The sequence below is a fragment of the Budvicia aquatica DSM 5075 = ATCC 35567 genome, from assembly GCF_000427805.1.
GTDB lineage: Bacteria > Pseudomonadota > Gammaproteobacteria > Enterobacterales > Enterobacteriaceae > Budvicia > Budvicia aquatica.
Genome location: NZ_ATYS01000026.1, coordinates 1 through 56,402, shown reverse-complemented (window position 1 = coordinate 56,402; position 56,402 = coordinate 1). Strand labels below are relative to the sequence as shown.

General features: G+C 45.1%; 65 protein-coding genes and 1 tRNA gene (1 of these 66 running past the window's edge). 17 read left to right on the top strand and 49 right to left on the bottom strand.

Annotated elements, in window-relative coordinates; genetic code table 11:
• Positions 1-118: the 5' portion of a G/U mismatch-specific DNA glycosylase gene (gene mug, locus YWE_RS0111880; protein WP_029094732.1), read on the bottom strand. 383 nt of this gene lie to the left of the window's left edge; only the first 118 of its 501 coding nucleotides appear in the window; it begins with the start codon at positions 116-118; the stop codon falls past the left edge of the window.
• Between the two features lie 144 nt (positions 119-262).
• On the opposite strand from mug, the gene YWE_RS0111875 reads away from it, so the two are divergent.
• From YWE_RS0111875 to YWE_RS29005, 3 genes are all read left to right on the top strand, one after another.
• Positions 263-339 (top strand) — tRNA-Ile (locus tag YWE_RS0111875).
• 172 nt (positions 340-511) lie between these two features.
• Positions 512-1,087: a DUF4875 domain-containing protein gene (locus YWE_RS0111870; protein ID WP_029094731.1), complete on the top strand. Its 576-nt coding sequence runs from the start codon at positions 512-514 to the stop codon at positions 1,085-1,087.
• Positions 1,088-1,108: 21 nt separating this feature from the next.
• Positions 1,109-2,023 carry a hypothetical protein gene (locus tag YWE_RS29005; RefSeq protein WP_029094730.1) on the top strand — a complete coding sequence of 305 codons (915 nt, stop codon included), beginning with the start codon at positions 1,109-1,111 and terminating at the stop codon, positions 2,021-2,023.
• A 7-nt stretch (positions 2,024-2,030) separates the two neighbouring features.
• Here YWE_RS29005 and YWE_RS29595 read toward each other — a convergent pair whose 3' ends face one another.
• The 26 genes from YWE_RS29595 to YWE_RS0111750 all read right to left on the bottom strand — a co-directional run bounded on the left by YWE_RS29595 (position 2,031) and on the right by YWE_RS0111750 (position 18,452).
• Positions 2,031-2,246 (bottom strand): ogr/Delta-like zinc finger family protein, encoded by a 216-nt coding sequence (locus YWE_RS29595; protein ID WP_407641200.1) that lies wholly within the window; start codon positions 2,244-2,246, stop codon positions 2,031-2,033.
• Between the two features lie 63 nt (positions 2,247-2,309).
• The gene (locus tag YWE_RS0111860) at positions 2,310-3,416 is read right to left on the bottom strand and encodes a phage late control D family protein (protein WP_051323314.1); all 1,107 of its coding nucleotides are present in this window, start codon (positions 3,414-3,416) and stop codon (positions 2,310-2,312) included.
• Between the two features lie 2 nt (positions 3,417-3,418).
• Entirely contained in the window at positions 3,419-3,847 is a 429-nt protein-coding gene (locus YWE_RS27155) for a phage tail protein (protein ID WP_051323313.1), read from the bottom strand.
• A gap of 11 nt (positions 3,848-3,858) precedes the next feature.
• Entirely contained in the window at positions 3,859-6,429 is a 2,571-nt protein-coding gene (locus tag YWE_RS0111850) for a phage tail tape measure protein (protein WP_029094728.1), read from the bottom strand.
• On the bottom strand, positions 6,426-6,542 hold the full coding sequence (locus tag YWE_RS29000) for a GpE family phage tail protein (RefSeq protein ID WP_051323312.1): 117 nt from the start codon (positions 6,540-6,542) through the stop codon (positions 6,426-6,428). Before YWE_RS29000 ends, YWE_RS0111850 begins: the two co-directional genes overlap by 4 nt.
• Positions 6,543-6,556: 14 nt before the next feature.
• The gene (locus YWE_RS0111840; protein ID WP_029094727.1) at positions 6,557-6,871 is read right to left on the bottom strand and encodes a phage tail assembly protein; all 315 of its coding nucleotides are present in this window, start codon (positions 6,869-6,871) and stop codon (positions 6,557-6,559) included.
• A gap of 69 nt (positions 6,872-6,940) precedes the next feature.
• Positions 6,941-7,456 carry a phage major tail tube protein gene (locus YWE_RS0111835; protein WP_029094726.1) on the bottom strand — a complete coding sequence of 172 codons (516 nt, stop codon included), beginning with the start codon at positions 7,454-7,456 and terminating at the stop codon, positions 6,941-6,943.
• Positions 7,457-7,464: 8 nt separating this feature from the next.
• A complete protein-coding gene (locus YWE_RS0111830; protein WP_029094725.1) occupies positions 7,465-8,634 on the bottom strand; it encodes a phage tail sheath protein in 1,170 nt (389 codons plus the stop codon).
• A gap of 102 nt (positions 8,635-8,736) precedes the next feature.
• Complete coding sequence (locus YWE_RS31905; RefSeq protein WP_227659994.1) at positions 8,737-8,811, bottom strand: tail fiber assembly protein; 75 nt, start codon at positions 8,809-8,811, stop codon at positions 8,737-8,739.
• 45 nt (positions 8,812-8,856) lie between these two features.
• Entirely contained in the window at positions 8,857-9,027 is a 171-nt protein-coding gene (locus tag YWE_RS31095) for a hypothetical protein (RefSeq protein ID WP_029094724.1), read from the bottom strand.
• A 2-nt stretch (positions 9,028-9,029) separates the two neighbouring features.
• Positions 9,030-10,430 (bottom strand): phage tail protein, encoded by a 1,401-nt coding sequence (locus tag YWE_RS31190; RefSeq protein ID WP_051323311.1) that lies wholly within the window; start codon positions 10,428-10,430, stop codon positions 9,030-9,032.
• A complete protein-coding gene (locus YWE_RS0111815; RefSeq protein ID WP_029094723.1) occupies positions 10,430-11,035 on the bottom strand; it encodes a phage tail protein I in 606 nt (201 codons plus the stop codon). Before YWE_RS0111815 ends, YWE_RS31190 begins: the two co-directional genes overlap by 1 nt.
• The gene (locus YWE_RS0111810) at positions 11,028-11,939 is read right to left on the bottom strand and encodes a baseplate assembly protein (RefSeq protein WP_036015840.1); all 912 of its coding nucleotides are present in this window, start codon (positions 11,937-11,939) and stop codon (positions 11,028-11,030) included. Before YWE_RS0111810 ends, YWE_RS0111815 begins: the two co-directional genes overlap by 8 nt.
• A gap of 2 nt (positions 11,940-11,941) precedes the next feature.
• Positions 11,942-12,271 carry a GPW/gp25 family protein gene (locus YWE_RS0111805; RefSeq protein ID WP_248595850.1) on the bottom strand — a complete coding sequence of 110 codons (330 nt, stop codon included), beginning with the start codon at positions 12,269-12,271 and terminating at the stop codon, positions 11,942-11,944.
• Positions 12,272-12,282: 11 nt separating this feature from the next.
• Entirely contained in the window at positions 12,283-12,903 is a 621-nt protein-coding gene (locus YWE_RS0111800) for a phage baseplate assembly protein V (RefSeq protein ID WP_029094720.1), read from the bottom strand.
• A 73-nt stretch (positions 12,904-12,976) separates the two neighbouring features.
• Positions 12,977-13,414, bottom strand: a complete 438-nt coding sequence (locus YWE_RS0111795; protein ID WP_029094719.1) for a phage virion morphogenesis protein — start codon at positions 13,412-13,414, stop codon at positions 12,977-12,979.
• On the bottom strand, positions 13,411-13,830 hold the full coding sequence (locus YWE_RS0111790; RefSeq protein ID WP_029094718.1) for a phage tail protein: 420 nt from the start codon (positions 13,828-13,830) through the stop codon (positions 13,411-13,413). The genes YWE_RS0111795 and YWE_RS0111790 overlap by 4 nt, the downstream gene beginning before the upstream one ends.
• On the bottom strand, positions 13,793-14,038 hold the full coding sequence (gene lysC / locus YWE_RS31400) for an Rz1-like lysis system protein LysC (protein ID WP_248595849.1): 246 nt from the start codon (positions 14,036-14,038) through the stop codon (positions 13,793-13,795). The genes YWE_RS0111790 and lysC overlap by 38 nt, the downstream gene beginning before the upstream one ends.
• On the bottom strand, positions 13,929-14,354 hold the full coding sequence (gene lysB / locus YWE_RS28990; RefSeq protein ID WP_051323309.1) for an Rz-like lysis system protein LysB: 426 nt from the start codon (positions 14,352-14,354) through the stop codon (positions 13,929-13,931). Before lysB ends, lysC begins: the two co-directional genes overlap by 110 nt.
• On the bottom strand, positions 14,354-14,890 hold the full coding sequence (locus YWE_RS0111780; protein ID WP_029094717.1) for a lysozyme: 537 nt from the start codon (positions 14,888-14,890) through the stop codon (positions 14,354-14,356). Before YWE_RS0111780 ends, lysB begins: the two co-directional genes overlap by 1 nt.
• Positions 14,871-15,047, bottom strand: coding sequence for an HP1 family phage holin (locus tag YWE_RS31900; RefSeq protein ID WP_407641199.1), 177 nt, complete (start codon positions 15,045-15,047; stop codon positions 14,871-14,873). Before YWE_RS31900 ends, YWE_RS0111780 begins: the two co-directional genes overlap by 20 nt.
• A 65-nt stretch (positions 15,048-15,112) precedes the next feature.
• Positions 15,113-15,316, bottom strand: coding sequence for a tail protein X (locus YWE_RS0111770; RefSeq protein WP_029094715.1), 204 nt, complete (start codon positions 15,314-15,316; stop codon positions 15,113-15,115).
• Positions 15,313-15,777, bottom strand: a complete 465-nt coding sequence (locus YWE_RS0111765) for a head completion/stabilization protein (protein ID WP_029094714.1) — start codon at positions 15,775-15,777, stop codon at positions 15,313-15,315. The genes YWE_RS0111770 and YWE_RS0111765 overlap by 4 nt, the downstream gene beginning before the upstream one ends.
• An 86-nt stretch (positions 15,778-15,863) precedes the next feature.
• Positions 15,864-16,523, bottom strand: coding sequence for a phage terminase small subunit (gene gpM / locus YWE_RS0111760; RefSeq protein WP_029094713.1), 660 nt, complete (start codon positions 16,521-16,523; stop codon positions 15,864-15,866).
• Between the two features lie 2 nt (positions 16,524-16,525).
• The gene (locus YWE_RS0111755; RefSeq protein ID WP_029094712.1) at positions 16,526-17,617 is read right to left on the bottom strand and encodes a phage major capsid protein, P2 family; all 1,092 of its coding nucleotides are present in this window, start codon (positions 17,615-17,617) and stop codon (positions 16,526-16,528) included.
• Between the two features lie 13 nt (positions 17,618-17,630).
• Positions 17,631-18,452 carry a GPO family capsid scaffolding protein gene (locus YWE_RS0111750; RefSeq protein ID WP_029094711.1) on the bottom strand — a complete coding sequence of 274 codons (822 nt, stop codon included), beginning with the start codon at positions 18,450-18,452 and terminating at the stop codon, positions 17,631-17,633.
• A 165-nt stretch (positions 18,453-18,617) separates the two neighbouring features.
• Here YWE_RS0111750 and YWE_RS0111745 point away from each other — a divergent pair, with 165 nt between their 5' ends.
• Together YWE_RS0111745 and YWE_RS0111740 are read left to right on the top strand one after the other, a co-directional pair.
• Entirely contained in the window at positions 18,618-20,384 is a 1,767-nt protein-coding gene (locus YWE_RS0111745; protein ID WP_029094710.1) for a terminase ATPase subunit family protein, read from the top strand.
• Positions 20,384-21,415 (top strand): phage portal protein, encoded by a 1,032-nt coding sequence (locus tag YWE_RS0111740; protein WP_029094709.1) that lies wholly within the window; start codon positions 20,384-20,386, stop codon positions 21,413-21,415. Before YWE_RS0111745 ends, YWE_RS0111740 begins: the two co-directional genes overlap by 1 nt.
• A 340-nt stretch (positions 21,416-21,755) precedes the next feature.
• Here YWE_RS0111740 and YWE_RS0111735 read toward each other — a convergent pair whose 3' ends face one another.
• From YWE_RS0111735 to YWE_RS27140, 4 genes are all read right to left on the bottom strand, one after another.
• On the bottom strand, positions 21,756-22,619 hold the full coding sequence (locus tag YWE_RS0111735) for a DNA adenine methylase (RefSeq protein WP_029094708.1): 864 nt from the start codon (positions 22,617-22,619) through the stop codon (positions 21,756-21,758).
• 64 nt (positions 22,620-22,683) lie between these two features.
• The gene (locus tag YWE_RS0111730) at positions 22,684-24,150 is read right to left on the bottom strand and encodes a ParB/Srx family N-terminal domain-containing protein (RefSeq protein WP_029094707.1); all 1,467 of its coding nucleotides are present in this window, start codon (positions 24,148-24,150) and stop codon (positions 22,684-22,686) included.
• Between the two features lie 125 nt (positions 24,151-24,275).
• Positions 24,276-24,431, bottom strand: coding sequence for a hypothetical protein (locus YWE_RS30415; protein WP_154661411.1), 156 nt, complete (start codon positions 24,429-24,431; stop codon positions 24,276-24,278).
• Positions 24,432-24,547: 116 nt separating this feature from the next.
• A complete protein-coding gene (locus YWE_RS27140; protein WP_127526432.1) occupies positions 24,548-26,656 on the bottom strand; it encodes a replication endonuclease in 2,109 nt (702 codons plus the stop codon).
• 26 nt (positions 26,657-26,682) lie between these two features.
• Here YWE_RS27140 and YWE_RS0111715 point away from each other — a divergent pair, with 26 nt between their 5' ends.
• Positions 26,683-27,021 carry a hypothetical protein gene (locus YWE_RS0111715; RefSeq protein ID WP_029094706.1) on the top strand — a complete coding sequence of 113 codons (339 nt, stop codon included), beginning with the start codon at positions 26,683-26,685 and terminating at the stop codon, positions 27,019-27,021.
• 174 nt (positions 27,022-27,195) lie between these two features.
• Here YWE_RS0111715 and YWE_RS0111710 read toward each other — a convergent pair whose 3' ends face one another.
• From YWE_RS0111710 to YWE_RS0111690, 4 genes are all read right to left on the bottom strand, one after another.
• Positions 27,196-27,438 (bottom strand): DUF2732 family protein, encoded by a 243-nt coding sequence (locus YWE_RS0111710; protein ID WP_036015835.1) that lies wholly within the window; start codon positions 27,436-27,438, stop codon positions 27,196-27,198.
• Between the two features lie 66 nt (positions 27,439-27,504).
• On the bottom strand, positions 27,505-27,918 hold the full coding sequence (locus YWE_RS0111705; protein ID WP_029094704.1) for a hypothetical protein: 414 nt from the start codon (positions 27,916-27,918) through the stop codon (positions 27,505-27,507).
• A gap of 263 nt (positions 27,919-28,181) precedes the next feature.
• On the bottom strand, positions 28,182-28,691 hold the full coding sequence (locus YWE_RS0111695) for a phage regulatory CII family protein (protein ID WP_029094702.1): 510 nt from the start codon (positions 28,689-28,691) through the stop codon (positions 28,182-28,184).
• Between the two features lie 30 nt (positions 28,692-28,721).
• Positions 28,722-28,946, bottom strand: coding sequence for a hypothetical protein (locus YWE_RS0111690; protein ID WP_029094701.1), 225 nt, complete (start codon positions 28,944-28,946; stop codon positions 28,722-28,724).
• Between the two features lie 134 nt (positions 28,947-29,080).
• On the opposite strand from YWE_RS0111690, the gene YWE_RS0111685 reads away from it, so the two are divergent.
• The 5 genes from YWE_RS0111685 to YWE_RS0111665 all read left to right on the top strand — a co-directional run bounded on the left by YWE_RS0111685 (position 29,081) and on the right by YWE_RS0111665 (position 32,352).
• A complete protein-coding gene (locus YWE_RS0111685; RefSeq protein ID WP_036015833.1) occupies positions 29,081-29,647 on the top strand; it encodes a phage repressor protein CI in 567 nt (188 codons plus the stop codon).
• A gap of 1 nt (position 29,648) precedes the next feature.
• Complete coding sequence (locus YWE_RS0111680; protein ID WP_029094699.1) at positions 29,649-30,068, top strand: hypothetical protein; 420 nt, start codon at positions 29,649-29,651, stop codon at positions 30,066-30,068.
• On the top strand, positions 30,065-30,448 hold the full coding sequence (locus YWE_RS0111675) for a hypothetical protein (protein ID WP_127526431.1): 384 nt from the start codon (positions 30,065-30,067) through the stop codon (positions 30,446-30,448). The genes YWE_RS0111680 and YWE_RS0111675 overlap by 4 nt, the downstream gene beginning before the upstream one ends.
• A gap of 5 nt (positions 30,449-30,453) precedes the next feature.
• A complete protein-coding gene (locus tag YWE_RS0111670) occupies positions 30,454-31,497 on the top strand; it encodes a phage integrase (RefSeq protein WP_029094697.1) in 1,044 nt (347 codons plus the stop codon).
• A gap of 408 nt (positions 31,498-31,905) precedes the next feature.
• Entirely contained in the window at positions 31,906-32,352 is a 447-nt protein-coding gene (locus tag YWE_RS0111665; protein WP_029094696.1) for a hypothetical protein, read from the top strand.
• A gap of 30 nt (positions 32,353-32,382) precedes the next feature.
• Here YWE_RS0111665 and YWE_RS0111660 read toward each other — a convergent pair whose 3' ends face one another.
• Positions 32,383-33,480, bottom strand: coding sequence for an acyltransferase family protein (locus YWE_RS0111660; RefSeq protein WP_029094695.1), 1,098 nt, complete (start codon positions 33,478-33,480; stop codon positions 32,383-32,385).
• Complete coding sequence (locus tag YWE_RS0111655; RefSeq protein WP_029094694.1) at positions 33,471-36,008, bottom strand: penicillin acylase family protein; 2,538 nt, start codon at positions 36,006-36,008, stop codon at positions 33,471-33,473. Before YWE_RS0111655 ends, YWE_RS0111660 begins: the two co-directional genes overlap by 10 nt.
• 310 nt (positions 36,009-36,318) lie before the next feature.
• Here YWE_RS0111655 and YWE_RS0111650 point away from each other — a divergent pair, with 310 nt between their 5' ends.
• Positions 36,319-36,846 (top strand): hypothetical protein, encoded by a 528-nt coding sequence (locus YWE_RS0111650; protein WP_029094693.1) that lies wholly within the window; start codon positions 36,319-36,321, stop codon positions 36,844-36,846.
• 175 nt (positions 36,847-37,021) lie between these two features.
• On the opposite strand, the gene YWE_RS0111645 is transcribed toward YWE_RS0111650, so the two are convergent.
• From YWE_RS0111645 to YWE_RS0111610, 8 genes are all read right to left on the bottom strand, one after another.
• Positions 37,022-37,579 (bottom strand): 4Fe-4S dicluster domain-containing protein, encoded by a 558-nt coding sequence (locus YWE_RS0111645; RefSeq protein ID WP_036015831.1) that lies wholly within the window; start codon positions 37,577-37,579, stop codon positions 37,022-37,024.
• Positions 37,579-38,178, bottom strand: a complete 600-nt coding sequence (locus tag YWE_RS0111640) for a molecular chaperone TorD family protein (protein WP_029094691.1) — start codon at positions 38,176-38,178, stop codon at positions 37,579-37,581. The genes YWE_RS0111645 and YWE_RS0111640 overlap by 1 nt, the downstream gene beginning before the upstream one ends.
• Positions 38,179-38,248: 70 nt before the next feature.
• Positions 38,249-39,025: a dimethyl sulfoxide reductase anchor subunit family protein gene (locus YWE_RS0111635; protein WP_029094690.1), complete on the bottom strand. Its 777-nt coding sequence runs from the start codon at positions 39,023-39,025 to the stop codon at positions 38,249-38,251.
• A 1-nt stretch (position 39,026) separates the two neighbouring features.
• Positions 39,027-39,644: a DMSO/selenate family reductase complex B subunit gene (locus YWE_RS0111630; protein ID WP_029094689.1), complete on the bottom strand. Its 618-nt coding sequence runs from the start codon at positions 39,642-39,644 to the stop codon at positions 39,027-39,029.
• A 10-nt stretch (positions 39,645-39,654) separates the two neighbouring features.
• Entirely contained in the window at positions 39,655-42,075 is a 2,421-nt protein-coding gene (locus YWE_RS0111625) for a DMSO/selenate family reductase complex A subunit (RefSeq protein WP_029094688.1), read from the bottom strand.
• A 421-nt stretch (positions 42,076-42,496) separates the two neighbouring features.
• Positions 42,497-43,366 (bottom strand): dimethyl sulfoxide reductase anchor subunit family protein, encoded by an 870-nt coding sequence (locus tag YWE_RS0111620; RefSeq protein WP_029094687.1) that lies wholly within the window; start codon positions 43,364-43,366, stop codon positions 42,497-42,499.
• Positions 43,367-43,368: 2 nt separating this feature from the next.
• Positions 43,369-43,989, bottom strand: coding sequence for a DMSO/selenate family reductase complex B subunit (locus YWE_RS0111615; RefSeq protein ID WP_029094686.1), 621 nt, complete (start codon positions 43,987-43,989; stop codon positions 43,369-43,371).
• On the bottom strand, positions 43,986-46,385 hold the full coding sequence (locus YWE_RS0111610) for a DMSO/selenate family reductase complex A subunit (protein ID WP_029094685.1): 2,400 nt from the start codon (positions 46,383-46,385) through the stop codon (positions 43,986-43,988). Before YWE_RS0111610 ends, YWE_RS0111615 begins: the two co-directional genes overlap by 4 nt.
• Positions 46,386-47,202: 817 nt before the next feature.
• Here YWE_RS0111610 and parS point away from each other — a divergent pair.
• Positions 47,203-47,664, top strand: a complete 462-nt coding sequence (parS, locus tag YWE_RS0111605) for a type II RES/Xre toxin-antitoxin system antitoxin (protein ID WP_029094684.1) — start codon at positions 47,203-47,205, stop codon at positions 47,662-47,664.
• Entirely contained in the window at positions 47,661-48,125 is a 465-nt protein-coding gene (locus YWE_RS0111600; protein WP_029094683.1) for an RES family NAD+ phosphorylase, read from the top strand. Before parS ends, YWE_RS0111600 begins: the two co-directional genes overlap by 4 nt.
• On the opposite strand, the gene YWE_RS0111595 is transcribed toward YWE_RS0111600, so the two are convergent.
• The gene (locus YWE_RS0111595; RefSeq protein WP_029094682.1) at positions 48,122-49,306 is read right to left on the bottom strand and encodes a cyanate transporter; all 1,185 of its coding nucleotides are present in this window, start codon (positions 49,304-49,306) and stop codon (positions 48,122-48,124) included. The two genes, YWE_RS0111600 and YWE_RS0111595, sit on opposite strands and share 4 nt — an antisense overlap.
• Before the next feature lie 204 nt (positions 49,307-49,510).
• Here YWE_RS0111595 and YWE_RS0111590 point away from each other — a divergent pair, with 204 nt between their 5' ends.
• Together YWE_RS0111590 and YWE_RS27135 are read left to right on the top strand one after the other, a co-directional pair.
• Positions 49,511-49,780, top strand: a complete 270-nt coding sequence (locus YWE_RS0111590; protein WP_029094681.1) for a hypothetical protein — start codon at positions 49,511-49,513, stop codon at positions 49,778-49,780.
• A 181-nt stretch (positions 49,781-49,961) separates the two neighbouring features.
• On the top strand, positions 49,962-50,405 hold the full coding sequence (locus tag YWE_RS27135; RefSeq protein ID WP_051323306.1) for a DUF1622 domain-containing protein: 444 nt from the start codon (positions 49,962-49,964) through the stop codon (positions 50,403-50,405).
• A 640-nt stretch (positions 50,406-51,045) separates the two neighbouring features.
• Here YWE_RS27135 and YWE_RS0111580 read toward each other — a convergent pair.
• The 3 genes from YWE_RS0111580 to YWE_RS27130 all read right to left on the bottom strand — a co-directional run bounded on the left by YWE_RS0111580 (position 51,046) and on the right by YWE_RS27130 (position 56,012).
• A complete protein-coding gene (locus tag YWE_RS0111580) occupies positions 51,046-52,455 on the bottom strand; it encodes a DUF3999 family protein (RefSeq protein WP_161628772.1) in 1,410 nt (469 codons plus the stop codon).
• A 20-nt stretch (positions 52,456-52,475) separates the two neighbouring features.
• The gene (locus tag YWE_RS0111575; protein WP_029094679.1) at positions 52,476-55,238 is read right to left on the bottom strand and encodes a DUF2339 domain-containing protein; all 2,763 of its coding nucleotides are present in this window, start codon (positions 55,236-55,238) and stop codon (positions 52,476-52,478) included.
• Between the two features lie 123 nt (positions 55,239-55,361).
• On the bottom strand, positions 55,362-56,012 hold the full coding sequence (locus YWE_RS27130) for a siderophore-interacting protein (RefSeq protein WP_051323305.1): 651 nt from the start codon (positions 56,010-56,012) through the stop codon (positions 55,362-55,364).
• 166 nt (positions 56,013-56,178) lie between these two features.
• On the opposite strand from YWE_RS27130, the gene YWE_RS27125 reads away from it, so the two are divergent.
• Positions 56,179-56,402, top strand: a 224-nt coding sequence (locus tag YWE_RS27125) for an Arm DNA-binding domain-containing protein (protein ID WP_036015828.1), incomplete at its 3' end; no start/stop codon positions are given.

Sequence of the window (56,402 nt, the reverse complement as noted above, 5' to 3'; positions counted from 1 at the left end):
CTTTCCAAAAGCGGTTAGTCGCATCGGCAAAATGAAAGCCGCTGGATGCCGTTTTCAGCCCGGGATTTATGCCACAAAACACCACCTGTAAGCCGGGCCGCAAAATATCCGTTATCATCAATACCCTACCCATTATTGCCTAAACCATACACAGACTACGCTACCAATAAATACAACCACCTACAACTGCTCATAAAATCGACGCTTGCACAATCAAGCTATGGACGAAAGGATAAGTATTACCGTATAATCCCCGCCACTCGGCCCCTTAGCTCAGTTGGTTAGAGCACGCGACTCATAATCGCTTGGTCGCTGGTTCAAGTCCAGCAGGGGCCACCAAATTTTAGTAGTAAGTTCAGATAGTTAAGCCCACTTTATTAAGTGGGCTTTTTAATGCCTGTCGAAAAGTGGCGATGAAATGGCGATAGGTTTCTGCATTAAAGTCAATGAGATGATGTCTATTCAAATGTAGTATGTAGCCCATCCCTGAACTATAGATAGGATTTTATGTATGACTACCTTGCTTAAATTACGAAACATTGCAACCCGATTAATAATAGGATCATCATTATTCGCCTGCGCCAGTATCGCGATGGCTACACCGATTGCTTATGAAATTATCCAAGATACAAATACATCAATAGGAAGCCAGCGGCTCAGGGCGAGCATAACCATCATTGCACCAACGGCACAGGATAAAGCGAGCCGGGCAGCGGTGGTAAAACAAGCCGTTAATGATAAGACAGAAAAAGATAAAATTACCGTAGTCAGTATTTCATTGATTCCGGCTAAGTCACTGCTTGGATCGGGGGCGTTATTGGCTCAGGCTGAGTATTATGCGGATGGTTGCGGGCCTGCAGGTGCGCCATGCAATGGTATTAAGTGGGATGTGAGAGCATCGGATATTAAGATAACTGATAAAGCTATTCAGATATGGAGCCAGTCAATAAAAAGCGCCAATGAACTGGCTAAGAAAGGAATTTTTGAGGATGAAAAAATAACTGCAGATGTGGTAAAAAAATTAAGAATAAAGCCAAGTGAAGTTGATGTACCCTACATTGAGTTAGAGCCTGTTACTATACCGTAAAAACATACTAAGGATCAGTATATGAAAAAGACGAAAAGCAAATTATTCGGATTTAATGATGAAGATCTTAGTCAACAAGGGCCCTTTAAGCTTGCCATAATAATACCTATTTTACTTTTTTTTATTACGGGTGTTCCTGTATGGTGTGATTATACTATCGGTTTTTCTAAAGCATCATATGTTACTTTTCTTGAAATCAGCCAATTCCCATTATATTTATTGTCAATTTCAATTCCAGCAGTAGCTATTGTCGCTCACATACATCGAACAATTCAAACAGCAAAACAGATCCAATTAACTATTGATAAAAATTTACCGGATAGTTTTTATACCCAACTCAAAGCCATGGTCGACCTATTCAAAACATTACCATCAACGAAATTAACTAGAGTCAACAATGATGGGACACTCAAAAACTATACCTTTGAGATGCAATATACATACAAGTTATTCTATTCTATATATAAAGAATCCTCTGCTGAATCAGGAGCGAGCTTTAAGGTAGACACCTCGTTTACAGGCGGCTTTACATCTCAATTTCAAGAAATAGAAAAGCGCCTCAACTATGTAAAATTTTTGGCAAATATAAACCACTCTAGTCAGACGGAAGCTGTGCTATGCGAAGGGATGAAAGGACAACTGTTTGTAGAAATTGCCACGAGAATTCAAAGTATTTATCTTTTTATTGGCTATGATACTGATGGGTTCTTTTATGAAAACAATTCTCCCTCCGATCTGGCGATGTCGTTTAAAAGTGAAGATGAATTTAAAGTAGTATTATCAAGTATTGTTAGAATAGTTGACCATCTTTTTGGTTTGCTAAACATAAAAGATAATGCAATAGAATTAACTTTAAAGAACTTACTAGCATATGCTCTTCATACGGATTGTTTTTTTCCTGAAAAGGCATTCACAATATCAGCCAGTAAGAAATAATATATTACTATAACTGTAAGGAGGCTTGCGTATTGTTGACTGGATGTACTGAAACTGGCTCAACACTTCCGGGACTAACGATCGATCGTACATAAGTTTCATGAGCAATAAACGTATGTGAACATTCAATGTTTATACATTGATAATAACGTTCTTTTGTCGTTATCGTTATCTCATAACTACTGCGGGCATGGGCAGCATACCCACACTTCTTACAACGCATCATATACCACCCCTCAAAAAATATCGTTTCGTGAATAATATTACATTAATTCACAAAAAGCGATTATTCGAGTTCAATATCTTCAATCTTTACCTCTAACTCTAAAGAGGTTGTAAAGCCGCCATCACTCAAGCTATGGCTTACAGCTTTAATAATCCATAGAGCCTCATCTATCGGCTTCTTAAAGCCTGAAACTATGACCGGTGTTTCAGGAAAAAGCTCAGGGCGACCACGCGCTAACTGAATGCTGAATGTTGCCACACCTCTTTGCAGTTGCTCCCATTTGGCTTTAGCTGCCCGCATAGCATTACTCTTTGATGCGTAGGTATGGCGCATAACAAAAACGTTTTCATCAGTCCCGATTAGATACTCTTTATCTTTGTCTCGCTCTAAATCGGAGTCATCATCTGTAGCTTGCTTTCTAGGCTTGCGCTTAATGGTGGCCTTCGATTTGTCTTTGGTGTTGGTATCCATCCAATTTGCAGTTACGCCAGTATAAGCATCACGATCGGCGATGTTAAATTGATGGCTATCACCATCACTTCGTTTAAGTAAAAAAGGCTCTAAACTATGGCCTGATGCAGTTAGCCCGGTACCCGGTTGAATAAATAATAATTGTCCCTTTTTAATTGTTGCTATCGCTCCGTAATCTTGAGCTAGTCGAGTTAAGAAACTACCATCACTTTCACCGGTCTGATCTATATGTTCAATCTCTATTTCTGCTAGTTCAGGCGATATTTTAAACGCTAAATCATTGGCCTCAGCCATCCCCCAAATGATCTCGCCTAATGTTGTCTCGTGGTAAGATTTTTCACGGCGGATATTCATATTCCCACGAAAATCAGCGCTACGCGCACGGATGGTTAATACATCCGGCGTTCCTGAGTGACTAATCTCATCTACGGTAAAATCTCCTTTATCAATTAACGGCTCACCGTTCCAGCCCAATGATAAAGAAATGACAGCGCCACGCGGTGGCAGCTCCAACACCTGATCGCTATCATCCAAGGTGATATCAAGCTGGTCTACTTCAAAGCCTCTGTTATCAGCTAAAGACAATGAAATTAACCGACTGCTTAGCGATTTTGTAATATCTTTGCTTGCAATAGACAACTTAAAGTCAGGGGCTAAAGGGTTTGCGGTCAGGGCGTTAATTATTCCACCAAGCATAATCAGAACAACCCCGCTATTTTCTCACCTAAACTCCCCAGCATATCCAGAAGGCCATCATCGGTGCGCTTAAGATTAATGGTAAATTCAATTCGGCGGGCCGTTCCATCCTTAAAAAAGAATGATTTATTTTCCGTAATACTCTCAATAACAAACATGCCATATATCGCGCCGCTACTCTCAATCAAAGGCCAAGCCATACCCGCATCGGCCATTGTCTTTAATCCAAACATGGACAATCTCCCGCCGGTAAACTCTGGCAATAAAACACCGGATAAGGTGATTGTGTCATTATTAATTCCCGTAAACTGAACTGCAGGCGACTTACCAACGCGGTTATTTGTCGGAAAGCGCCATGATTTTGTTTGTTGGAATTCCTGATAAGGAACCGTTTTTAACATGAACGGGAACATACCTAGTATCATCATCATAAATTCACCACTCAGTTAGTATCAGCTAATACTCTGCGCTGACGCGCTGCCTTTTCCCTATCGCGTTCATCAAGCATTCTTTTTAGTTTTGCTGTGCTATCCGCATCACCTGAACCATTCGTGATATTAATTTCAGTCTTGGACTGATCGACATACTGCTTACTACCACCAAATTTAAGGGGCTGGTAAGAAGCCAGATCGGATACCTTTGAAAGAGGTTGATCAGTGCTAGTTGTCTGTACTTCGGCATTGGCTTGAATACCAAAAAACTCTTTAACTCCACCGGGGATTAGGTCGCTTAAAGAACTAAATTTATTTTTCAGCTCTGACCATTTCTCATTAATCCCGGATAACAGCCAGTCAATAATGGCCCGGCCATTATCAACAAAACTATCTTTAAGCCCTTTGACATAATCAACAATTCCATCCCAGTGCTTATAGATAATCCCCGGCAATGACCAATTAATAAAAAAGTTAGCTACTGCAGTACCTACATCTGTACAGACACGTTTAAATGCCGACCATGCCTGACCGGTCTTATCTCTGATTGCATCCCAATGTTTATAAATCAACCCCGGCAAAGACCAATCTATAAAGAAATTCAATACTGCCTTAGCTGCAGTTATGACCGCATTCTTTATATAAGCCCAAGCAACTGCACAGGCATTTTTAACCTTTTCCCATAGTGCTATAAACTTTGGCCCTAACCAGTCCCAGTTCTGCCAAATCCAGATGGCGGCCATAGCTATCAGGGCAATAATTGCCAAGATAGGATTAGCCATCATTGCCCGGCCTAAGAGCACAATCCCTTTACCTAGCAAGCCAACGCCTTTAGTAACTAAAGAGAAGGCCGAGAACCCCTTGATACCAAGAACAGAAAATGTCATTTTCAGCATAGCGAGCGGGCCAAGGATCCCCATAACACCGATCATTAGCGTTCCCATGACTGATGCAACTACAGCAAAAGAGGCGGCGACAATCACAATCCCTTTACTTATAGCGGGGTGGGCTTTTAAAAAGTCTGAAATTGAATGTAGGATTCCGCTGAGTTTTGTAGCGGTTTCACGCAACCAGCCGTTATTCTTTTCAAATAACTCAACACTGATATTCTCTAAACCAGCATGCAAAATAGTCATATCACCGGCTAAGTTATCCATCATCGTTTTAGCGACTCTGGCGGCTTCACCGTCATACTCTCCGGGCTGGCCCCGCATTTTCTCCAAAGAGCCATTACTAGCTGCGCGCATAAGCACACCAAAACCCGTAACCGCATACTGCCCGGCAATGGACTTATAAACAGCTCCGCGATCAACGTTTCCCATCTTCGCGGTTTTAGCGTCGATATCTTTTAAAATATCGATCAAGTCCCGCATATTTCCATCTTTATCAGAAGTTTTAACACCTAATTCTTTTACTGCGGCAGAGTTACCAATGCGACTTAATACGCTCCGCATTGTTGTACCTGCTTGGCTCCCTTGAATACCGGCGCTGCCTAGCATTGCCGTTGCAGCAGCCACAGTTTCAAGGCTCTGCCCATACTCCCGGCCAACACCTGCAGAATATTTAAGCGACTCGCCAAGCATGGGGATATCTACGTTATTGCGAGTAAACAGAGCGGTCATAACGTCTGCAACGTGATCCATTTTTTCCGCTGGTATTCCCATGGCCATCTGGATATTTGAGGCTATATCGGCAGTGGTGCCAAGGTCGATCCCGCCAGCCGAGGCAAGGTTAAGCATTCCCGGCATCGCCCCTAATACCTGTTTGGCGTTGTAGCCGGTGCGGGCTAAAAAGTATTGTCCCTCGGCTACTTCGGAATCAGTAAACTTTGATGACAATGGCAACGTTCTTGCCTGCTGTCTGAGAGCCTGCATTTCTGGTGCGCTTTTATCCTGAATTCGAGTTACGGCCTGAGTTTTACTCATCAATGCATCAAACTCATAGCCAACCCGCAAGGACTGGACCCCAAGTTGACCAACCCTACGCCCAGTGGCTTGAGTGGTGTAGCCCATACCGGCAACCACAGCCTTATGTTGCATAGATCGCTGATAACGATCTCTGACTGCGGCTAACCGCCTTTGGCGCTCGCCAAGTCGGGTTAACTCTGCCTGTTGCGCCCTAAGCTGCTGGGTGGTGCTGGTAATATTGGTTCTTAAGGCTCGCTGTGATGTGCCTAGCGTCCGAGTTGATAGCCCGGCGGCGTTGAGTGCGTCACGCTGGCGCTGTAGCGATGATTGCAGATTGTTATATTGTTGCTGTAACTGCTTGGCATTTTGTGCAGCCGCCCGCATCGCTTTGGTTTGTTGCGCTGTGGGGTTTTGTGATGCCCTAAACTGTTGAGCTAAGGCGGCAGCTTCGGCCTTGGCCTTTTTCAAGTTCTGGGCAGTGACTGCAGCCTGTGCCTGAGTTTTACGGAAACCATCAATCTGTGAGGCTTGGCTATTTAATTGCTTAAGCTGTTCACGAGAGGCTTTAATGTTTTGCGCTAACTTGGTGTTAGCTGATTGCATTGATTTAAACGGGCGAGTGAGTTTATCAACCGCATTCAGGATTACCCTTAACTCTAATTTTGAACCACTCACTCATCATTCTCCGTTCGCTTTGCTGCCTGCGCTCTCCATTCCCAAAGTTCCGTAATGCTCATGTCGTACATTTCAGAAGGAGGCCAATGAAAAATGATGGCAATATCTGCCATCAGATCATTAACGGTTAATCCTCTTGGTATCCCGGCAGCGCTGATTTCGGTAGCAAAAAACCAACAAGCTCACTACCCAGCTGAACCAGATCGGCAGGATCCATGTTCTGGATTTCTACTTCCGTTAGGCTTGGGTTAGTGATGCGGGGTAAAACTTTCATCAAACCAACAACATCCATCCCCATCAAATCAGTTAGGGAAGTGCCGCGCAGAGAGCCTGAATTGGGCTTTTTAACATAGACCTGCGTAATCTCGGTATCACCGCGCTTAATTGGTGTATCCAGCGTTACTGGTTCGATTACTTTCACTGCGCCTTTATCTTTAGCCATTTGTATCTACTCCGTTTTATCTTGTGATGGCGCGCCGATTGGCGCGCTTAAATGTGATATTGAGATGAATTACAGACCAATGTTTTTACGGTGCTGTTTTAAACGGTCATCACCGCCGATAATCTCAATCATGTTGATGGTGTCGATTTCAACAATATCCTCACCGTCAATAGTCAATTTGTAATACGTACAGACCGTACTGATCTTGGTCGATGTGTTCTCGCCTTGCTTTAACTCGCCGCCATCAACCTCTTTATGACGGCCACGCATTACTACCTCAACAGCGGAGGTATCGCCGGTATCATCCCGTTGATATGACCCCATAAAGCGGATAGGTACAGCGGCGGCAGTTGGTGCGCCAAGTTGTTTATAAATAAGTGGATGAAGGCCGCCAATTGCCCATTCAAGTGCTAGCGCATCATCATCTAGGCCCAAATCAGCGGGCGCAGATCCATTCATGCCACCGCCCCGGTAGTTCTCTAATTTTCGAGTCAGTTTGGGTAATGTCATGGATTCAATAACGCCAACCCAGTTATCACCATCAACGAACGTATTGAGGTATTTAAGTTTTCTTGGTAATGCCATGTTTCACCCTAGCTATTTAAAGATTGTCCAAAGTTCATCAGATAAGAATCAGTGATTCTCTGACGGAACATCAGGTTTTCCAGTGGAGGGATTGGCGTGTAGTCGTAGTCCAGATATAACTTACCGGCTTTCAATGTGTCTTTATCATTGACCGAATCGTCATACCAACAATCACCACCTAATAGATAACCGGTAGAAACCAGCTCACGCAGCTTGGCCCGAATACCTTCGATAATGTCTTTTGCCAGAGTTGGCGTTAATGGCTTATCAATTGCCCACATGTGAGCCTCTGCCATCGTATCCGCCAGAACCTGAGCCGAACGGGTATAGTTTTCAAATGCAAAAAGCGGATCATCTGAGCAGGTACGAGAACCCCAAAAACGATAACCATCACTACGGATTAAAGTAGTAATGTCATTTTCATTAAGCAGGCCAGCATCAGTTGCAGGATTTTGGAGCGCCCAATAAACATCATGGCTAATCCCTGTCACGCCATTTACACCAATGTTTGATAAGGTTTTATGCCAGCCGATTTCCTCATCCAGTTTGGCGCGTAGTCCCAAAGCGCGGGCGGTTGCGTAGGCTGTGGCCTCTTGATTTTTAACAGTATCCCAGTCAATAAAATCAGGCCAAATCAGCATTAATTCACGCTGACTAAATCCCTGCCGATATAACATCGCCTCTTCTTTAGTCTCGCACCCGTGAGCGCTGATATAACCAAATGCCCGCAATGACTGGCAAATAGAAGCTAACTCCGCTGAAACATACTCGTTATCAAGCCCCGGTACACCTAAGATGCGAGGCGTTACACCTAAACGGGTTTGCGCTGAAAGTAAGGCTTTCATGCCAGTATTACGGCCCGCAATATTGCCGCCAATAATATTTGAGGTGGTTTCCTCTTCCGTTTCAGCCTCTTTCACACGAACAACAACCGTGACCGGCTTAGTCTGATCGGCGATAGCATCAAGAGATCGGGCAAGCGTTCCAGCTTCGCCCGCACTCCCGATGGCTTTATTGATATCGGTGAGTAAAACCGGTGTGTCATATGGAAATGTTTTTTCATCAGCATCATTAGCGGTGCAGACCATGCCAACAATTGCAGTGCTGATAGTTCTGATGGTGCGCGTTCCTTCATTTATTTCCTGAACGCGCACGCCGTGATGGTAATCTTGAGCCATTAAAATAGTTCTCCGGTGAACAAAGAATGTCACCGGATATAATGAGGAAAGGATAAGAAGAGCGCAGCTTATTGGATGTGTGCCATTGCTGGCACAATTTGATTATTCTGGTTGAGTAGGCCAGATGATATCTGGTGCGGTGCTGGTATCAACCCTGCTAAGTAAAACACGGTAGATACGGATATTGCGCCAAATATAGAGTGGCCCATCATACCGGCCTAGTTATTCAATATCGGATATTTCTTCTGGCTCGGTAAAAATATGTCCGTCGTACAAATAGTCTGCTTGAACGTATTCGGGACAATTAACCCATACAAGAGAGGGGTGGAAACGCCCCTCTGGATTGATATCAGTTAATTCCACTACTCTATTATTTTCTATTCTTGCCCACATATTTACCACCTTATAAATACCGCGCCAGCGGCCCCTTCGCCAGCAAATGCCTTTGCAATTACAGTATTAACAATACAGCCTGAGCCGCCGCCGCCATAAGCATCGCCTTTATTAGCTACGCCCCCAACTCCATTAGCAGTCCCCAACCCCATCGGTGAGCCGCCGTTGGGACCACCACCGCCGCCCGGAACGATATAAACTTGCTGTGCTGCGGTTGCTATATTCACTAAATTATTATTCCCACCGTAGCCGAGCGATGCGTTTATATCACCGCCAACCCCCACCCCCCCAGAGCTTGCTGAGTTAAAAAAACTTGAACCGCCTGAGGCGGAACAATATGCACCGAATGAAGATGTTCCCCCAGCCATTCCAGCTTCTAAAGTTGAACCTGATGTAATCGCCCCGGCACCGCCAACCCCAACAGTAACTGTTACTGTTACTGTTACTGCATCAATATCCGTTAAATCTATTAATTTTGCGGCATATCCACCACCACCACCGCCAGCCGGGGCAACAATGACACCGGTCAGGGTTGATGAAATTCTTATAGCGCCACCGCCCCCACCACCGCCATAAACCTCTACCCAGCATTTACGGCCCGCACATAGCTCATCAGGAACGTTAAACGTATAAATCCCAGCATCAGTGTAAGTCTGTATATTTTGATAGCCAAAATGCTGTTCTGTTAAACCAAGGTTTTCTAAAACTAAAGCCACATCCTCCACATCACTCAAATTTGCTGCTTTACTCAATTTACCACTTACTTGATCGCTGACTGCCTTAATGGAGCTCGATGTAGCTGCAGTAGTGTCATTATCACTATCAGTAGACTTACTGAGTTTAACAAACCCCTTGCTGCTTAACGTTGCATCAGGATGGCACCTTGATTTCTCATGATCAGTAAGTGCCGTTTTCATTCTCATTTCTAGCGCTGAAATTGACTGGTCAACATGCTGTCGGGTTGCCAGCACAATCGCCGGATCAATTTTAAGTGATACATTACTGGTACTACTAACAATCAAAACCATTCGCACAACCTGTGTGCGGCCAGAGCCTTCCTGTAATTGCGGCTTATAGGATTCAGGAGCATTAGCGACAGCAATCAGATCGCCAACGGAATCATAAAGGCCGGTTTCTCTGATATACCAGCCGCCTATAGTCTCGGGTAAAACCATTTCGGCAATAATCTGATTCTGGTTGTTCTCATCCACAGACAATGAGTTTAATTGTGCCCTGTAGCACTCATTCACTAATTTGATTTGTGTGGCATCAGGATTAGGAACTACTCCACCGCCATCACCAATAGCCATATGGGTAATTTCCAACTGAGCACCCAAGGCGGTAGCATTAGCCAACTTAGCTGCGCCAATTGCGGTTAGAATCACATAATATTTACTTGTCATTACTCTATTCTCATTATGTCGATTAAGTGAAGTGCGCCAGCCGTATTAATATTACTGCTAATAACAATTTCATCCGGCACGTATGGATATATAGTTAATTCATCCCCGCTATAACTAGAACAAGCAATATAAGCGCGGCCCTGAGTTTCTAAATTAATCGAGAGTCCGATAAGGTGGCGGCTGCAGGGTTTTGCATCATTAATTAACCGCTCTAACTCCCGATACATTTCATCGGTAATTCCCGTTTCTAATACACCAACATCAAGCCGAAACGTTCCCGGAATATCACCAGATTTCCACCATTCAACGACACGGATTAAATAACCCAATGGCTCAACAACTCGGCGAATGGCGGCAATAGTGCCCTTGTGCCGGTGAATATAATAAGACGCAGAAACAGCATTACGCTTCACCTGTTCAGGCCAGTTACTATCCCAATAATCGACAGAGAAAGCCCAAGCCAAATAAGGTAGAAAATTAGCAGGGCAAAGGTTCGGGTCCCAAAGCTCCCGCAGAGGCACTGAGAGCAGATCGATATCAGCTAATGCTTTTGCAGCTGCGATTTCCAACAAAGATGAGCCAGTAGGCAATAACTGATTACTCATCATATCCACCAAAACCAATTTGATATGAGGAACAATAAGCCGCCTGAGTCTTATCCAAAACCACATCCTCAGCCGGGCTGATTAACTCAACGCGCTGGACTCCTTCAACGGTTAAGGCTGCATAAATAGCACTTTTCCTAATATCTCGGCCTAACCGCCGTTGTATTGCTATATATTCCCTTAGCTTATTTTCTGCCGCTAATCGCACAGGCTCAGACTCAGGCCCCGGATAAAACCATAAATCGGCTTCTATTTGATATTCAATTATTTCCGCTGATTGAACAGTGACACGGTCAGCAACCGGGCGCACGTTCTCATCATTAAGCGCTTTATTAATAATTGAAATAAGATCGCTACTTGCCTGACCGGTGCCTTCTCTGGATAAAACTGATATTAATACCTCAGCCGGGCGCGGGCTGATTGCTGACACATCAGACACCCGACCGTCAGCGCTTCTGGCATGAAACTCATAAGCACCGGTAGGCCCGGCAACGCTCATCCCCTCAAAGGCTTGAGGCAATCTCAGCCTTAAATCACTATCAGACTCCATCACTGCAGCCACCGGGGGAATGGACTTACTATCTGCTGGATGAATAACAAGACGTTCAACATTGTAATTTGCCGCTAAGTTATCCAAGTCATTACCGCCAGAATAGGCAACCATTACTGCGCGGGCCGCTTCATTCACTCTCTGCCGGAGCACTAACTCACGATAAGCATTTTCCTGCAGCAATTTAACGATCGGCTCAGATTCAAATTGTAATGTCGCCTCAATATTGGCCCGCAGATCTTCTGGATAAAGTGAAATTAATCGTTGCTTTCGCTCCTGAAAAATCACTTCAAAATCCAATAATTCAATGACATTAGGGGCAGGTAACTGGTTTAAATCAATAACGCCACTCATCGCTAGATCCCTATTGGCAATTCAAAATTAAAGTTCATATCTGTATCTATTCGCTTGCCGCCAAACGTGACAACCATAGTCCCATCAAAAGAGGCTTGAACATCAATATCAGTTAGCTGAATGCGTGGCTCCCACTGAACGAGAGCGCTATAAATAGCCGACATCATTCTTAGGCGAGTTACATCGTTTTGAGGCTGGTCAATAAGCCTGAACAGTAATGAGCCATATTCCCGGCGAGCAATGCGGGAACCTATCGGCGTAATAAGAATATCTCTTACTGATTGCCGGATATGATCCAAGTCGGAAATGCTGCGCCCTGTACCAGAGTTCATGCCTAAATACATTATCTTGGCCCCCCGGATGTATCGCCGCCCTGTTTAACACCATCATGAATATGAGTATCAACAACCACGCCATTTGATGAGAAACTGCCACCACTATGATTAATATTGCCTTTCATCGTCCCGCCGCCGTTCACTTGTAGAGATTGAGTGATTAATAAACTTGAGCACTCAACAACCGGCGAGTTAAGCATTATCTTGGTTCCTGCAGAGGCAGTTATCTTGTCAGCGTTATCAATAAAGACGGTCTTTGCTCCATTGATGTTTAACGTACTGGTTGCCGCTTCATACTCAATAACAGCACCATCAGAAAATTTAATTTTTCTGGCGGTTGGCGATAGAGACGGCGGCGGATTATCATCAGAATAGATACCCACTAAAGCGAATGCTGTAGTTAGTTCACCACCTAAACAGAGTAAAAGTACTTGCTCGCCTACAGTTGGCGGCCACCAATCTGAATCGCCCCCTGCGCGCTGACATATCCACTTTATCCAACCGGTCTCAAGTTCCCCAGTCTTAACCCGGCAATATGGACGAGCAGGATCAAGCGCGGATATAACACCAATGCGCAATAAATTATCTAAGCGCCTTCTCAGGTCTGTTATTACATCAAGATTATTCATAACGGATAGTGTGCCGATTACCTGATATCTTTTGGATTAATTGAAGGTGTGCCACGATTGGCACAAATTGAATTTATTTACTGAGGAAATCGATAATTTCAGTGCCTATAATTTCCACGTCATGAGGAGTAATACCAATCAACTGTCGGCGAGCGTACTTAATCTCAAGTTTTCGCCCCTTAGTTTCTATTTTTTCTCTCAATCCATAATGATGAACACGCGCTATATTCTGCGTGCTCTGAGCAAATGAAATAGTCATATCATCCGGCGTAGACCGGGTTTTCATAAATCGAACCGTGCGCAACCGGCGAAACATCACCCGCTTGCCCGGTTTCTTATTTTTCCGGGGCGCGTAAGGCGTTCCATCGGGGGCTTGTTGTTTCTGAATACTTATTTGCTGACGCTGGCGTAATTTGCGCGCTAATGCTGAATTCATTTTACGGCGGCTTGCCGGTGATGACCGATTAATTAATGCGGCAATGGCTTGTTCTACTTGATGCAAATCACTCACGGCATGGCCCACTCATCATTAATAGGTGGTGGCGGCTCAGGAATATTCTGAATAAAAATAGCGCCATCTTTCATACTGGCAATAACACGCTCAGTTAGTCGTAATGAGATATCAATATCTTGTTGTTGGTGATTTAAAAAATCGACCTCAAATCTAATACCGTCAGATTCAGCAGTTAATATATCTGGCTGATTTTTTCTCAGCCAATACAAGATCGGTACGATTAATAAATTGGCGTCACCTGAATAATCAGTAATCAATATATTCATCACATACTGATATTCGAATGACAGCGAAGGACCCAACGTAGAAATAACTTTTCCATCTTTAATAAATACATGTAGGTTCTCAGGTGATTTACGGACAAAATCAACACTTTTATTGAGCATATCCCTCAGAGAATCCGGCTTTATCATTATTAATATCTCGCTGGCAATTTAAAATCATATCGACCTTTTCAGCGCACTGATATAGCGCCAACTCTAACTGATTCGCCACATCATCCAGATCACCGTTAGTGAATGGATTCTGGGCCGGAAACTGGCAAGCTGTCACGCTCGGACAACCATTTACGATAATCGGACGCGCCGTTGATGGCGGGTCGTTGGCGCAGCCTGATAACATCAGGAGGCAAGCCAGAATTAAACCAGTCGCGTAACATTTCGTTTTCATGAGTCAGTCTCTGTAATTGCTTATTTTTGATATTAAGCCGTTCAGTTGTTTCCGTTAATTGCTGTTGATGAATAACCTGAGCCTTATCATTATCACGCTTTAATGAAGCCAATTTTTCAATGCTTTTATTTAATTGATTGATGGTGTTATCACGGGTATTAATCAGTAATTTTGCGTTGTCCCATTTAGCGGATAAATAATCAACCCGCCATAACAAGAAAATAACAGCAGCGATAATAGAAATAATAAATACAGCGGTTAGTTTCATCAGCGAACCCCCGATAAACACAATTTAGTTTCGGCGGCCCTCCGGCGTTCTAATCCCGGCGAAACTTTTCCAGCCGCATATTTAAAGCCACCGAACTCATTACACATAGCGCGCCAGTTTCGTTGAGTTGCATGCGTTGCTAAAAAGGTTGGCCTTTTTTGTTTTCGATTATATGTTGCTGCCTGACAGCCAACATTCAGCACTAATGATGCACTGGCATCTAAAACACTCTGAGGCATATTCGCGCCATTTAACTTAGCCATGACGCAACGTTCAGCATCAGTAATATCCTCAATCAAGAACCTAGCGATCTTATCCGTTGTTGCTGAATCACCACGTTTAACGCCTTTGGTATGACCGATTCCATTTGTCCAGACACCGGCGGAACATTGATAGGCATTAGTCCTGCAGCCTTCAAATTCAGCAATAAGCTGGATAGCATCATCACTAACCCGCAACGAATCAGCGCCGGGCAGCGTCCAGAAAATACCTAATACTGCAGTAATAATGCAGGCACTACCTGTTAGTTTCTTCATAAATCCTCTGCCTTATCCCTAAATCTTTTAATATCCGTGCTGTTTTTCGGCGGTAATGCCAGTTAACAAAGAATGTACCGATTGCCACCGCGATCCCTGTTACATACATCCATTCCTGTAGAGTCATAGCTCCACATGTAGCGACTAATACGGACATTGAGTAACTGAGGTTTGTTATATGACGCTCCAACCAATTAGAAAGATCCAAAATCAAACGCTCAACTAATCCCATAGCTGTACCATTTTTCTATTTGTTACTGGCGCGATATCCGGTAGTTCTACCGGTGTGCCATGCGGAATAACCACACCAAGATCTGATAGACCAGGATTAGCTCTTAACACTAACTCTGTGACACCGGCTGTACGCTGGTAATACCGCCAACAGATGGCATCCACGGTATCTCCCTGATGTGCGATAATTTTCATATCAATTCAATGGTGCTATGAGGCAAGCCTTGGATCTCGCTAATGGCCCAAGCTGCATCACGGCGTAAATCATCAATAGAATCCGGCATTTCCTCAGCTTTCTGGTTGCCTGAGTTGGTCGCGTCATAATCCCGGTAACGTTCAAGTAACCCGGCTTTGGTCTTACAATACACGGCCTGCTTATATCTAAATAAATGGATGCTATGGCCGCCAATGGAATCCGCCGGAACAGCACTTAAAGACGAGTAACCTTTATCTTTTTGCTCATCTCGCCAGACAAAAAGCTCACCATTCACACTGGCAATTTCATTTAACGCAATATGCCGGAGCCGTTGAGTAGACACAGTTCCATCAATACGCATAACATCCCGTAAATCAGCCAAATCAACAGAGGGCCAAAAATTGGTATTAACGATTGGCTCTTCATTTTCTGGCGGTGGATTAGCGGTAATAAATTTCATGTTATTCCCTGTTAGGTTGGGCGGTGGACGGAATAAGCGTTTAATTCAACACTTACCCGTGCCGCCCCGCGCGTTGGCACGTTCTTTTATCCGCTTTTAGCGGCGTTTCTTATCTCTCTCTCTAACCCGTCGATATCCTTTTTCACACCGCATTTACTATGCAGATGTAAGGCGCGAGTTAAATGATTAAGGGCGATAACAGGGTTATTTCGTGAGCGTTCAGCAAAGCCAATAATCTTATGCAGCTTGGCTCTGACTTCATCAGGCATATCTTTGCCATCAGTTAGCTCTAAGGCTCGCATCAGTAGAGGTAAATCAACCGGCAATTTAGCCCCATAACTACGAGATCCATATTCGGCAACCTCTTCGGCAATTGCGCAGGCAGTCTGCCGATTAAATCGCGTGGGCATGGCAAGATCATGTTTTAGGGCATACTCAGCGATATCCAACGCACCGGACAAGTCACCGGTATCAATACGCCAAATCATGATAAACATAACAACATCATCCTGATGGCCTATACCGTGCGATAAAACCCCTGCAACCCACGGCGAGTACTCAGGCAATAACTTTTTCTTAAGTTCTGCCTTTTTCTCTACAGATTGGACTAACCGCAACCGCTGGCGATCGGCATTTAACTTAACCAACATCAGTTCATATGCGCTGGCGTACTGATAGGAGCCGCCCTTTCTGGCGGCCTCTTGAGCAGAAACGCGAACTACATGACGGCGAGCTGGACTAGTCATTATTAAGCCTCTGCGCCATCTGTTTTCGGCGCTTCATTTTCTGGCTCTTCGATCACTTTCGCTTTTGGGCCAATAACAATGTTTTCAATCAAAACGGCACAGTCGTAATCTTCAACAACATAAGCCTCATTCACTGACTCATAGTTTTCGATACGGTCACGCTTTGGATTGTCGATAATTGAACGGCGGCGCGTCCCTTCCTGCCAGTAGATAGACAGGTTATCTAAGCGGGTAATTAACATTGCGTTAGCTGGGAAATAAGGCACACGAACCGCCCACAGGCCACCTAACCGTTTTTGACTGATAATTAAGCCTGCAGCTAGCTGCTCTGTGTTTTCCTGCTCTTTATTAACCAGAGGGAAATATTTATCACTGAGTAACTTGCGGCCACAGATAACCACTAACTGATCATCATCTTGGAAGTGTTCCGCAATAATGTTATCAACGGCATCCATTACAACAGCATCGAGGTTGATATAATCATGGCCGGGGCCAACATATATTTTATCTACAATCACCTGACCGGATTCATCAGTTACACCTGACATAACATGGCTTGGGCGGTCATTTCTGATTTTCTGCAGCCAACCAACATTCACATCTTGCAGCATCTTATTAGTCGTTTTATCAGATGTTTTCTCACGCTTTACGCCATTGAAACCGATCATGATTCGGTCTAGAGCCTGACGCTTGATAATTGAATCTCTGATAATTGGCTGAAAATTCTTTTTCTTAGCCCATAAATCCAACTTGTTATAGGTCAATGACGTATCAAAGTTGGTTTGCTCACAAACATACTCAACGGCAGTCATGCTGGTTGGGTCGGTTGGTTCGCGCTCTTGAGTGGTTGTATCAGTCGTTCCCGCGCATGGACGGTCTGCACCTAAACCAAGAGCCTGACCGGATTTATCATCTACCGGTGAAATATTGATATTTTTCAGAAAATCGGCTGATTCTTGGATCTTTTCTTCCAAAGTCTGTTCGACGGATGGATCTACCGGAAATTTAGAGGATAAATCCTGAACATCAACATGATTCAAATTGGCTAGCTGAGTTAAGTAGCCGTTATACGCTTTGCGGGTAAGGGTTTTCATTAATCAATTTTCCTTAGCAATCAGTCACGATTGAAGAGCCGCCGCCGGTAGCGGCCGGGCGATGGCTTGAGTTACGATCTTCTATTGATAACTGAGTTTTCAGATCGGCGAAGTCTTTCGATAGTTGCTCTAACTGAGTTTTTTGCGATTCGTCAGCCTGCAGTTTTTCCATTGCCGAAATACGATCGGCTAAAGTTTGTTGGTGCGAGGTGAGTAGTTCTACAGCGCCTGATACATCGTTATGAATGTCAGCTTGTTGTTTACTGTTTTTACCTAACATCCCTTTCACCATTGATAAAAGGCTCGGCTTGGGCTCTGGCTCAATTTCGAAATCAAGCGTAGTTTCCTGTGCCTCAGTAAAAGAGGTTAATAAATTGGTTTTTCGGGAAGCTAACGGATTACTCTGAGCATTGGCACAGAACATCATCATTTCAGTTCCCAAACTCGCGGGGTTATCGGTAAATGCCAGACCGACCAAATAGGCTTCACCGGTATCCGCAAACTCTGCGTAATACTCAATGCTTGTAGATAACTTCTGTTTTGACTGATTTAGTGCAACCAAATCATCAGAGGCATCAACCTGAACCAATAGCGCTAACTTACCCGCCAGCGCACCGTCAGAAACTTCCTCTGTTTTAGCGGCCAGCACTTCACCATAGCTACGAAAAACGCTATCTGGGTAAACACTTCTTAAATGTTCAAGATTGGCGCGAGCCAAATAGACTTTTGGATCATAATTTGCAGCCATTTGCTCGATGTGTTTACGCTCTAAAGTGCGCCCATCACAGAGCGCCCCTTCAACAGCAACACGGAAAAACTTTGATTTTTTACCCATTCGACAGGCCCCAGTTAATAAATATATGTAGTAATAACAAACTAAAAATAAGTAACGGGTATGTTGGCGGGGATTAGGGATAAGAAACAATAAAAGCCTTGTGTGTAGGGATTCACACAATGGCGGTTAATCGTGAAGTTGTTAAACGGTCGCTAATCTTGCGGCATGAATACGACACTCGTAAATACCGATCTGGATCCACGCCGTCAGGCAATGTTCCTCTACTTTCAAGGGCTACGCATCGCGCGCATTGCTGAAATGCTTGGCGAGAAGCCTTCGACTGTCCACAGCTGGAAAAAGCGCGATAAATGGGGCAGCTATGGCCCCTTAGATCAGATGCAGTTAACTACTGCAGCGCGTTATTGCCAACTGATCATGAATCCCAAAAAGGAAGGCCGAGACCTTAAGGAAATAGACCTTTTAGGGCGACAAGCTGAACGACACGCAAGAATAAGTAAATTTAACAATGGCGGGAATGAGGCTGATTTAAATCCAAACATCAAAAGCCGCAATAGTGGCCCACGAAAGCAAGCCGAAAAGAACCAGTTTACAGAAGAGCAGATCGACAAATTAAACGGCCTGTTTATGGATTCTATGTTTGATTATCAGCGCGACTGGTATCGAGCTGGAAACCAACACCGGATCCGAAACATTCTTAAATCACGACAAATAGGTGCGACCTACTACTTTGCTCGAGAGGCGTTCATTGATGCCCTTGCTACCGGGCGTAATCAAATATTCTTATCAGCATCCAAGGCTCAGGCTCACGTATTTAAGCAATATATTATTGAATTTGCGCGAGAGGTGGACGTTGATTTGCGTGGTGACCCGATCACGCTGCCTAACGGTGCAATGCTGTACTTCCTTGGTACAAACGCCCGTACAGCACAGAGCTATCACGGCAATCTATACCTTGATGAATATTTCTGGATACCCAAGTTTCTTGAATTGAAAAAAGTCTCATCCGGTATGGCGCTGCATAAAAAATGGCGGCAAACCTATTTTTCAACCCCATCCAGCCTAACCCATAGCGCTTATCCGTTCTGGAGTGGCGCACTGTTCAACCGAGGACGGCCTAAAGCTGATCGTATTGAACTCGATCTAACACATTCGCATTTAGCAAAAGGTGTTCTTTGTCAGGATGGCCAATATCGACAAATCATCACGGTTGAGGATGCAATAAACGGCGGCTGTAACCTGTTTGACCTTGACCAGCTCAGGTTGGAATACGGGCCGCATGATTACCAAAACTTACTGATGTGTGAGTTTGTCGATGATTTATCGTCTGTATTCCCATTGGAAGAAATGCAGCGCTGTATGGTCGATAGTATGGAGGTATGGGAGGACTACAACCAGTTTCTGATCCGGCCATTTGCTTACCGGCCTGTCTGGGTTGGTTATGATCCAGCCAAGGGAACTGCTAACGGCGATAGTGCCGGATGTGTTGTTATAGCTCCGCCAGTTGTACCCGGTGGTAAATTTCGTATTCTTGAGCGCCATCAGTGGCGTGGCATGGACTTCACCGCACAAGCTGAGAGCATCAAACAAATAACTGAACGCTATAACGTGACTTACATAGGTATCGACTCAACCGGCGTAGGGCATGGCGTATACCATTTAGTGAAACAGTTCTTCCCTGCCACACGCGAGTTTGTCTATAACCCAACAGTTAAAAATGCCTTAGTCCTTAAAGCTAAAGACGTAATCACTAATCGGCGCTTAGAGTTTGATGCCGGTTATACCGATATAGCCCAATCATTTATGGCAATCCGCAAAGCGATAACAGCCAGCGGAAACCGCCCAACTTATGAAGCCTCACGCAGTGAAGAAGCCAGCCACGCTGATTTAGCTTGGGCGACGATGCACGCCTTATCTAATGAACCGCTGGAAGGCTCAACACAGCAAAACTCTAACATTGTGGAAATATACTGATGAGTAAGCGTCAATTGAAGAAAGAAGCATTAAAGGCCAGTAAGCAACCGGCTAATAAAAACCACAGCCCGATCGAGCTAACCTTTGGTGACCCAGTGCCAGTAATGGATCGCAATGATTTTCTTAGCTATGTTGAATGTGTAGCAATAGATAAATATTATGAGCCGCCGGTTAGCTTAGAAGGCTTATCGCGTACCTTTCGCGCTGCAACTCATCACAGCTCACCTATCTATGTAAAACGAAATATTTTAGTTAGTACATTTCTGCCCCATAAGCTATTAAAACAGCAGGATTTCAGCCGATGGTCATTGGATTACTTAATTTTTGGCAATGGTTATCTAGAAGTTAGAAAGAACAAATTACATCAACCATTAGAAATTAAATCATCATTAGCCAAGTTTACACGGCGGGGCATCGATCTGCAGAGTTTCTGGTTTGTTAATGAATGGAATAAGGCTTATGAGTTTGAGCAAGGCAGTATATTTCACCTACCTGAACCTGATATTAATCAGGAGGTATACGGCGTTCCTGAATATTTATCAGCGTTGAATTCTATCTGGCTTAATGAATCAGCTACGCTATTTCGCCGTAAGTATTTTGAAAATGGACAACACGCCGGTTACATCATGTATTTAACCGATCAGGCTCAGAATCAGACTGATGTTGATAATATCCGCAATGCAATGAAAAGTGCGCGTGGGCGTGGCAACTTCCGCAATCTGTTCATGTATGCACCCAATGGTAAGAAAGACGGCATACAGATAATTCCACTGAGTGAAGTCACGGCCAAGGATGAGTTTTTTAACATTAAGAATGTTACACGAGACGATATGTTAAGCGCTCACCGCGTACCACCTCAGATGATGGGAATTATTCCTAACAATACTGGCGGCTTTGGTGATGTTAAGAAAGCCTCACAGGTTTTTGTACAGAATGAGCTGATACCACTGCAGGAAAGAATGAAAGAGTTTAACGAATGGTTTGGTGATGAAGTGATCAGATTTAAAGAATATCAGTTACCTGCAGATTGATAATCAGCCCTACAAACTAAACCGCCGCGTGGCGGTTTTTTATTGCCTGCGTTATATCGAGCTGTGCGCTATTCTCAGAGGTTCCACTTAAAGCAACTCACGATTAAGGGATGAAAGTGAATGGCACAGGATGCGGCCTGAGTGGGTGATTTTACATCTAAATCACTCAGCGCGCGCAATCGTACCCCCACCACGCCTCCGCACTTGATTGAATGATTTTCATGCGAGTGCGCGATCCGATTTAGGCCTCGCTGGGCGTGGGGTTACAGGGGGAATTACCTAACGTGGCGCTCATGCGGATTCATGCAGCATAGGCATGCACTCTTCAAAAAAACACATACTAAGAAGCTTTTAAGTTAGAAGGATTTTTTATATCAGGAATGAGTAAGTCATCGCTAAAAAACATTACCTCTGCACCTTCATACCGATTCTGAGCACTGTAATTAATACCGTAGATAATATTCTCAGTATTTTTATACATATCAGTTATTTGGGGAACATGGTCATAAGAAACAATCCATGGGTGAGTGATATTTTTTTGAACCAACTTGGCTATTTCAATATGGTCACTATGTATATAATGATTTTCATATAGCCCTTGGCCTTTAACATAATAAGGAGGGTCCAAATAAATAAGTGTTTTGTCTGGTAAGGCTGGTAACACTGTTTTTATCAATGAAGCCGCGTCAATATTATATAGACTAATCGCATCTCGATTAAGATAGATTCTTTCGATTCTAGAGATAAGGTCGTCTTTATTATACCTTGCATCTATCTTCCATCTACCATTTTGGTTTTTACCACCAATAACCCCTGCTGCTAAAATTCCTGAACGGTTAGTGCGATTAAGGAAAAATGTTGAAAAACCCAATTCCAATAAATTATGAGAGTCAGCATTTTTTTGTACATTTTTTTGAATAAACCACTCATCCATGGTCACTTCAGTAGACATTATTTTCTGACAAAGTTCATCTGTTTCATATAACACGCTATGCCAGAAAGCATAAACAGAGCGATTAATATCATTGAGATGTACATGACCAGCATAACCTTGGAGAAGCAAGTTTATGGCAATACCCGCCCCACCAGCATATGGTTCAACATAATGACCAGAAATTAAATTATTCTGTACAAATACCAGTTTAATAAAATCGGTAAGCTTACCTTTCCCACCCGGATAGCGCAAAGGGGTACCAAACCTCATGACTGCTCCCCTTTCACGCCAAAAGAAATAGAACAAACATCCAAAATATTCTTCACCAAATTCATCATTCCCAGCATAACCTAATAAAAAAGCAAATTTCGTCCCAAAAAGTATGGATCGTTTGTCTATTCGGTATATGAGTCTCTCTATGCAAATATTTTTGCAAAGTATCAATATTAAGGATGCCAACCTCAGTTCTTTTAGTGTTTGTATAGGCTTTAATTAGGTCAAGTTGTGATTTATTTATTTTTTTTAGCTGATACATTGAGTCGGCAGAAGATTCCATATCACTAGCAAGACTAGCAAACTTAGATAAATTTTCTAATTTATTATTTTTTCTATGATATCCAACACTTAACTCCACCAAACCACGTAAAAGCATCGTAACAGCTAGTGTTGCATCTTCTGAGTTAATCCTTCCTATTTCATAGACAATCTTCCTAGCCTTCAATTCTGTGCTAGGAATTGCGGGACATAATGCCCCTTTCCAAAATAATTTTTTTCTATCCCAATCAGGTTTTCTTGGTGGGCTTCCCCGAACAGGTCTAATTGGTCCTTCTGAAGGCCCTGCATCAACAACATCACTATCCGGAGGTGGGGTTGATTGCCCTGCACCAGTGCTACCAGTGCTACCAGTGCTACCAGTGCTACCAGTGCTACCAGTGCTACCAGTGCTACCAGTGCTACCAGTGCTACCAGTGCTACCAGTGCTACCAGTATCAGGGACATCTATTACTTTATGTATTCCAACACTTTCTCTAACTTCATCTAAATATATTTTAGCTTGCTCAGGGGTGAAAACATCGTTGACAGACTTTCTTTTCGAATAGAAATCGCCAATTACCTTATAAGCCATACCAATTATTTTATCTTCTGGAAGAATTGGTTCTAATTCATTCTGTGTAACTTTAAACCCGAGCAAACTAAGATTTGACTCATTAAAAAATCGATTAATATTTGTTATCGGAAAGTCATCTTCAACTGGTATTTTATTACTTTCCGCCCAGAACAAATATTGTCCGGCCCTCTTATACTCTGAGGAATGGTTATTGCTTAAAAGATAGACAGTCCTGAGATAGGCTGACCAATCTAATTGGCCAGCCCCACCTAGCGCGCCAGAATGCCGAGCTATTACTTCTTTAGCTATAGCCTCTTCATTAGAGCTTGAATGACAATCAATTTTAGTAGGAATATTCTTTAAATTATTCTTTCTAATATTTCTAATTTTGCCGCGAAGAGTAGTCAACTGACATAATTCAGGCTTATTAAGAAGTTTCAACGCAGTAATACGCCGGTTACCATCCTTAACAACCCACTTTCCATCATCTGTTGGCATCACGAGTATTGGCATAGTAGACAGACCATCAACAGCAATGCTTGCCATAAGTCTGAGCATTTGCTCTTCCTTTCTCAAGACTCTAGCAATACAATCATCCTGATCATCGCCGGAACGAATTCGAGGATTTTGGTGATCGAGAAGTATGTCATCTATCGCTACATCATGTTGAACTGTAAAGTCCTTTCTACTCATCAAATGCTCCCAAAAGTCATCTCTATCTATTGAGGTTAAGCGATAGTTTAGCGGATGTTCACCGTAAGTTCTATTGACGAGGTCATGTTTAGTAACATGTATAATTCTTTTTAATATTATTGCCTTTACAAACTATCATGAGCCTTAAGCTCATTTAAAGTATCAGCGATCCAAGCAATTGCAATCTCCTTGTCCCGTTCTGAACATTTCACATCAACAATCAGCCTAACTAATAGCTCTGCTCGTTCAACTGCAACCGATTGTTTAAAATCCAATCCCATTTCGCCCCTTAAATACTGTATATTAATACAGTAAAACAACTTAATGTTGTTGTCCATTACTTAATGATTTTTTATTGATGATGATATAAATCATATAAATAACAATAAGTAAAATATCAAATACCTAAGTCGTTAAATGCCTTTTCAACATCCCTCTCATTAGATGCCCTATAAACTCGGCCCACATCTAACCCGATCCTCACATCGATAAGCTGATTATTTGCAATCCTCAGCCCCTTGCCGGGGTCGGTTTTCAAAATACCGCCACGGATTAAGATAGAAACCTGTTCCGGGTCGCCGGTTTCTCCCCGGCTTTTTAACTGCAACTCGATATTTCTGCTAACCCTTCGCTGTGGCTCCGTACAGTTATTGACAGAACTCCGAGACGGCGCAAAAGCGCCGTTTAGGTCAAGTTCAAAAGCAAGGGCTAAAACCGAGGTGGCCTTAGCTTCATCGGAAATTTTAGATACTATCTTCCATTCTTTGATTCGAGTTCTAATTGGCGATCCCGGAACATGGGAACACTGGACACCAAATATCTTTTTAACGTCCTCACCGTACTCGCTAGCACCTTCCTTTAATTCATACACAAGACTAACTATCAGCTCTCGGCGCTTAACGAACGGCCCACCCTGAGCTTTTACATATTCCCCCCAAGCGCCTTTATCAGCCGCATCATGCACCGCTGCAAAATCAAGATCTAAAGCCTTGGCGGTATCCGTATCGGCCATACGCCGTAATTCCCGATAAACAGAAACAGGCGCACCGCCAATAAATTGAAATTGACGGATACGCCAGCGACTAGCCCACGCACTAGCGGCTAATGCAGCTTCTTTTAATGGCTCTTTTGTATCAGCATCAATCTCCCCATCCAGTGCGTAACCATCGATATTTTTAGATATATACTTAGCAACATAACCCGTCGCACTTCCCTTATCGGGATCGATAGGCTCTACATAGAATCGCGCTTTCTTGGCCTTATCGCTGCGTAGCTCTTCAAAATCCTCACTCATGGCATGCCCACGCATCACCAAACGGATAGCATCTACATCAGATGGCCGCATAAATATAAGCATATGCCAGTGAGGCGTGCCGTCATGGTGCGGCTCGGCCACCCGGATCCCAAAGATAGGCAACCCATCACGCGCTAATTTCGCTCGAATCTTTGCCCATACCCCACACAAATAACGCTGAGTATCAGCCGGATTACTTCCTTGCCACTTTCTGTTTTTATACCCCGCTGATGTTGTAGCATGATATTTTGATGGGGCGGTTAAAGTATAAAAATCTGCTACATAACCCAACTCCAAACTGACATTTTCAAACCCACGGATCCGGGTCATCATTTCACAGCGGCGGATCTCCGGGTTAGCATTAGAGCCATCATATTTTTCTATTAACGATATCCTGTTGCCTTCTTCATCTTCCAGTTGCATAGACTCCAAAAACTCACGGGTGCGCCTGCGCTGCTCCTTCCATTCAAATTGAGTTGTACGGCTACAATAAGCGGAGGTTTTTTTACTCACATTCCCCAACCCGATCTGCAAATGCTCACGCCAGAGATCTGCAAACCGCTTCAATCGTCTACGCCACCAATTTTCGGACGTTAATCTAAATAAGGCCGAAATAGCGGCATCAGGTTCTAACGAGCCTTTTTCCCAAGATGAAAATCCTGGTGGAACTTGATTAAATGCTCTCGCTATATTGGCTATGCGGCTATAAGTTTCAAAAGCTACGCGGTGAGGTGGCTCCCCTGCCGTTTCATCAGCAATCAAAGACATTTCCATATTTAAATAGGCGGCAATCCTAAATGCTAATTCATCTCGGCGCTTACTATCCATATCCGGAAGATTATTAAAATCACGGCGTAATTCAGCAGTAACAAACGAATCTCGATTAATTTTGTATTTCTCAGCAATCAGCTCAAGGCGGGGCGCGGTTCGCAAAATGACATGGTTTAACAAATGTGCATTTGCTTTTTTAATGCCTTGGCTACGCTCTATATCATCAATACGTTTATTAATTGGAGCTTGTATAAATTTAGGGAATGCGGCCACCCGGCTCCGAGCTGCCAATAAGCGCCCTATGAATTTTTCTTTTTCTTCAATATCAAAAGTAGAAATATCTGGCCGCGATATTGGCGGCAGAGGAGCATTCCACGGATAAGCCCATTGATGGCCCGGCGGCAATGTTTCCGTTATGATATTTGAGAAAGAAAAATTCACAGCGTCACCACCAAAAGGTACTTAACATGGAACACAGATACACTCGCGATAGCTCGCGGCCTGATTACGATGGAAAGATCACAGAGTGGCTGAAAGAGAACGATGAAGAGGTTGATATGATGCCTTACCCTGTCGCCATCTATCATGATGGTTTTATTTACCGTTCGATTACTGGCGGGGGCTTGGGCGACTATGTAGAAATCTCTGAATTTTTGAGCGCTCTGGGCTTGGTCAACATAATTGCACCAGATGCTACATTCCGGGGATATGATGCGGTTTTTGCAATTCCGGCCATTAAAGCGGCTATAGAAAAAGGCGAACTGAATATTCAAGATATTCCAAAGAACGCCCCAAAGAATGAATAAAAACCCAATTGACCTATCAGCCGGTTTTCTCTTAGAAAAGACCGGCATAACAGAACTACCTATAGTTCCACTATAGTTAATCAGGTAAGGCGTACTTATTAGCATGACTAGGATAACCGAGCGTAAGCACTATGCGCATTCAAAGAGGTTAAGAAATCAAATCGATTTAATTTCTTAATTATCATTTTCTAACACCTCATATTTAATCTTCTCAGATTCAAGATTTAATAAATCCGCTACCTGCGCAGCGGTCATATTTTCATTGCGAATATGAGCCGCTAATAACTCAAACTTAACAGTCATTAACGTTGCAATATTCTTGCGCTCATCGTTACGGGTATTTTTTAATAACACTTGTAACTGGTCGGCATTGACCCTGTTATTGTGCTCATGCATTAATTTAATATTCTCAAACATACAAACCTCAAATTTAGATAAAACGAATCCCTGACGATTTACGCCATACAAAACCAGACTAATTAATTAGTGATTCAGAATTTTATTTAACAACTCCGCTTTATTATTTAACTCAGCAACTACGTTATTAGTTTTACTTTGATTAATTTCTTTTGGATTAATACTCAATCCGCCCCAATCAGCAGCAGGAATAAAATCTGATTCAGGGCAACCGTCGAATATTGCTTTTAAAATAAATAAACGTTTTAAGCCACGGTAAATTGCGCGCATGTCTTCACGCGTAAATTCACGCCATAAACGTTTAGTGGCCGACTTTGGCAGCCGAGCAGCAAAGATCAGCATGTCACGCTGATAAGGCTTTAACTTATCCCAGAGCGCACCGGCGCGGCTGTGGTTGCCGGTAACTTGCTGACGCAATATTGAAAGCCATACATCAGCCGATCTAGCGCTTGGAGTTGAAACAACAGTGAGTTTATTCATGACGGACACCACTCATAAACAGAAAGCCCAAACCGCACTGACGTGCCTTTTTAACAAAGCGAATCTTTAAGCTATTAGTAAAAACTATTGGTTCAGGGGTAAAAGTGATAAGGGATGGACGCGGGGCCACAGTGCGGCCGCTCGGCAGAGTTAACCAACCCTCTGAACGTTTACCGTGTGTAATCGTTATAACAGGATTACTAATGCCGGATTGGTCTCGCGCAAGTAGCCGGGCTAATGATGTTTGTTGCATCGTTATAACCTCAAGATAAACCCGGCATCATGCCGATCGAACTAACCATATCAATGGCGGCGGCAATGCTGGGCGTGGAGTGAAAGCGCGACTCTAAAGAGATCGCAATCATTGACGAACACGCGATGACGTAGCTCACGCGCTCTAAAATCTTATTTTTGCGGGTCTGGGTAATCCGCTCGCCGTTCTTTATGCCTGACACTTCACCGGCAATAACACCGATAGAAGAAACGGCGTTTAATGTCAGAATGTCCAGATCTTCTGGTACTGAGGAATAAGGCACAGATGGGAGGCAACCGGCTTGCATTAATAAGCCATCAATCAATGACCGGTCACCAGTAACAACCGTTAACCGCACTACTTCAACGGCAGTTAAATGGTGCGGTTGGTCTGGGTTCAACTTGTTGCGGAGTACCTGCGCCCGAATGCTAACCAGTGGCGCTAGTTCTTCTGCGTTATGTGCGCCATGGAAGCGACGACAAGCTGAATCAAAATGTTTGTTAATCAATGAATCAAACATATTCAAAACCCCTAAAAGCAGACAATATTATTAGGCGTTAACATTAACGTCATAGCCCTTGAGAGCTTCAACGGTCATGGCGGCTACGTTGATTTCAACAAGTGAGCGCGTTTTACCCTTAGGAGTTGGCTTTGTTGGAATGCGATTTTGCTTAATCATGTCGCGGGCGGTCTGTTCTTTCATGCCGGACATTTCTAGCCACTTTTCTAAAGTGACATAGGGCGAAGTGATACTAATTGCGATAACTGGACGCATAGGGCATTATCTCCGGTTGTATCTCATTAATTGGGGTTAATGAGGTTCTATCATCATTTTGTGAGAAATCAAGGCAACAATAATCTTTCAAAATGATTAAGTCAATCAAATAAACTCACATTTTGGGAGTAATTATGTTTCATTATGGTGGCCGAGCGGCAATAGATCGCATGGTTGTGGCGTATGGATTTAAAACTAAAACATCATTATGTGAACAACTTGGAATTACCAGTAGCACACTAGCCAACAGATACACGCGGGATAGCTTCCCTGCTGATTACGTAATCCAATGCGCATTAGAAACCGGAGCCTCTCTACGATGGCTCGCAACTGGTGAAGGCGTAATGTTTGAGGATGGTAGAAGAGATGTAATCTCACTTGAAAAATTTACGTTATTAGATGGCAAGCTAACAGCAAGTAACTTTCTGATGTTTGATAAGTCATTTTTACCGAGTGGTTTACAGTCACCACAATGCATTACTGAAGATAATACAACTTACATTGTTGATAGAATATTTACTAATATTGATGATGGTAAATGGCTTATTGATATTGAAGGAAAAATTGGAGTATATGATTTAGCTAGAATTCCAATAAAGAAAATCCGCATTAGTGGCGGAGGGATAAAAATTCCGTTTGATTGTATGATTGAGGATGTAACGCTCTTAGCCAAAATTTTTAGTAAAACCACGGTATATTAAAATGACTATTACCCTTAGCTCTATAACTGATATTGTTAGTTTAATTGGAGTGGCTATTACTATTTATATTGCATATCGTTTAGCCCATGTAAAAGATATATTTATGAAGAAAGCAAGGCTTCCTGTTCTTTATAAATCCATGATAAAGGATCTCAACGCCATGGGGCCATTTATAAATGATGACATTACAAAATCTGATGATTTTTTAAATAAAATTTCATGCTTACAATCAACATTTGAAAATATATCACAGAAAGTCAATTCAGAATTAAAAACTAGAATAACTGAATGGATTAATAGTTCTAAAAACTTAAGAGGGAAAACCAGAAATGAATTAATTGATATTTATTATGAGGCTAATTCTCTATCAAAAGCCATTGAACATTATATTAAAGATCAAGAATGGGACATATTAAAATGAATGATGAAAACTTTGTTATTAGCAACCTATTAAAACTCACATTAGATAATATGCTGAAGTGGGAAATGAAATTCCCCCCAAGGATAATAACTGAAAAAACAGAGAATTATATCCCATATTATTATGAAGCTAATTTTAACGGCACTGTATTTGCCTTATATGAACAAAGACAGACTTTATATGACAGCGAAAATGATACAACATTTTTAGGTTCATTATTTCGACTATCTATTGTGAAATATAATCATCTAGGAGTGGTTGTTGATGTTTATCCATTCACTGCAGACAATGCCCTCTACCCTTTGTATGAGGCTGTAAAAAGCTCACTATTTGAAGTTAACACTATTTTTAACCCATCCTTTTGGAATTCGGGACAATAGTCAATATGGCTGTTAGAAAATTATCATCAGGAAAATGGCTATGTGAATGCTACCCCCACGGCGCAAATGGTCGGAGACTCCGCAAACAGTTCCCGACCAAAAGCGAAGCTATGGCCTATGAAAGTCACATAATGGATCAGGTCAATGATAAGCCGTGGTTAGGTGAGAAAGAAGATAAAAGGACACTGACCGATATTGTCGAACTTTGGTATAACGCGCATGGCCGTACCTTGGCCGATGGACTTAGAAGGCATGGGGCGATGCTTCATATATGTAAAGTTCTCGGCAATCCTCCGGCAGTCTCATTCTCTGCCCGCGATTTCTCAAAATATCGGGAGCTTAGGTTACAGGGAGAACACGCAAGAACCCCACGGGTAACCATGGTGGCCCCTAGAACATTAAATCTAGAACTTTCATATTTAAGGGCTATGTTTAATGAGTTACGGCGGCTAGGTGAATGGGGTTATGACAACCCATTAAAAGACGTTCGAGAGTTCCGAACGAATGAACAGGAAATGGCATTTTTAAACCATGACCAAATTCAAGCGCTTTTAAGTGAGTGTGCTAAAAGTCAGTCTAAAGACTTACTAACGGTAGTGAAAATTGCGTTGGCTACTGGGGCGCGATGGGGTGAAGCGGAAGATCTAACAGGCGCAAACCTGACAGAGTTTAGAGTGACCTTTGTTAAAACTAAAGGGAAGCGAAACAGATCAATACCAATTTCCCAAGAACTATACAAAAGCATACCTAAGAAAAATGGCCGGTTGTTCATCAGATGCTATGATGCATTCAGGTCTGCATTAAAAAGAACGGGTATAGAACTACCTGCCGGGCAACTGTCGCACGTACTTCGCCATACCTTCGCTAGCCACTTCATGATGGGTGGTGGAAATATCTTAGTTCTTCAGCGCGTGTTAGGGCATAGAGATATCACAATGACAATGCGCTATGCACATTTTGCGCCTGACCATTTAGAAGATGTGGTAAAACTGAACCCTCTAGAGAATGGCGATAAAATGGCGATAGCCACCACTAATAACCATTCATAAACCCCCTTCAATCATGATTTAAGTTATTGTAATTGCTATAACTTATTGATTTTTATATTGCTTACACCCTTCTCATAATCGCTTGGTCGCTGGTTCAAGTCCAGCAGGGGCCACCAAATTTTAGTAGTAAATACAGATAGTTAAGCCCACTTTATCAAGTGGGCTTTTTGTTGTCTAAAGCCAATTGCCCACATCACGTCCACACAACTTTATTGATCACCAAAGAAAACGAAACACCTATCAATGAAACTGGCGTGTCGCTAGGCTCGTTAGGTAAAATGAAGGTTTAAGCGGTTCCATGTTAACAGTAGCGGGCTGAAAATTTCATTTGAGTGCGGCGGGAATGATATGATTTCTATTAGTAATAATAGTTATGATTTGCTAGAAGTCATTTAAATAAGGGACTATATGAAAAAAATTCTAGGCGTTGTTTTATTAACATTTCCGATAATAACTGTTGCTAGCCACCAACAAGATTGCATCGCAGCAATGAACATGGCTATAAACTCAAGCTATTTAATACAAGATATAAGTAAAGCATCTGAATCAAAAGATGGTAAAGACCTATGGGAAGCCACAGCATCACTTGAGGATTTTGAAAAATGGTCTGAATCTAATTTTACACCGCGCCTAACCAAATTAATGAAAATCCACTCTAAATATAAAGATGTCAGCGAAAGTAATCCTGCATATTTAGGTAATAAATTAGTAATGAGCGTAATGCCTTTTTATTCAATTGCGCACCACTACGTAGAAACAAAGGACAAAGAAGATTTAAACAATGCAGTTGCTGCCCTAAAAGACTTCCAAAAAATTTATGGGCAAATTTCAGCCTTATGTACTAAAAACCGATGACAACCAGTAACCAATTTTAAGCCCCCAACCTCACGAAAAAACCTTCAACCGCTCAATATACCGCCCCGCCACCAGCCCGATTAACATCACCAGACAGGCAATAACCAGCGTAGAAGCCAGCAACACCAAGGGGCTGTGATAGATATAAGGCTGCACGATGCCATAGATAAACAGCAGCAAAGGAAAATGCAGGATATAGATACTGTACGAGCTTCTGGCTAAGCGATAGCCGGGCAGGCGAATACGCCATTGCTGAAAACTCATTTTATAAAACAGCAGGCAAAAGCCAATGCCGCACAGGGTGCCGAATAAGGTTAACAGTAGCTTCTGTTTATCTACGCTGGCGGGCAGTAAAAACCAACCGGCGGCAGCCAGGGCCAATAACATCAGGCAGCCTATTGCCACAATGGCCATCAGTACAGTGGATTTCAGCCGCCGCTGATGGCTATGCAACAGAGCGGCTGCCGCTCCGCCGCACCAGGTAAGAGTATAAAACCAAAAGGCGTAATTAAGCAGGCTTAAGACAATCAGCAATACGACCGCGGCAACCATGGCGATGCGGTTTTTCGGCCAGAGCATCAGCCCGAACAGCACGTAGAACCAGACTTCAAACGGCAGCGACCAGAAAGAGAAGTTACTGGCCGGCGTTTCGGTTAGAAACCCGTTCATAAACAGCAGAACGCCGCCGAAGCTTTTTGCGTCCAGCACCATTTTGGCCTGACTCATGGTGTCGCTAATCACCGCTAACTCACGGCTGCCGCTGGCGAAAAACCACGGCGATATCAGATAAATGAGTAGCAGCACTGCACAACCGAAGTAGAACGGCGGGGCAATCCGGTTTATGCGGGAAAATGCATACCGCTTCAGGTTAAATTGGTGATTCTGCTGGATGTTATAGCAGGCTGATTTGCAGATTAAAAAACCGCTGAGAACAAACAGCGACATCACCCAAGCGTGAGCAAACAGATAGACCGGCAGCATAATCGCCGGCCACACCGGATAGAGAAACAGCAAATAGGCATGGCAAAACAGCACCATCGCGGTGCTGAAGCCTCGCAGCATATCGAGCTGGCGAGAAACCTCCGGCTCAATCGGGGTAAAGCGCTCAAACAGCGAAATTAAGGACATGATACTCCGGCAGCCGATTCAGGTAAGAAACACAGCCGGTTATCACCATATTCCCGTTGCTGACCACTTTGACTAAACGGTAAGTTTTGATACTCCCCTTCCAGCCAGCCATTAATATTATCCGCATAGTGCGGACTGGCCGGATTAGCGGATTGGCCCGCATTGTTCATTACCCACACCGGATCCTTCTGACTGAAATCAACAATCAGCCGCATAGAGGGAATCAACAGAGTGTCGAAATTCTTCCCCATGCTGTAGCTGGCAATATTGATAGTATTAATATTGCCACCCGCAGGATAAGGGCCCCGATTCAGATAGCTATCAAGGCGGGCAATCATTTTCTGCTGTTCTTCGGGTAAGTAAGCGGCTACCTGTGATGACAGGCTATTCCACTTATAGGTATGCAGTTTTCCCCATTGCCAGCCGGAGTAGTCGACTCCAAGCAGCTTCTCCCCTTCTTTCTGGGCCGCAGCCAGCGAGTAGGCAATAATATTGGCTTTACCGCTGCGAACAGGGTCGGCCTTATTCCAAAACGGGCTGGCACTAATTTGGCTATCGTCCTGCAGCAGATGATCGGCCATAGCTGAGTACGATTTAGCGCTTTCAACGAAGGCATTCCACGCCTGTGGATGTTCAGCAAAAGCATCGGCAAACAGCTGATGGTTAAACTGCGTCAGAAACAGATTATACAGCGCCGCCGCTGCGCTATCCGCCTTCAGTACCCCGTCAAACTCCATCAGTCGGGCATGAGCCAGAGTAGCCCGCTGCTGCTCCGGCTGTGGCAGATTAGCCATCGCCTGACGCAATGCAGGATCGGCCAGATAGGTTTGCAGTTTGGCTACCATCGGATCCAACCGATCGTACTGCATCCGTTTAGTGGTCGAAAAGTTATGCCGGTTGGTTTCACCGAGCAGCGTTGCTATGCGCTCAAAACGTTCCGGATGCGCCCAAGTCTGGGAGAAGTTAATCGGAAAGCCTTTCTCAACCACCCGATTATTCGCGCTGGCTAACCAACCCTGCTCGGTTTTTAGCGCCGACGGATACTGCTTCTCCGACACGCTGCCTAGCCAGTCATACTCGCCGTTCCAGCCCGGAGAGGGAAATAACCCCACGCCCTTTTTGCGCTGCGGATAGCTGCCGGTAAGCTGCCAGCCTATCTGCTGCTTATCCGCTAATAGCATATTGACGGAAATAACGTTAATTTGGCGGGCCAACGCCATCGCCTGAGGCACCCGGCGTTGATGAGGAATCGCCATCAGCGCATTAATACTGTTGTCATTTGCTAACGGTGAAAGCGTGCTTAGCGCAATACCGTAACGGGATTCAACCGTCAGCGGCTGTAGCAGGTAGCTGCGGTTTTTCAGCGATTCATTCAGCAAAATACCGTGCCGGGTTTCATACAGATTTTCGCTTACGTCCGCAGCCCCCTTAACGTGAAAGATTTCTTTGGTTTGTTTAACCGGCAGCCATTGGCCTTTATACAGATATTCCGGCCCCCGATCTGACGAACGCAGCTGTTCCAGAAACAGATCCTGATTATCAGCTATAACCATGGTATAGCCCCAGCCAAGATGCGGAGTAGCCCCCAGCACAATCGCAGGAATACCGGGGATAGAAGCCCCCGCTACCTGCCACTCCGGGGTCTCTATTTGAACCATGCTCCACAGCGACGGTAATCCGATGGGCAGATGGGTATCGTTAGCCAGCAGAGTCCCGCCGTTCTCAGTCAGATCCGGCGTTACTGCCCAGTTATTGGAGGCCATAACGTCATGAAGGTGAATATTATTCAAGGACTGGCTTACCAGCTTCAGCTGTTCAGCCTCTTGCTGTAGCGGCGCTAAATTAAGCCCCTGTAGTTTACGGGCTTCGTCGTGAGGAAGAGGTTCATCAGGATAGACGGGAAACAGCCACGGAAGTCGTTCAGCGCCCAGCTGCTGAGCAATAATCAGGCTATCGATCTCTTCATGCAAATTGCCCGCCAGACCAAAATTAGCCAGCGAAAGAATCAAGATTGCATCAGTCGGGAGCCAAGGCGGAACCTGATAGTCAGCCGCCGCCAGATCCATCGGCAGTTTGTCCTGATGGCTGTTTAGCCATAGATTGACTCCGCGGGCGTAGGCTTGCAGATAGCGGCGATTTTCTTCACTGGTTTGCTGATAAAGCTTTTCCGCCGCCTGTCGAAAACGCATTTTACGCATAAAGCTGTCAATGCTGAGGGCACTCTCCCCCATATATTCAGCTAGTCGGCCTTCAGCCGTAAGACGCATCAGAACCATATGATTGATGCGCTCGGAGGCGTGCAGATAGCCCCAGATAAGATAAACGTCATCCAAATTCTGGCCTTTAATCAGCGGAACGCCAAACTCGTTGTAGCCGACGCTGACCGGCTGATTCAGCCCCGACAGATTAACCTGTCCGCTGTGCTGAGGGAGGGTATAAGCATAGTGCTGATTAATCAGACTATGACAGCCGGTTAACAGCAGTAAAAGCCCCACCAAGCCATAGCGCCATACTCCCTGTAATCTCATATCCTGCCCCGCACATATTGAAACTCTGCTGTGATTATAACGATTAGCCACAATAAACCTAATGATTAGCATCGGTTTATCGCCAATGTTCAGTTTGGTTCCCCACGGGCAATAATGACGCTGGCCTTGAGAAAATCAAACCGTTGATAAATACAAACGAAAGGATAAAGCGTTTATAGGCGGAGAGCCTAAAAAAGCTACAAAAAATATTTTCTTAAACCGAGTTATCCTGCTATCTGTCCTACGAACATGATATAAATAGACACTCCAAGGATCGATATCTCTCATTAAATTGACTTAGTGGTGAAAAATGAAAGCTGAAATAAAAACGTTGTTACTCGCCTTATCCCTGAGCGTTCTGCCGGGTGTCGCTATTGCCGCCTCCGGCATTTCGAAAAATGATGTAAATAATTTCTCCACCATTCCGTTTCCGACGGTAAGTGAAAAGCCCCAGTGGGTTCAGGTTTTTAAAGACGGGACCGCCGGTGGCCTGTTAATTGATAAGGCATCAATAAGAATGGAAAACCGTCTTGGTACTGACTATATCGTTTATCGGGAAAAACAGAGCACCTCAGCCGAGCACTGTGGCGGTGTATCCTGTACCGCGATAACTTACTACGTCATGATCCCAGAGAAAGTTGCTGCCAATGCCCTGCTTACACAGAATTTTGACTCGTCAGGCAGCCTGAAAAGCCAGAGCTATTATGACGTTGAAAGCTGGAATAATATGGATGTATATAGCAACGACGCGGCGGCTAATGCGGTACTTGAGTATTTGAAAAAACAGGTCGGTCAGGATAAATTCGGCCAACCAGAACACGTGCAAATTGGCGGCTAACCCGCTCATGACTCAGGCGGCAGACAGCTAAATCTCCCGCCTGATGGCAGCTTAAGGGCGTTCATCGCGCCCGATTCGACGATCAATATCTATCACTACCTCAGGCAGTTGCGCCGGGGTATCAATAACCTAGTGGGCTCCTGCTGCCGGTATGATGAAAAGTTAAAAAATTATTTTAGGTCGCCGGAGCGAGGGTTACTGACATCTCAAGGGCATTGACCGGGCAAACAAAAGCACACTCACCACAGCCGTCACAGTCAGCATTTTGGATAACCGGCGGCGTATTACTCTGCCACCGTATCGCCTTTTTCTGGCAGCGATCGGCACAGCTATCACAGTACATATAGGTATTCTGGCAGGGATTATTCAGGGCCGGGCGAGCATTAATCTGAAACTCACTCTTTTGCAGAGCCCCGACAGAACAGGCCTGAATACAGGCATCGCAACGACTGCAGTAGCTGGAGAGAAAGTCCAACTCAGGGCGTTGTTCCTTGAGGACTATCACCCCTTCAGGACAGGCTGATATGCAATCGGCACAGCCGGTACAGGTTTTGTTAAACAGCGCTTCGCTAACAGCGCCAGGAGGTCGAATGACCGTAGCCACGCACAGGCTGTTTATGGCTTGGTCTGCTGGAGGAACGCTACCTGCACCTTTGAAAATACCGCGCAATAAGCCCCTGCGGCTAATCGTCCGGTGTTCCAGATAGGCTTTATAGTAGCGTTGATCTTTCATCAGAGATGGAGAACTGCAGGGCTGACCTGAAGATTCATCTGCTCTTTCAGGCGGCTTAAGTAAACCGTAGCAACGTCTGCCAGCACAGGATAAAACGGCTGCTCAGTTTCGGTTTGTTTCACCAATTCAAGATAGCGCTCAGCCCAGGGCAGCAAATACTCGCTGATTAAGCGGGCAGCAGACTCCGGCTTATCCGCTTCAATCAGATAGGCGAAAGCCATCAGCATCAGGCCAAAATGGTCGTCAGGCTCCGGGTTTTGCGTATCCGTGACCATGCCTTGACTGGCAAGGAAATCACGATAGGCTAAAGTCGATTCGCCCATCAATAAGTTTTCCCGTTCTAAATAGACAGAACTCCACGGCGGAGCCGGCATAACCCCCTGCCCTTCAAACAGTATCGAATAATCGTAAACCAGTGACTCAGGATCAATTTGATGGATGCTTGAACAGGCCTTACGAACAGCATCAGCGTCCGGCCACGGAAAGAGATCCGCCAGTTCAGGCAGTGTCAATATTAGGCGCTGAACCCCGTCTGAATGCGGAGGATAATAAAAACAGGCACCCAAAATACGGGGAACGGTAGTATTTAGCAGAGTCAAAAAAATAGCCTTCTCAGAGAAAATAATATCCGGCCAGCCCGAACGATGGGGTTGGCCGGAGATAGCCAAATTACATGGCTACAGCCCAAAGGTTATAGAATGCAATCCGGCCTGCCAGTTCACCAATCACTACGGCCACTGCGCCACAGAACAGAATTGAGCCACAGCTTTGCTTTTTAATCAACGCTATCGCACCAATCAGCACCGCCAGCGACAGACAGAAAATCTGTACGCTCCAGAATAAGTTCTGGGCAGAAGCCAGTTGAGGAGAAATTTGATTCACTAAGCCTAAATAATCCGGCTTGGCTATCAGGCTGATGATTCCGCCAATCAGTAACAACACACCGCCAGCGCGACGGGCGCCAACTAATACCGCACAGGCTCCACCGCCGATCAGAACCGTTAACCACATTTGTAATGAGGTATGCACGGTATTCCAGTTATCAACGGTTTCCAGTTGATAAACCTGAGTGATAGACCAGGCGAAAGCCAAACCGACCAGAATAGTCACACCATTGAAGATATTAGCCAGACCGGTATTTTTCTTCACTGAGGTGAAGAAAACCGTACAGCACAGCAGCCCGAAGAACGCACCGCTGAGCAGAATCTCATTGCTCATCGGTGAGCGGCCAAGGCCGGATAACATATTCATCGCCCGCAGCGGCTGCCCGACGTGCAGAGTACCAATAAGTAAACCGATACCCATCAGGCCGAAAGCCAATAAACTGGCACGTTTTAACAGAGGTTGCTCAGTCAAACCACACCGATCGCTAATCAGCGTCAGTAACAGCAGGCCTACGGCACTCTGACCAAATACGGTGAAAAATACTAACGGTAATTCATGCATTTTAGACCTCCGCCGGATTCTGAATATGACCGGATGTATCACCCGTAGGTTTAGCATCCCGATGCGCTTTAATCACCAGATTAGGCTTGGTCAGCTTAGGGTCCGGTAACGGTGCAATCGCATCTTCATTGCCATATTTTTCACGTAGCAACGTAATGTCATCAAAATCCAGAGCGCGCTGTGGACAAGACTCTACGCATACTGGCTTTTTACCTTCAGCCACTCGCTGATAGCAACCATCGCACTTGGTCATCACATTATTGGTGGCATCAAACTGCGGTGCACCATACGGACAGCGCATTTCACAGTACCGGCAACCGACGCAGGTATCTTGGTTAACCACCACTAAACCATCTTCTGCACGTTTATGCATAGCTCCGGTCGGACAACCGGCAACGCAGGTCGGCTCAGAACAGTGGTTACAGGCAATTGACAGATAATAGTTGAACACGTTCTGGTTCCAAATATTACCCTGTTTGGCCCAGCTACCGCCGCCATACTCATAAACCCGGCGGAACTTAGGACCCAGTTCTAAATTTTTCTCGTCTTTGCAGCTGATCTGACAGGTCTTACAGCCAGTGCATTTGGAGCTATCCACATAAAAACCATATTGTTTCATCACTGTCTCCTTATGCACGTTTTACGTCAACGAGGTTGGTGTGTTGAGGGTTGCCTTTGGCCAACGGCGAAGGACGCTGAGTGGTTAAGGTATTGATACACCCGCCCACATCGATGCCTTCCTGATTGGTATTACGCCATGCCCCCTGAGGTACACCGATTACGCCCGGTAAAATCCGTTCGGTAATTTTGACAGCGATACGAATACGGCCACGACCGTTGAAAATCTCAGCCATATCACCGGATTTTAGCCCGCGAGCTTGTGCATCGACCGGATTCATCCACGCCATATGCGGTACCGCTTCGCGTAACATCGCGACCGAATAATAGGTTGAGTGGGTATGACCTTTAGTGTGGAAACCAATCATCTGTAACGGATAGGTTTTCAGCATTTCGGTATCACTGACGCCTTCAAAGGTCGGGCAATATTCAGCCACCGCCGGAATGCGATCGCCCTCGGTCAGGATCCACTCTTGGCCTTTTTGCGCCAGAGCTTCAGAATAAATTTCAATTTTACCTGACTGAGTTTTCAGCGGGTTGGCCTGTGGATTATCACGATAATCCTTCAGCGCGATATGCTTGCTGCTGTCAGCCAAAATGCGGTCAATGATGCCTTTACCGTTAGTTTCAGCAAAGGTTGGTAACGACGGATTCTTTTCACGCATTTTGTTATAACAAAACTCAATCCATTGCTCGTGAGTGCGCCCTTCCGTAAAGGTATCGCGGATCCCCATTTTACCGGCGATCTCTGCCAATACGTCATAAGACTGGCGGCTTTCCCAAAGAGGCTCAATGGCATTTTGCAGACGAGTAAAGTAGTGATAGGCACCGCTGGCATAGGAGTTATCGATCAGGTCGTTAGACTCCACAGAGGTTACATCAGGTAATAGCAGGTCCGCATACTTGGCGCTGGCCGTCATATGGGTTTCCCATACTAAAACGAACTCACACATGGATTCGTCTTGTAAAATAGTATGGGTTTTATTGGAGTCAGAGTGTTGGTTTAACATCACGTTACTGGCGTAGTTCCACAGGAACTTGATGTTAGTATCCAGCCGCTCTTTACCAAGAACGTGGGCATTCTTGGCGGTCATCTCGGTACCGCGAAATATAGCGTCGGTCCACATAAAGCATGGAATAACCGTTTTTACCGGATTAGGGATAGCAAAGCCCGGCACCGAATACTTAACGTTTCCGCCCCATGCACCGGTGTTAGTACCGGCTTTACCGATATTGCCGGTCATCAGTGGCAACATCATCACTGCACGGGAAGCTTGCTCACCGTTGGCGGTACGCTGTAAGCCCCAGCCCTGAGAGATCCATGCCGCTCTGGCATTACCAATTTCACGAGCCAGTTGAATAATACGGGTTTCTGAAATGCCGGTAATTTCACTTGCCCAGGCCGGCGTTTTTGGCGTCGCGTCGTCGCCATTACCCAGAATATAATCTTTATATGATGCGTTTGCCGGTGCTGATTCAGGCAGCGTTGTTGCATCCCAACCCACGCAATACTGCTTAAGGAAATCTTCATCAGTCAGATTTTCCTTAATCAACACGTAGCCCAGCGCCGCAACCAATGCGCCATCAGTACCCGGATAAATCGGTACCCACTCGGCATCCAGCGTAGTCACGCTGTCTGTCATACGCGGGTCAATAATGATGACTCGGGCCTTGCTCTGCTCCAGAGCATGCAGGGTTTCATAAAACTGACCGCCGCCGGACATTCGGGTTTCAGCCAGATTATGACCAAACATTACCACCAGATCGGAGTTCTTAATTTCTGACAGCAGGCTTTCGCTCACGCCGCCATAGATATAAGGCATCACGGTATTAATCTGAGCCGTTGAATAGGTTCCGTGTTGGTCAAGGAATCCGCCAACTTGGCTTAGCAAACGTTTACAGGCATTTCGGCCCTGTAAGTTTGCTCCGGTAGTTCCGCTACCGTATTGATAATAGATAGCTTCGTTACCGTGCTTCTCAATGGTTTGCTTTAGCTTATCCGCCACAATGGTTGTGGCCTCATCCCAGCTAATGCGCTTGAATTTACCTTCACCGCGTTTTCCGGTGCGCAGCATCGGATATTTTATCCGGTCAGGATTATAGGTTCTCCAGCGGACAGAACGGCCCCGTAGGCAAGGACGAATCTGATGCTCGCCGAATACGGAATCATCATAAATCGTTTCTGTGGCGATTTTGGTAATCACACCTTCTTTCACATGAACCTTTAACGGACAGCGGCTACCACAGTTAACTAAACAGGCGCTGTAGCTATAGGTTTCACTAGCATCAGTTGCCGGCGCAGTGGTTGCGCTGGCAGCAAATGGTAGCGTGATAGACCCGGCAACGGCAGCGGCGCCTGTTACAGCAACTGAAGTTTGAATAAATTCCCGTCGGGTTACATTTCCCGCTTGAGGTATTTTTTTTGTGTGCATCGACATTACCCTCATGGTAATAACAATAAGATATAAAAAAATTCTATTTATTATGTGGAGTGATAATACAATTAATTGATAGCGACGTTGAATGATCTACATCAACGGATTCAGGCATAGAATAAATATTTAAACCCATTGATAAATTGTTAATTTATTTAGATTATTTAATTAGTTAACTTATACTCACAATTAAAATAATTAGTGGATGTTACTGATTTTATGTGATTGAGACTTTAGTGAGTACCGACAAAGAGTTATGACGACAATAATATTTATCGCGAGAGAAGATCGAGGATATTAATGTATATCAACACCGATAAAGGTATATAAAAACAACAACCGCTATATAAATAAATACATTCCGAAATATTAACTCAAACAGACGTTAATATTTCGAATAATAAATACCAGATTAAACTTAGCTAATTAGAAAGAAGCTATAACGCGCAATAATCTCAGCGATAATCGTCACTAAACTGCCAAAAACCAGCATCTCGGCATATTTAGCCACAACCTGACTGCGCCCTTGGTAGATAGCCAGTACAACCAGCAATAGTCCGAATAATCCCATCAGCCATCCTGACAAACGTAAACCGGCTGACTGATTAAACTGAGCGACAGCATCAATCGGGAAAGTGACACCGCCGGCCAAAGATAACGTAGGTAATGCGCTGATATAACAAGGCAGAACGACTAAACGACCAATCATGCCAATGCCAATAAACAGCGCGGCAACGAACACTATTTTAAAGCTAAGTGCATCACTGAGCTGACCTTTAACCCGAGGAGCCATCAACAATAGGCTAATACAGCCCCCCAATGTCAGTATCGAACCGAAAAAGGTAAATTGAGTATTGATATGTGCCCAGGTGGCGACCATGGTGTGACGATAAACCTCAGCCATACAAAAGATGTCAATCAAACCAACGATTGCGGCAATCAGCAGTAAGGTCGGAAACACCCGCTTGGTCATCAAGGTACGCAAAGTCACCAGGCAGATGACGCCAAAGAAGGTGCCGGTAAAGATAATCTCCCTGCTGAGCCATGAACTTCCCGCGTGGCGAATCGAGTTAACAGCATTTATCGGGTAGCCTAAATGGGCAACGGAGAATAACAAACCGATGCCGGTCATCAGGCAGGTAAGCAGTAATACCGGGCGGACTAGCTGGAAGCTCAGAGCTTCTCCGCCGGTTTTATTGATCCAACAGCCAAACAGCCCTGCCAGCAGGATGGTCCCGACTGAAGCCTGAATCAACAACGTAAAAGCGATAAGTGGCCATTCATGCATGTCTATTTACTCCCTACTTCTGCACCGGAATGCGCTTTAACCACCAGGTTCGGATGCGTTATTGTTGACCCAGGTAACCCCTGAACATCACTTAATGAGCCATATTGAGCCCTTAACGCTGCGATCGGGCCATATTTAATCGCCCCCAGCGGGCAGGTTGCCACACATACCGGTTGCTCACCTTTAGCCTGTAGGTCAACGCAGAAGTCGCATTTCGACATCTGGCCGGCCTGGGTATTCATTTGAGGAGCACCATAAGGACAGGCCCATGAGCAATATCCACAGCCAATACATTTATCCGTATTGACCATCACAATGCCGTCGCCTTCGCGCTTATGCATTGCAGTCGTCGGACAGTGCTTCACACAGGCCGGATCGTCGCAGTGATTACAGGAGATAGATAAGTTATAGGCATAAACATTGTTCAGGTATCCGCCCTGCCCGTTATCAATAAAGCCGCCGCCGTGAAGTTCATACACCCGCCGAAAGCGTCGCCCGACCTCAAGATCGTTCTTATCTTTGCAGGCAACCTGACAGGCTTTACAGCCGGAGCAGAGTGAAGAATCAATAAAGAAGCCCAGCTGTTGATGACTGACCGGTTTAATTTCAACAAATTTCATCATGCTTTTTTCACCTCAACCAGTAATGTCTGATGGGAATTTCCCTTAGCCAGCGCTGTAATTCGGGCCGATGTCAGAACATTAGGGCAGCCACCGCGATCGACTCCGTCTTTGTCCGGGCTCCACCAGGCACCGGCTCGCATAGCAACCACGCCGGGCATAACTCTGGGGGTAATTTCCACAGGAATAATGCTCACACCCCGGTCGTTATAAATTCGGACTTCATCACCTTCAGCCAGCGATCTTCGCTCGGCATCTGCCGGGTTCATCCAAAGGGTCTGCAGATGTACCTCCTGTAGCCACGGATTGGCATACTGCGTTGAGTTAGCCCGATGCTTTCCTTTCCAGGTAATCATTTGTAGCGGGTACTTATCCTTCAGGGCATCTTCCGGGCCTTCATGGGCCGGCACGTAATGAGAAAGCGCGGGAATTTCAGGGTTATTCATGTCATACAGGCGCTGGGAGAAAATCTCAATTTTGCCGGACGGCGTCGGGAACGGATGATTAGCCGGATCGCTGATGTTTTTTGCAAAAGCAACGTGAGGCTGACTTTTAAACAGGTGCTGGCGCTGTTTGAGTAGCTGTTCAAAGGTCGGCAGGTTTTCATCCGGCATCGCCAAACGGGTTTGTTCAACAATCAATTCTATCCATTGCTTCTCATCACGACCTTCACTGAATGCGGGTTCGACGCCCAGTTTTTCCGCCACTTCCCGCAGCCATTCATAATCAGACCGGCGTTGGAAGTCAGGTTCGATAAGCTTTTCCGACAGCATAAAATAGCTGCCCGTTCCCCAGGTTTCGCCAATATTCCAGCGTTCCATAAAGCTGGTTTCAGGTAGCAAAAGATCGGCATATTTAGCACTTGGCGTCAGATAGAGATCGCTGGCAACAATAAACTCCACCTTAGATTCATCTTCCAGCAGTTTAACCGCCTGATTGATATCCGGGTTCTGATTAGCCATATAGTTACCGGCCAGTGAGAATATCATCTTGATATTGGTATCTAATTTATCGGCGTCTTTCAGCCCGTCTTCCGGCCTGACTTTAGACGCATCATCAACGGCCTGCATCCAGTTCATAATAGAAATTCTGGCTTTAACCGGATTATCCCCTTGCTCAACGCCGGTCATAAACTTACGGCTGGCAATACCACCGTATCCTCCGGCCCACCCGCCTTTAACCCCTACGTTGCCGGTAATGGTTGCCAATAGCGTTGAACCACGGGCGCTGCGCTCGCCGCAGTTGTGTCGCTGTGGTCCCCAGCCTTGAATCAGGGCGGCCGGTTTAGTGGTTGCGTAATTCCGGGCTAGTTGACGAATAGTTTGAGCAGGCACTTTAGTGATTTTTTCAGCCCATTCCGGGGTTTTCAGTACGCCATCTTTCTTACCGGTCAGGTAGCTGATTAAAGATTCATTTTCAGCTACGCCTTCAGGCATACTTGATTCATCAAAGCCCAGCGTGTAGCGGTCGATAAAGGCTTTATCATGCAGCCCTTCAGTGACGATTACGTACATCATGGCGTCCATCAGCGCATTGTCCGTTGTCGGTAATAACGGAATCCATTGATCGGCAAAGCTAATGGCTGAATCCGAATAGCGGGGATCCACCACAATAAAACGCGTGCCGTTTTTCTTCATCTGCTGATAGAAGTGGTTAGTATGGCCGAAAATAGTTTCAGTCGGATTATGCCCCCACAAAATCACCAACTTGGTGTCGAGTAAGGTATCCAGGGAACTGCCGGATGCGGCTGTACCATAGGTATAAGGCGTTGCCGCTGCCGTATTCCCCATGCTTACAGAGTGGTAATATCTCAGGTATCCGCCGGTTAAGTTAAGCAGCCGCTTTACCATTGTATTACCCGAGAAAGCACCGCCTGAAACACCGGTTGCAGTATGAACAAAGCGCGATGCCGGACCATGTTGGGCGGTAATTTGTTTCATCTTCTCAGCAATCAGAGTGGTGGCATCATCCCAACTGATTTGCTTAAATTTCCCTTCTCCGCGTTTCCCCACCCGTAACATGGGATATTTAAGCCGATTAGGATGATAAACAAACTTACGGTACCCGCGCCCACGAACGCAGGCTCGCATCACCGGCATTTCAGGATCTAATGCACCTTCTGGCCGGGAGCTAATACGTACCACGGTGCCCTGCTTTACATGGGCCCGAATATCACATTTACCCCCACAGTCAAAGGTACTACAGGTTTGAACTACCCGCTCTTCCTCACCAAGGTCGGGTAATCCTGTTTTCGAATCAGCAGTATCAGCGGCTATCGATTTTGAAGTAATAAAAGGGAGGGTAACAAGCGCCGTACCTGTTTGTAAAAACTGGCGCCTATTAATGGTGAATTGGCTGAATTCTTTTGATTCAGTGGTATTGTTATCGTTATTTTTCATAAGGCTGCTCACATAAATAAAATGAGTATAGGGAATTTATTTATGCCAACAGTTGATAACAATCAATTATTAATACCTATATATACGTATTCCATCAGATTGTTTTATTAATATGAAACACGCGCCTTTAAAATTATTTCACTTCATTTAAATGATAGTGATTATCATTTAATATAACTAAAATTATCATTAGTTATCAATAAATTAAAAACAACCAATAATGGAAAATAAAGAAAAATACAAAAACAGCCGCTATTTTTCAAAAAATATCATCGCATTCATACGACGGTATAAGAATTCAATGATTGGGTTAAAAATAAGAATATAAACAAACTAAAAATGCGCAATAACATAATGAGTTTTTACGATAGAAATATAGCCAAAATAATTCGAGTTGCATCGCGGCGGCAAACAGCAGCCTCGGAGAGGTGAGGCCCATGGATGGGCCGAATAGTCCCGATGAGCTTGCTCAGGTAAGTGATTCGGGTGAGTAAATGCAGCCAACAAAGATGCAGCTTGAAGTATGACAGGTATAAACACGGCGGAATAAATTGCGCCGTGTTTATTTAATCTACCAATCAGAAGCTGACTTTCACCCCTAAATTACCGCTATAACCTTCCATATGAGAGTCAAATCCCTTGTGGTATTTAGCATTACATGGCGTTATTGAATACGCTGAACTTTTACCCGTTATCAGATTCATAACCCCCACATATCTTTAATTGAATAATTAATTGTCTATTTATTACTCAGCACCTGACAACTGTCATGCTATAGTAATGACAGCTGTCAGATAAAACAGAGAGATAAAACATGATGACTAACAAATCCCAATACAGGCTCACAGAATCAACGCATCACGCACAGCCAAAACTTTGGCAAAGTGCAGGGTTGCCTGCAAGTGGCGGAATTGAATTGATTAATGCCATTCAAAAAGGTTTATCCATTGATATCATCACTCGACTCAACGATGAACTGGACGTATCAAAAATGTATATTCTGAATGCCACCGGAATCAATGAGCGTAGCTTTGCCCGACGCAAAACAGAACATGGCAGGCTAAAGCCGGAAGAGAGCGAGCGAGTTGCTCGTTTGGTACGGATTATGGATTCGGCCATTGCCCTGTTTGAAGGTGACAAAAAGGCAGCCGTCGAATGGTTCAATACGTCGGCCAGTACCTTAGGCCATCATTCACCAAAAGAAATGCTGGCCACTGAAACCGGTGCACTGGAAGTCACCAACTTAATCGGCCGGCTGGAACACGGTGTGTTTTCATGAGGTTTTATCGAATTATTAAAACCAAACACATCAGCTCTGCATGGTCCGGCTTTGGAGCAGAGCAATACGGCGGGCGCTGGAATCATCCCGGCTATGCCGCAATTTATGTCGCATCGAGCCTCTCTTTAGCTATGCTAGAAATGCTGGTTCATCTGCAAAAAAGCCAGCTAATGGATAGCTATAGTATGCTGACCATTGACGTTCCTGACGAACAAATTATCGAATTAGACAGCTCGTCATTAAGCCGACATTGGCAGAATTATCCGGCACCCGATGAAACCATGGATATTGGCGACAGTTGGTTAGAGAGCTACTCCTCGGTCGCCTTGCTGGTTCCCTCGGTTATCGTACCCGCAGAATATAATGCCATACTTAATCCGCACCACCATGAGCTGATCGCATACTTAGAATCTGTGGAACAAAGACCGCTAAAATTTGACCAACGGCTACGAGGAAATTAAGCTCTCCGGCGTTCTATTTTGTCTATATAACTTCGAGGGTTAAACCGTAGAGTAAGCCCTATCAGGATAATCACCAGCACGCCGTGCAGTAGCCAACCGGCCTGATAACTGCCGGTAAGATCTCTTAAAACACCGGAAAAATAAGGCGTAGCCCCTGCCAATAAAAAGCCGATTCCTTGCATAAATGCCACCAACCGTCCGGCTAATAGCGGCTCTTTATGGTGTTCTAATGCCAATATCAGACAAAGAGGAAAAGCACCACCCAATCCGATTCCACAGGCTAAAGCCCAAGCTACAGGGAAAAGCGTAGGAGCGAGTAAAAAGCCACCAAAGCCAATCAACTGCAGTAACAAAGTAAGTAATAGCAGCGGACGCCTATCGGAGCCTCGAATGAATAGCGGCAGCAATAATGCCCCGAAAACCTGACCTACCGTCATTAAAGCCAGTAAAATGCCACTGGCTCCAGGCAACCATCCAAGCTGAATATAGAATGGCGGAAGCCAGGCAATCAGGCTCATATATCCGCCGTTAATCAGTCCAAAATAGAGGCCCAGCAACCAGGCTCTTGGACTTGAAACCCATTTTAATGACCGAGGTTGGCTAGCTATCACTGGCGGAGAAATATGGCGCCCGATCGACCACCAACAAAGCAGCGCCAATATTGCCGGTAACGACCACCATGCCAGCGCACTATGCCACTGAGTACTGAAGTGACTAATTTCAGGCGTTAGCCATGCCCCAAGACCACCGCCCCCCATTAATGCTGCGGCCCACAAACCGGTGACCATCGGCATTCTATGGGTGAAATTGCGTTTAATCACTGATGGGATAACGGCCTGAATAACACCAATGCCTAATCCGCCCAGCAATGCACTGCCTAAAAGCAAAGAGGCTGAGGGAGGAAACTCACGAATAAGCGCCCCCAATACGATGGCCAATAAGCTCAAGCTTATCGCCGTTCGCTCCCCCCATAAACGGCTTAGCCAGCCATTGGCCAGAGCAAGAACGCCCATCATTAATACCGGTAGCGTAGTCAATAATGCGGCGGTGCTAAAACTCATTCCCGTTGCCAAACGAATCTCCGGCAACAGCGGTCCGATGGAGGTAAGCAACGGCCGTAGGTTAAGACCTATCAATACCAGAGTGATGAGTAAGAAACATCGCTTGCCTGACGCTATCACCGATTGCTCTCTCTTATTGCGTTGAAAAAATATGCCTCAATCAACTCTACATTGGTCAACACGCTTTTAAAATAGATGATGGAAAATCTCTGCCTGTCAAAATATGTTTAGCCACAAAGCTAACATGCTATTTCTAAACGTTAAAAATAGTGATACTTTGATTTTTATTTTATCTTCCCAGCGTCCCGGCCCAGAGAGTTGACCATGCCCTTACTTGAACAGCTAATTGAAGGTATTCAACGTAAAAAAGAAGATATTTACCTGCAATACGGTAAAGTTTCGCCTGAGAAGCTACTTATCGTTATGCGAAAAGACGATATGCATGAGCTATTTAAGCTGCGTTATAACAATAAAAACTCACCGCACATCACGATGACTCCCAGCTATCTGCTCAAAGTTATGGATATAAAAGTGATTACCGCACCTGAAGACGTGTTAAAAGGAAAGCTGTTTCTCCTGACAATGATCGTCTGACCCTATTTATTCTTCCCGCCATGGAACATATCCCCCCTGTTAGTGGTCAAACAGCCAGTACCAAAACAGGGAATATTGACAGCTATTTTGAGACGCTAATTCATGCGATGCTAATCCATGAGCTAATCTTTAGGAAAAGAGAGTAAGCGACTCAAGGTTCACCAATTACAGGGATATTAATATGGGAAACATTCTTAACTTCATTGCCAATATACTTTTAGTCATCAGTATATTAATCATTGCTTACGGTGCTTTTATTGCCATATTTTGCTTTATTAAAAGTGAAATAAAAAATGGTGCTGCCGATTTCAACGGCCTAAGAAAAGCACGAACCAAGCTGGGTTCATACCTGTTGTTGGGGTTAGATATCCTGATTGCGGCTGATGTTCTGAAAACCATTTTGGAACCAGACTACAGACAGCTAGCCTCACTACTCACCGTGGTGATTATTCGAACCGTGTTAGCACTATTGATTAACCGCGATATCAAAGCATTTTCAGCCCCTGAATCTCCGGTAATCATGCAGCCTGAGCCGCATCAACCTCAACAACCTAAGCCCTCAACTGACCAGACAGAAACAGATGCAGCTAAAGCTTCCGGACCTAAATTAGAAAAAGACATCTGACTTATTTTTATGGGTGATGCATTTCATTGGTCAGTTTATCAATGATAAAAACCGGATCGTTAAGCACTAATACCGATCGGTTAAGCATGTCTATATGATGTTCCACTCAATCGTCATCCCGGCGCAAGCCCACTGCTGTCCGGGATAAATACAACAATATGTTGGTTTTAAAAGGGTCAAACGCAGGGAGAGCTTTACTGGCTACTTCCTGTCGCCAGCTCTTTGGCCAACACTCCGTGTTGTTCAACGCCGTTCCCTAAGGCTTTGTCCGTTGGGGTCGTAGCGGCGAAAGCCGCCGGAGCGCCCGTTATATCTAGGAAAGCTAGGCCCGGAGCTCATTGAGCTTAAAAATATCGCCCCTCGGCCGCTAGAAAAAGATTATATTTCGACATTCTTTTTGCGGACGAAATTTACGATAAAACTAAATTGAATCATTTTGTCATCAATTGGTTGAAGTGGACTCTATTTATCCCGGACAGCAGTGGGCCGAAGCCGGAACGCGAGCCGTAGGCGAAGCAAACATTCGCTATGCGACGGGCATAACGACCTTAGGGGCGGTGATTTAGGGGAACGACTTAAGGGCCGAACCCCATTTTCTCTTAATCAATACTTAAATATACGCCCCAAAAATCAGGCAATTCTACTTGTTATCTTTCGATCCCATAACTTCCCGAGCCAGCTTCAGCACAATAAACCCTAAGCCTAAAACGCCAAGAATTAACATGCCCCACAGCAGCCATGTTTGCCACTGACTGCTGCTCTGTGCCGGATCTGTCGCTTTCAGACGTTCTTCACCGCCCAGAATAAAGGGTTCAGCGAGATAAGCCTGCGGTAATCCGGATAATCCGTCAGCCGGTAATTCACTCGCAGGAACCAACTGCTTAGCATCAATACTGGCTGATGAGGCTAAATGGGATCCCCAAGCTAAAGCATAAGGCGGGCTGCCCTGAGCATTAAATATTACGTCAACCTGACTTCTCTTACCGGTTACCGTAGGAGGCAGTTCCCCCCAGCTACCGCTAATCGCTTTAATCCGGATGGCCTGAACCAGAGATTGATCCAACGCCAGCGGCTCTGAAGCACGGTTGTCTTCCATTTGATAAATAACCGTTTTAGCTAAAGGCAGCCATTGCTCGTCCGTTGCCTGGCTACGGTACTCAACGCTGATAGGTAATACCGTATTGTTTTCATTGAGTAAAATCGACAGGCTGGACAACGGTTGAGGTCGAACTAAATGATACTCAACTTCCCTATCGGATATCACGGTAGCGCTAAAAGGCAGTTCAAACGTTTCAGTCTGAGAATAGCGATTAATCACCACACCTTCGGCTTTGGCAATAACGGGCGATGCAGCGTTGCCATCACCTTCAATCACCAGCAGCCAGTAGCGGGAATTGCGGCTGGTATTGTAGCCGTTGATATCAATATGATTCAGCAGCAGGCGCTCGGTTCCTGAAGTCAGGTCCATCAGCGGTGCATTCTCTGCCTGCTTATCCCACTCTTTCAGGTCTTCACTGCTGTACAGCGAAACCTTAGTCTGCCAGTTATTTTTTGGCCGATCCCAGCTAAGTAATATTTGGTTAAAGCCGCTGTCCAGCTTCGTCCCTTCATCTACCTGTAATAAAAATGAGGTCGCTGAAGCGCTATCGCCATCCTGATAGAGGTTGATTTCGACGCCGTTAGATGATTTTAAGGTGACCTTATTTTTAGCCTCTTCGGTAGTCGATTTAACCACGTTCATAGCCATCGGGAAGATATGCAACGGGATAACTTTCTGCTCCGTTTTTGGCGTGTCCACTTGGCTAAGCGCAAAGGTTACCGCCTTCCCCGCGTTGTTAAATACCCGAACATCGCGCAGATCGGGCCATGCGGTATTTAAATAAACAGATTCGGGCAAGGTCAAACGATAAAACGGCGACGTTTCATAGCTGCTCACCTCCGCGCCCTGATAGAAGTCCATCGGCGTCAGCGGCGCATCCTCTGCCTGAACAGAAAAAGCAAACGGTAGGCAAAGCATCGCCAACCCGGCTCTTAGTCGAAACGTTAGCATTGTTATATCCTTTAAAAACATCATGCCTTTGACTCCTTATCAATCCGCTGGCGAGGCGGTAACGGTGAGAAATATCCGACAATCAGCAGCAGCACGGCAACACCTAAGAATGCCACCGCCCGCGCCAGACCACCGCCGTTTGCACTGTCGACTAAGAACAATTTAGCAATCACAATCCCCAGTACTCCGGCACCGGCAAACCAGGCAATACGGCGTCCGGTGCGGGCAGAGTAAACCATACAAATCAGAGCCACTAATGCCCAAACAATGGCAAAGGTTGTCTGTATCAAGCGCGAAGCCCACAGCGTATCAAACCACCATGGTAAATCAGCATAGTGCGCCAACGCGCGCAGCAGGCTGCCATTCAACCACCAACCGGCAAGTCCCCAGACTACCCAAGGCGTCCAAAGTGTAATTAATGGTTGCATCTGCCCGGACAATGGCGCTATCCGGCGCAGGCTCACAAACAGCATTAATAGCCCGAATATCGCGCCCTCCTCCAGAGGATTGACCAACGGCACATAAGTCCAGTTAACGATCTGTCCGTCCAGCAAATTACCGTATGCCAACAGGCCGATAATGATGAATACCAATGGCAAGCTGGCCAGCCAGTATACCCTCGGATGGGCAGCAACCGGCCAACACGTCCTGCGCTCGGCAATCCACAGCCCTAAAATCACGATAGATGAACTGACAATTTGCAGATAGAAACGCCATTCGTTCATTCCCCAGGCAAGCTGATTAGCCCGCCAGAAAATTTCGGAACCGACAAGCAGTAAAACCATCCAGAATAGAGACAGGTGTAATCCGTTCGCCTGAGTCGGTTTAAGGTTTTGACCATCACGTTTAAGTAATAGTCCGGCGCTGGCCACCACCGCCAGCCAAATAAGGTTCCATGCCCCGTAATACAGCGGGTGAGAATGGATAGAGAGCTGAATGAACAGAGTAATTAATGCACCCGGCCACAGAAGCCAGACCATATTTTTCAGTTCCGGCCAGGCTAAACGTAAACCGACCTTTCGCCATATCCATACTGAAATACTCAGTCCCAAAAGAGAAATCAGTTCAGTATCCATAACGTAAGACATCAGAACCGGATCGATTGAGTAAACCAGTTGATAAAGGAACGTCGGGGCACTAATCAGCCACCATAGCCAGACCACGATACCGGCAATCAGTAAGCCGAAACTGAACTGAGGCCATAAGGCATTTTCCGAGCGGTAATGACGCCACAGCGCACCACCCGCAATCAGGCTCAAGAAAAGAACGGGCAGAACTAAAGCAATCGACGGATCCCATGAATAGTCTAAATACGCCGTCACCTGCGCCGCCAGCGCCAGAGCCAGTAAACCTGTTCCACTCCAGCTAATGCGCCGCTGGCCTTGCAGCAGGCCAAACCACAGAATACCAAGGCCTTCTAATGACCAAGCCAAAGCCGTCCACTGGGCTGACATTGCCAAAGGAATGGCCAAGGTGACAAAGCTCGCGCCTAAAGCCAGATAACCGATGGCGATACGGCGGCCTTGTTCAGGGAATCTACGCAGCGTTCCCCAGGTGATAATCAGATAAATAACACCAAAGCCCAGCGCAGAGAATGCCGGTCCGAATGGCCAGTGTTCAGTAATGATGTACTGCATACCAAAACCGATGAGCGGAGGACCAAACAGCAACGAACCGTCAATTGCCATATGCTGCTTGATCCGATTTTTCACGGAAAACAGCTGGGCCAATAAGCTAAATAGCACCAGATTAGCAATCAGGAATAGCTGACAGGAGAGATAATATTCTGGCTGGTAATTATTAGCGCCCCAAAGTGTTGCAATACCAAAGGTAAAGGCAAAGCCGATAAGGTTAAGCACCCGCCACGACTGCCAAACGCTGATAGCCAGAATACCGACAGATATCAGTAAATAATAAGAGAACAGCCCGACGTGATCGCCGCTGCCGGTAGATAGCATCACCGGCGCCAGATAGCCGCCAATACTGGCTAAAACCGCCAGACTCAAGGCCCGTTGCATCACCGCAAGGCCAACGCTGGCGGCACAAATAACCACCATCAGGGCAAAGGCAAACAGGTGAGGCAATAAGAAATAGAGCTTAAAGGCGGCAAATACCGTGATGTATAAAGCACCGACGGCACCGCCCTGCAAAATCAAACCATACAGTGGTTGCTTATTACGTAAACGCCAGCCCAACCCTAACAGCACAATACTGCTCAGTGCCGCGCCGGCTAAGCGTAACTCAATCGGGAACATATCCCGTTCGATTGAGTATTTGAGTAAATAACCGATACCAAAAAAGAGTAGCAGAATGCCGAGCTTGGCCACCGGATTGCCTTTAAAAAACCAAGACACTACGCCGGCAAGCGGATTAGCTACCGGCTCTGCTTCAGGCGGGCGAACGTTGGCTTTAGGCGTTGGCGCCGGAGCCGAAATAGTGGTATCAGCAGGTACAGCAGGTTGCTGCTGAGCGATAACCGGCTCGGCGATTAGGTCAACATTATGCGCCATTTCAGCCGGTGCAGTCACGGGCTCATCAGAGACTACTGCGGTTTGATTGACCGGCACCGGAGCAGCGCTCTCAGGCTGGCGAGGGGCGACCGGAATCTCTGACCATTCACGCTCTTTAGCCGCCAGTTGCTTCTGTAAGGCTTCAACCTGTTGCTTTAAACGCTGTGTCGCATCCCTTGCTTCACGACTCCGATTTAAAGCAATAATTGCCATAATAGGAGAGGCAATAAGAGCAAACAGAATCAATAATCCAATTAAGAATAACGAATCCATACTTATTCATCCTGAATAAAAAGTTATGTTAGTCTTACAGGAATCCCTTGGGCCGTCTACAACCGGTATTCGATATTGATATCCATGATAACGATATATTGTAACCTTTTATAAAAAATGGCGTCACTCTTCATCTAAATGGCTAAAACCCCCTTCAGGGATCCCTTGCCGCCAATAATTGATCAGATAAAACCGATCGCGGCTCAGGCGCAATTTTTGTTTAATCCCGCGGCGTAGTGCTTTAGCTAAACCACACTCCATTCCGCCCCAAATAAGCGGAGAAACGTTAGTCGGAATATCAATAGAGGTGACGGCTTCCACCAGTTGGCTCGGTTGCCCCTGATGCTGCACCAGCCAGATAATTTCGATACCGGCCGGGGCCTTAAGCGGGATACAATCAGAGTCTGAAGGCACTTCAATAATGGCTTTCCCCTGGGCATCATCCGGTAGCATTTCCAGGCTATAGCTGATAGCCGGTAGCGCAGAAATATCCCCGACCAACACCAGCCACTGACCGTTAAATGAGATTTTCCCGCCCGGCCCCCATATTCCCAGTTTATCGCCCGGTTTGGCATTTTTAGCCCACGACGAAGCAACACCGCCCTCATGGCTGACAAGATCAATGGTGAGCTGCTGTCGGTTCACATCAAAATGCCGCAGGCTGTAGGTTCTTAGCGTAGGACGTTCAATATTATCCGGCCAAACTAACCGCCCTTTCTCTGCATCAAACTCGGGCCACGCGAAACATCCGCCTCCTGCAGAAGGCGCCTGCATTACTTAAACACAAATCTCCAAAACTCAAGTAAACCTAGTTAACACCCGCAATCTAGAAGATATCCATTCTATCTAATTCAACTCAGAACTACCCCAATCAATATGTATATGTGTATAGAACTGTGTATAGTAATAATAGTAGATGTATAGCGAATGAGGATAACTTATGGCACTGACTGAACTTGAAATCCGTCACGCTAAACCGAAAGAAAAGCCCTATAGTAAACCTGACGGTAATAGCTTGTCGTTACTCATTGAACCTAATGGCTCTAAAGGATGGCGCTTCCGATATCGTTTTAGCGGTAAACCCAGAATGATGTCTTTAGGTACCTACCCTATTGTCTCATTGACGGAAGCTAGGCAAAAACGAGATGAAGCAAAAAAACTAGT

What these genes read in the sequence shown, in the direction of transcription:
- YWE_RS29005 (WP_029094730.1), top strand. Translation starts at nt 1,109, where the DNA reads ATGAAAAAGACGAAAAGCAAATTATTCGGATTTAATGATGAAGATCTT.
- YWE_RS0111835 (WP_029094726.1), bottom strand. Translation starts at nt 7,456, where the DNA reads ATGGCATTACCAAGAAAACTTAAATACCTCAATACGTTCGTTGATGGT.
- YWE_RS0111610 (WP_029094685.1), bottom strand. Translation starts at nt 46,385, where the DNA reads ATGAAAAATAACGATAACAATACCACTGAATCAAAAGAATTCAGCCAA.
- YWE_RS0111630 (WP_029094689.1), bottom strand. Translation starts at nt 39,644, where the DNA reads ATGAAACAATATGGTTTTTATGTGGATAGCTCCAAATGCACTGGCTGT.
- YWE_RS0111650 (WP_029094693.1), top strand. Translation starts at nt 36,319, where the DNA reads ATGAAAGCTGAAATAAAAACGTTGTTACTCGCCTTATCCCTGAGCGTT.
- YWE_RS0111780 (WP_029094717.1), bottom strand. Translation starts at nt 14,890, where the DNA reads ATGAAGAAACTAACAGGTAGTGCCTGCATTATTACTGCAGTATTAGGT.
- YWE_RS0111645 (WP_036015831.1), bottom strand. Translation starts at nt 37,579, where the DNA reads ATGAAAGATCAACGCTACTATAAAGCCTATCTGGAACACCGGACGATT.
- YWE_RS0111620 (WP_029094687.1), bottom strand. Translation starts at nt 43,366, where the DNA reads ATGCATGAATGGCCACTTATCGCTTTTACGTTGTTGATTCAGGCTTCA.
- YWE_RS0111860 (WP_051323314.1), bottom strand. Translation starts at nt 3,416, where the DNA reads ATGCTTGGTGGAATAATTAACGCCCTGACCGCAAACCCTTTAGCCCCT.
- YWE_RS0111830 (WP_029094725.1), bottom strand. Translation starts at nt 8,634, where the DNA reads ATGGCTCAAGATTACCATCACGGCGTGCGCGTTCAGGAAATAAATGAA.
- YWE_RS31190 (WP_051323311.1), bottom strand. Translation starts at nt 10,430, where the DNA reads ATGACAAGTAAATATTATGTGATTCTAACCGCAATTGGCGCAGCTAAG.
- YWE_RS0111685 (WP_036015833.1), top strand. Translation starts at nt 29,081, where the DNA reads ATGTTTCATTATGGTGGCCGAGCGGCAATAGATCGCATGGTTGTGGCG.
- YWE_RS0111805 (WP_248595850.1), bottom strand. Translation starts at nt 12,271, where the DNA reads ATGAACTCTGGTACAGGGCGCAGCATTTCCGACTTGGATCATATCCGG.
- YWE_RS0111580 (WP_161628772.1), bottom strand. Translation starts at nt 52,455, where the DNA reads ATGCTAACGTTTCGACTAAGAGCCGGGTTGGCGATGCTTTGCCTACCG.
- YWE_RS0111710 (WP_036015835.1), bottom strand. Translation starts at nt 27,438, where the DNA reads ATGTTTGAGAATATTAAATTAATGCATGAGCACAATAACAGGGTCAAT.
- YWE_RS0111600 (WP_029094683.1), top strand. Translation starts at nt 47,661, where the DNA reads ATGAGGTTTTATCGAATTATTAAAACCAAACACATCAGCTCTGCATGG.
- lysC (WP_248595849.1), bottom strand. Translation starts at nt 14,038, where the DNA reads ATGTTATCAGGCTGCGCCAACGACCCGCCATCAACGGCGCGTCCGATT.
- YWE_RS0111670 (WP_029094697.1), top strand. Translation starts at nt 30,454, where the DNA reads ATGGCTGTTAGAAAATTATCATCAGGAAAATGGCTATGTGAATGCTAC.
- YWE_RS0111715 (WP_029094706.1), top strand. Translation starts at nt 26,683, where the DNA reads ATGGAACACAGATACACTCGCGATAGCTCGCGGCCTGATTACGATGGA.
- YWE_RS0111815 (WP_029094723.1), bottom strand. Translation starts at nt 11,035, where the DNA reads ATGAGTAATCAGTTATTGCCTACTGGCTCATCTTTGTTGGAAATCGCA.
- YWE_RS0111770 (WP_029094715.1), bottom strand. Translation starts at nt 15,316, where the DNA reads ATGAAAATTATCGCACATCAGGGAGATACCGTGGATGCCATCTGTTGG.
- parS (WP_029094684.1), top strand. Translation starts at nt 47,203, where the DNA reads ATGACTAACAAATCCCAATACAGGCTCACAGAATCAACGCATCACGCA.
- YWE_RS0111790 (WP_029094718.1), bottom strand. Translation starts at nt 13,830, where the DNA reads ATGATAAAGCCGGATTCTCTGAGGGATATGCTCAATAAAAGTGTTGAT.
- YWE_RS0111575 (WP_029094679.1), bottom strand. Translation starts at nt 55,238, where the DNA reads ATGGATTCGTTATTCTTAATTGGATTATTGATTCTGTTTGCTCTTATT.
- YWE_RS0111665 (WP_029094696.1), top strand. Translation starts at nt 31,906, where the DNA reads ATGAAAAAAATTCTAGGCGTTGTTTTATTAACATTTCCGATAATAACT.
- YWE_RS0111800 (WP_029094720.1), bottom strand. Translation starts at nt 12,903, where the DNA reads ATGAATAATCTTGATGTAATAACAGACCTGAGAAGGCGCTTAGATAAT.
- YWE_RS0111615 (WP_029094686.1), bottom strand. Translation starts at nt 43,989, where the DNA reads ATGATGAAATTTGTTGAAATTAAACCGGTCAGTCATCAACAGCTGGGC.
- YWE_RS27155 (WP_051323313.1), bottom strand. Translation starts at nt 3,847, where the DNA reads ATGATGATGATACTAGGTATGTTCCCGTTCATGTTAAAAACGGTTCCT.
- YWE_RS0111740 (WP_029094709.1), top strand. Translation starts at nt 20,384, where the DNA reads ATGAGTAAGCGTCAATTGAAGAAAGAAGCATTAAAGGCCAGTAAGCAA.
- YWE_RS0111690 (WP_029094701.1), bottom strand. Translation starts at nt 28,946, where the DNA reads ATGCGTCCAGTTATCGCAATTAGTATCACTTCGCCCTATGTCACTTTA.
- YWE_RS30415 (WP_154661411.1), bottom strand. Translation starts at nt 24,431, where the DNA reads ATGGGATTGGATTTTAAACAATCGGTTGCAGTTGAACGAGCAGAGCTA.
- gpM (WP_029094713.1), bottom strand. Translation starts at nt 16,523, where the DNA reads ATGACTAGTCCAGCTCGCCGTCATGTAGTTCGCGTTTCTGCTCAAGAG.
- YWE_RS0111680 (WP_029094699.1), top strand. Translation starts at nt 29,649, where the DNA reads ATGACTATTACCCTTAGCTCTATAACTGATATTGTTAGTTTAATTGGA.
- YWE_RS31900 (WP_407641199.1), bottom strand. Translation starts at nt 15,047, where the DNA reads ATGTCCGTATTAGTCGCTACATGTGGAGCTATGACTCTACAGGAATGG.
- YWE_RS0111625 (WP_029094688.1), bottom strand. Translation starts at nt 42,075, where the DNA reads ATGCACACAAAAAAAATACCTCAAGCGGGAAATGTAACCCGACGGGAA.
- YWE_RS0111870 (WP_029094731.1), top strand. Translation starts at nt 512, where the DNA reads ATGACTACCTTGCTTAAATTACGAAACATTGCAACCCGATTAATAATA.
- YWE_RS27135 (WP_051323306.1), top strand. Translation starts at nt 49,962, where the DNA reads ATGGGAAACATTCTTAACTTCATTGCCAATATACTTTTAGTCATCAGT.
- YWE_RS0111705 (WP_029094704.1), bottom strand. Translation starts at nt 27,918, where the DNA reads ATGAATAAACTCACTGTTGTTTCAACTCCAAGCGCTAGATCGGCTGAT.
- YWE_RS0111695 (WP_029094702.1), bottom strand. Translation starts at nt 28,691, where the DNA reads ATGTTTGATTCATTGATTAACAAACATTTTGATTCAGCTTGTCGTCGC.
- YWE_RS0111655 (WP_029094694.1), bottom strand. Translation starts at nt 36,008, where the DNA reads ATGAGATTACAGGGAGTATGGCGCTATGGCTTGGTGGGGCTTTTACTG.
- YWE_RS0111750 (WP_029094711.1), bottom strand. Translation starts at nt 18,452, where the DNA reads ATGGGTAAAAAATCAAAGTTTTTCCGTGTTGCTGTTGAAGGGGCGCTC.
- lysB (WP_051323309.1), bottom strand. Translation starts at nt 14,354, where the DNA reads ATGAAACTAACCGCTGTATTTATTATTTCTATTATCGCTGCTGTTATT.
- YWE_RS0111840 (WP_029094727.1), bottom strand. Translation starts at nt 6,871, where the DNA reads ATGGCTAAAGATAAAGGCGCAGTGAAAGTAATCGAACCAGTAACGCTG.
- YWE_RS0111755 (WP_029094712.1), bottom strand. Translation starts at nt 17,617, where the DNA reads ATGAAAACCCTTACCCGCAAAGCGTATAACGGCTACTTAACTCAGCTA.
- YWE_RS0111660 (WP_029094695.1), bottom strand. Translation starts at nt 33,480, where the DNA reads ATGTCCTTAATTTCGCTGTTTGAGCGCTTTACCCCGATTGAGCCGGAG.
- YWE_RS0111765 (WP_029094714.1), bottom strand. Translation starts at nt 15,777, where the DNA reads ATGAAATTTATTACCGCTAATCCACCGCCAGAAAATGAAGAGCCAATC.
- YWE_RS0111810 (WP_036015840.1), bottom strand. Translation starts at nt 11,939, where the DNA reads ATGAGTGGCGTTATTGATTTAAACCAGTTACCTGCCCCTAATGTCATT.
- YWE_RS0111745 (WP_029094710.1), top strand. Translation starts at nt 18,618, where the DNA reads ATGAATACGACACTCGTAAATACCGATCTGGATCCACGCCGTCAGGCA.
- YWE_RS0111730 (WP_029094707.1), bottom strand. Translation starts at nt 24,150, where the DNA reads ATGAGTAGAAAGGACTTTACAGTTCAACATGATGTAGCGATAGATGAC.
- YWE_RS0111590 (WP_029094681.1), top strand. Translation starts at nt 49,511, where the DNA reads ATGCCCTTACTTGAACAGCTAATTGAAGGTATTCAACGTAAAAAAGAA.
- YWE_RS27130 (WP_051323305.1), bottom strand. Translation starts at nt 56,012, where the DNA reads ATGCAGGCGCCTTCTGCAGGAGGCGGATGTTTCGCGTGGCCCGAGTTT.
- YWE_RS0111675 (WP_127526431.1), top strand. Translation starts at nt 30,065, where the DNA reads ATGAATGATGAAAACTTTGTTATTAGCAACCTATTAAAACTCACATTA.
- YWE_RS31095 (WP_029094724.1), bottom strand. Translation starts at nt 9,027, where the DNA reads ATGTGGGCAAGAATAGAAAATAATAGAGTAGTGGAATTAACTGATATC.
- YWE_RS0111635 (WP_029094690.1), bottom strand. Translation starts at nt 39,025, where the DNA reads ATGCATGAATTACCGTTAGTATTTTTCACCGTATTTGGTCAGAGTGCC.
- YWE_RS0111735 (WP_029094708.1), bottom strand. Translation starts at nt 22,619, where the DNA reads ATGAGGTTTGGTACCCCTTTGCGCTATCCGGGTGGGAAAGGTAAGCTT.
- YWE_RS29000 (WP_051323312.1), bottom strand. Translation starts at nt 6,542, where the DNA reads ATGGCAGATATTGCCATCATTTTTCATTGGCCTCCTTCTGAAATGTAC.
- YWE_RS29595 (WP_407641200.1), bottom strand. Translation starts at nt 2,246, where the DNA reads ATGCGTTGTAAGAAGTGTGGGTATGCTGCCCATGCCCGCAGTAGTTAT.